General features: G+C 64.8%; 47 protein-coding genes and 5 pseudogenes (1 of these 52 running past the window's edge). 19 read left to right on the top strand and 33 right to left on the bottom strand.

The window, feature by feature from the left end:
- The 5 genes from A3A5_RS0121950 to A3A5_RS0121930 all read right to left on the bottom strand — a co-directional run.
- Positions 1–217, bottom strand: the 5' end (the start) of a protein-coding gene (locus tag A3A5_RS0121950; RefSeq protein WP_026201000.1) for a RidA family protein. It extends 338 nt beyond the left edge of the window; the window shows 217 of its 555 coding nt (coding positions 1–217); the start codon lies at positions 215–217; its stop codon lies off the left edge, out of view.
- A gap of 96 nt (positions 218–313) precedes the next feature.
- Positions 314–1,789 carry an amidohydrolase family protein gene (locus A3A5_RS0121945; RefSeq protein ID WP_026200999.1) on the bottom strand — a complete coding sequence of 492 codons (1,476 nt, stop codon included), beginning with the start codon at positions 1,787–1,789 and terminating at the stop codon, positions 314–316.
- Positions 1,790–1,913: 124 nt separating this feature from the next.
- A complete protein-coding gene (locus A3A5_RS0121940; RefSeq protein ID WP_018312668.1) occupies positions 1,914–3,164 on the bottom strand; it encodes an MFS transporter in 1,251 nt (416 codons plus the stop codon).
- A 41-nt stretch (positions 3,165–3,205) separates the two neighbouring features.
- Positions 3,206–4,105 (bottom strand): polysaccharide deacetylase family protein, encoded by a 900-nt coding sequence (locus A3A5_RS0121935; RefSeq protein WP_018312667.1) that lies wholly within the window; start codon positions 4,103–4,105, stop codon positions 3,206–3,208.
- A 24-nt stretch (positions 4,106–4,129) separates the two neighbouring features.
- Positions 4,130–4,816 (bottom strand): fumarylacetoacetate hydrolase family protein, encoded by a 687-nt coding sequence (locus A3A5_RS0121930; RefSeq protein ID WP_026200998.1) that lies wholly within the window; start codon positions 4,814–4,816, stop codon positions 4,130–4,132.
- A 153-nt stretch (positions 4,817–4,969) separates the two neighbouring features.
- On the opposite strand from A3A5_RS0121930, the gene A3A5_RS0121925 reads away from it, so the two are divergent.
- Entirely contained in the window at positions 4,970–5,950 is a 981-nt protein-coding gene (locus A3A5_RS0121925; protein ID WP_018312665.1) for an AraC family transcriptional regulator, read from the top strand.
- Between the two features lie 129 nt (positions 5,951–6,079).
- Here A3A5_RS0121925 and A3A5_RS0121920 read toward each other — a convergent pair whose 3' ends face one another.
- The 3 genes from A3A5_RS0121920 to A3A5_RS0121910 form a co-directional block, all read right to left on the bottom strand.
- A complete protein-coding gene (locus A3A5_RS0121920; RefSeq protein WP_232431431.1) occupies positions 6,080–6,712 on the bottom strand; it encodes a TVP38/TMEM64 family protein in 633 nt (210 codons plus the stop codon).
- A 258-nt stretch (positions 6,713–6,970) separates the two neighbouring features.
- Positions 6,971–8,773 (bottom strand): sulfatase-like hydrolase/transferase, encoded by a 1,803-nt coding sequence (locus A3A5_RS0121915; RefSeq protein WP_026200996.1) that lies wholly within the window; start codon positions 8,771–8,773, stop codon positions 6,971–6,973.
- Positions 8,774–9,129: 356 nt separating this feature from the next.
- Positions 9,130–10,524 (bottom strand): hypothetical protein, encoded by a 1,395-nt coding sequence (locus A3A5_RS0121910; RefSeq protein WP_018312662.1) that lies wholly within the window; start codon positions 10,522–10,524, stop codon positions 9,130–9,132.
- A 753-nt stretch (positions 10,525–11,277) separates the two neighbouring features.
- On the opposite strand from A3A5_RS0121910, the gene A3A5_RS0121905 reads away from it, so the two are divergent.
- The 4 genes from A3A5_RS0121905 (at position 11,278) to A3A5_RS0121890 (ending at position 15,411) form a co-directional block, all read left to right on the top strand.
- A complete protein-coding gene (locus tag A3A5_RS0121905) occupies positions 11,278–12,261 on the top strand; it encodes a 2-keto-3-deoxygluconate permease (RefSeq protein WP_018312661.1) in 984 nt (327 codons plus the stop codon).
- Positions 12,258–13,514, top strand: a complete 1,257-nt coding sequence (gene dtnK / locus A3A5_RS0121900; protein WP_018312660.1) for a D-threonate kinase — start codon at positions 12,258–12,260, stop codon at positions 13,512–13,514. Before A3A5_RS0121905 ends, dtnK begins: the two co-directional genes overlap by 4 nt.
- A gap of 36 nt (positions 13,515–13,550) precedes the next feature.
- Positions 13,551–14,552 carry a 4-hydroxythreonine-4-phosphate dehydrogenase PdxA gene (gene pdxA, locus A3A5_RS0121895; RefSeq protein ID WP_018312659.1) on the top strand — a complete coding sequence of 334 codons (1,002 nt, stop codon included), beginning with the start codon at positions 13,551–13,553 and terminating at the stop codon, positions 14,550–14,552.
- Between the two features lie 79 nt (positions 14,553–14,631).
- The gene (locus A3A5_RS0121890; RefSeq protein WP_018312658.1) at positions 14,632–15,411 is read left to right on the top strand and encodes a DeoR/GlpR family DNA-binding transcription regulator; all 780 of its coding nucleotides are present in this window, start codon (positions 14,632–14,634) and stop codon (positions 15,409–15,411) included.
- Between the two features lie 72 nt (positions 15,412–15,483).
- Here A3A5_RS0121890 and A3A5_RS0121885 read toward each other — a convergent pair whose 3' ends face one another.
- The 4 genes and pseudogenes from A3A5_RS0121885 to A3A5_RS0121870 all read right to left on the bottom strand — a co-directional run bounded on the left by A3A5_RS0121885 (position 15,484) and on the right by A3A5_RS0121870 (position 21,333).
- Positions 15,484–17,040, bottom strand: a complete 1,557-nt coding sequence (locus A3A5_RS0121885; RefSeq protein WP_018312657.1) for a UxaA family hydrolase — start codon at positions 17,038–17,040, stop codon at positions 15,484–15,486.
- Complete coding sequence (locus A3A5_RS0121880) at positions 17,037–18,641, bottom strand: aldehyde dehydrogenase (NADP(+)) (RefSeq protein WP_018312656.1); 1,605 nt, start codon at positions 18,639–18,641, stop codon at positions 17,037–17,039. Before A3A5_RS0121880 ends, A3A5_RS0121885 begins: the two co-directional genes overlap by 4 nt.
- Positions 18,642–18,676: 35 nt before the next feature.
- A pseudogene (locus tag A3A5_RS39120) lies at positions 18,677–20,001 on the bottom strand (MFS transporter).
- 132 nt (positions 20,002–20,133) lie between these two features.
- A complete protein-coding gene (locus A3A5_RS0121870; protein WP_018312655.1) occupies positions 20,134–21,333 on the bottom strand; it encodes a fumarylacetoacetate hydrolase family protein in 1,200 nt (399 codons plus the stop codon).
- Positions 21,334–21,483: 150 nt separating this feature from the next.
- On the opposite strand from A3A5_RS0121870, the gene A3A5_RS0121865 reads away from it, so the two are divergent.
- Complete coding sequence (locus A3A5_RS0121865; RefSeq protein WP_026200995.1) at positions 21,484–22,422, top strand: LysR substrate-binding domain-containing protein; 939 nt, start codon at positions 21,484–21,486, stop codon at positions 22,420–22,422.
- A 93-nt stretch (positions 22,423–22,515) separates the two neighbouring features.
- On the opposite strand, the pseudogene A3A5_RS0121860 reads toward A3A5_RS0121865, so the two are convergent.
- Both A3A5_RS0121860 and A3A5_RS0121855 read right to left on the bottom strand, forming a co-directional pair.
- A pseudogene (locus A3A5_RS0121860) lies at positions 22,516–23,031 on the bottom strand (cytochrome b/b6 domain-containing protein); the annotation flags it as partial.
- Positions 23,032–23,056: 25 nt separating this feature from the next.
- Positions 23,057–23,323: a PepSY domain-containing protein gene (locus tag A3A5_RS0121855; RefSeq protein WP_026200994.1), complete on the bottom strand. Its 267-nt coding sequence runs from the start codon at positions 23,321–23,323 to the stop codon at positions 23,057–23,059.
- A gap of 523 nt (positions 23,324–23,846) precedes the next feature.
- Here A3A5_RS0121855 and A3A5_RS0121850 point away from each other — a divergent pair.
- Positions 23,847–24,914 (top strand): CBASS cGAMP-activated phospholipase, encoded by a 1,068-nt coding sequence (locus A3A5_RS0121850; protein ID WP_018312651.1) that lies wholly within the window; start codon positions 23,847–23,849, stop codon positions 24,912–24,914.
- A 96-nt stretch (positions 24,915–25,010) separates the two neighbouring features.
- On the opposite strand, the gene A3A5_RS0121845 is transcribed toward A3A5_RS0121850, so the two are convergent.
- From A3A5_RS0121845 to A3A5_RS0121835, 3 genes are read right to left on the bottom strand one after another with little or no spacing between them, the layout of a single operon-like run.
- Positions 25,011–26,435 (bottom strand): DUF1254 domain-containing protein, encoded by a 1,425-nt coding sequence (locus A3A5_RS0121845; protein ID WP_018312650.1) that lies wholly within the window; start codon positions 26,433–26,435, stop codon positions 25,011–25,013.
- Positions 26,436–26,471: 36 nt separating this feature from the next.
- Complete coding sequence (locus A3A5_RS0121840; RefSeq protein ID WP_232431430.1) at positions 26,472–27,419, bottom strand: SDR family NAD(P)-dependent oxidoreductase; 948 nt, start codon at positions 27,417–27,419, stop codon at positions 26,472–26,474.
- 26 nt (positions 27,420–27,445) lie between these two features.
- A complete protein-coding gene (locus tag A3A5_RS0121835; protein ID WP_018312648.1) occupies positions 27,446–27,922 on the bottom strand; it encodes a 2,4'-dihydroxyacetophenone dioxygenase family protein in 477 nt (158 codons plus the stop codon).
- Positions 27,923–28,093: 171 nt separating this feature from the next.
- On the opposite strand from A3A5_RS0121835, the gene A3A5_RS0121830 reads away from it, so the two are divergent.
- Positions 28,094–29,182, top strand: coding sequence for an AraC family transcriptional regulator (locus A3A5_RS0121830; protein WP_035813313.1), 1,089 nt, complete (start codon positions 28,094–28,096; stop codon positions 29,180–29,182).
- Positions 29,183–29,222: 40 nt separating this feature from the next.
- On the opposite strand, the gene A3A5_RS43515 is transcribed toward A3A5_RS0121830, so the two are convergent.
- Positions 29,223–29,387: a hypothetical protein gene (locus A3A5_RS43515; protein ID WP_157637274.1), complete on the bottom strand. Its 165-nt coding sequence runs from the start codon at positions 29,385–29,387 to the stop codon at positions 29,223–29,225.
- Positions 29,388–29,556: 169 nt separating this feature from the next.
- On the opposite strand from A3A5_RS43515, the gene A3A5_RS0121820 reads away from it, so the two are divergent.
- Positions 29,557–30,207 (top strand): response regulator transcription factor, encoded by a 651-nt coding sequence (locus A3A5_RS0121820; protein ID WP_026200992.1) that lies wholly within the window; start codon positions 29,557–29,559, stop codon positions 30,205–30,207.
- Positions 30,207–33,185 (top strand): hybrid sensor histidine kinase/response regulator, encoded by a 2,979-nt coding sequence (locus tag A3A5_RS39115; RefSeq protein ID WP_051108558.1) that lies wholly within the window; start codon positions 30,207–30,209, stop codon positions 33,183–33,185. The genes A3A5_RS0121820 and A3A5_RS39115 overlap by 1 nt, the downstream gene beginning before the upstream one ends.
- Here the strand turns inward: A3A5_RS39115 and A3A5_RS42015 are convergent.
- Complete coding sequence (locus A3A5_RS42015) at positions 33,182–33,655, bottom strand: hypothetical protein (protein WP_081623965.1); 474 nt, start codon at positions 33,653–33,655, stop codon at positions 33,182–33,184. The two genes, A3A5_RS39115 and A3A5_RS42015, sit on opposite strands and share 4 nt — an antisense overlap.
- Before the next feature lie 269 nt (positions 33,656–33,924).
- Here A3A5_RS42015 and A3A5_RS0121810 point away from each other — a divergent pair, with 269 nt between their 5' ends.
- From A3A5_RS0121810 to A3A5_RS0121795, 4 genes are all read left to right on the top strand, one after another.
- Positions 33,925–34,356: a hypothetical protein gene (locus A3A5_RS0121810; protein ID WP_018312643.1), complete on the top strand. Its 432-nt coding sequence runs from the start codon at positions 33,925–33,927 to the stop codon at positions 34,354–34,356.
- A 114-nt stretch (positions 34,357–34,470) separates the two neighbouring features.
- Positions 34,471–34,881: a DUF3302 domain-containing protein gene (locus A3A5_RS0121805; protein ID WP_157637276.1), complete on the top strand. Its 411-nt coding sequence runs from the start codon at positions 34,471–34,473 to the stop codon at positions 34,879–34,881.
- The gene (locus tag A3A5_RS0121800; RefSeq protein ID WP_018312641.1) at positions 34,882–36,060 is read left to right on the top strand and encodes an HlyD family secretion protein; all 1,179 of its coding nucleotides are present in this window, start codon (positions 34,882–34,884) and stop codon (positions 36,058–36,060) included. It abuts the gene before it with no gap.
- Positions 36,061–36,070: 10 nt separating this feature from the next.
- Complete coding sequence (locus A3A5_RS0121795) at positions 36,071–37,468, top strand: efflux transporter outer membrane subunit (protein ID WP_018312640.1); 1,398 nt, start codon at positions 36,071–36,073, stop codon at positions 37,466–37,468.
- Between the two features lie 84 nt (positions 37,469–37,552).
- On the opposite strand, the gene phnE is transcribed toward A3A5_RS0121795, so the two are convergent.
- From phnE to senB, 6 genes are read right to left on the bottom strand one after another with little or no spacing between them, the layout of a single operon-like run.
- Complete coding sequence (phnE, locus tag A3A5_RS0121790) at positions 37,553–38,332, bottom strand: phosphonate ABC transporter, permease protein PhnE (protein ID WP_018312639.1); 780 nt, start codon at positions 38,330–38,332, stop codon at positions 37,553–37,555.
- Between the two features lie 3 nt (positions 38,333–38,335).
- On the bottom strand, positions 38,336–39,157 hold the full coding sequence (locus tag A3A5_RS0121785; protein ID WP_018312638.1) for an ABC transporter permease: 822 nt from the start codon (positions 39,155–39,157) through the stop codon (positions 38,336–38,338).
- Complete coding sequence (locus A3A5_RS0121780) at positions 39,154–39,996, bottom strand: phosphonate ABC transporter ATP-binding protein (RefSeq protein ID WP_018312637.1); 843 nt, start codon at positions 39,994–39,996, stop codon at positions 39,154–39,156. Before A3A5_RS0121780 ends, A3A5_RS0121785 begins: the two co-directional genes overlap by 4 nt.
- 10 nt (positions 39,997–40,006) lie before the next feature.
- On the bottom strand, positions 40,007–40,858 hold the full coding sequence (locus A3A5_RS0121775; protein ID WP_018312636.1) for a putative selenate ABC transporter substrate-binding protein: 852 nt from the start codon (positions 40,856–40,858) through the stop codon (positions 40,007–40,009).
- Positions 40,842–41,915, bottom strand: coding sequence for a selenide, water dikinase SelD (gene selD / locus A3A5_RS0121770; RefSeq protein WP_198293167.1), 1,074 nt, complete (start codon positions 41,913–41,915; stop codon positions 40,842–40,844). Before selD ends, A3A5_RS0121775 begins: the two co-directional genes overlap by 17 nt.
- Positions 41,912–42,907, bottom strand: a complete 996-nt coding sequence (gene senB, locus A3A5_RS0121765) for a selenoneine biosynthesis selenosugar synthase SenB (protein WP_018312634.1) — start codon at positions 42,905–42,907, stop codon at positions 41,912–41,914. The genes selD and senB overlap by 4 nt, the downstream gene beginning before the upstream one ends.
- Between senB and senA the strand changes: the two genes are divergently transcribed.
- The gene (senA, locus tag A3A5_RS0121760) at positions 42,906–44,108 is read left to right on the top strand and encodes a selenoneine synthase SenA (RefSeq protein WP_026200991.1); all 1,203 of its coding nucleotides are present in this window, start codon (positions 42,906–42,908) and stop codon (positions 44,106–44,108) included. The two genes, senB and senA, sit on opposite strands and share 2 nt — an antisense overlap.
- Positions 44,109–44,557: 449 nt before the next feature.
- On the opposite strand, the gene A3A5_RS0121755 is transcribed toward senA, so the two are convergent.
- Together A3A5_RS0121755 and A3A5_RS0121750 are read right to left on the bottom strand one after the other, a co-directional pair.
- On the bottom strand, positions 44,558–45,055 hold the full coding sequence (locus A3A5_RS0121755; RefSeq protein ID WP_018312632.1) for a hypothetical protein: 498 nt from the start codon (positions 45,053–45,055) through the stop codon (positions 44,558–44,560).
- Positions 45,056–45,123: 68 nt separating this feature from the next.
- Positions 45,124–45,492: pseudogene (locus tag A3A5_RS0121750) on the bottom strand (hypothetical protein); the annotation flags it as partial.
- Between the two features lie 90 nt (positions 45,493–45,582).
- On the opposite strand from A3A5_RS0121750, the pseudogene A3A5_RS42010 reads away from it, so the two are divergent.
- Positions 45,583–45,938: pseudogene (locus tag A3A5_RS42010) on the top strand (CoA transferase); the annotation flags it as partial.
- A 10-nt stretch (positions 45,939–45,948) separates the two neighbouring features.
- Here A3A5_RS42010 and A3A5_RS0121745 read toward each other — a convergent pair.
- From A3A5_RS0121745 to A3A5_RS0121725, 5 genes are all read right to left on the bottom strand, one after another.
- On the bottom strand, positions 45,949–47,268 hold the full coding sequence (locus tag A3A5_RS0121745) for a sensor histidine kinase (protein WP_018312630.1): 1,320 nt from the start codon (positions 47,266–47,268) through the stop codon (positions 45,949–45,951).
- Positions 47,269–47,276: 8 nt separating this feature from the next.
- Positions 47,277–48,569 carry an alpha-hydroxyketone-type quorum-sensing autoinducer synthase gene (cqsA, locus tag A3A5_RS0121740; RefSeq protein WP_018312629.1) on the bottom strand — a complete coding sequence of 431 codons (1,293 nt, stop codon included), beginning with the start codon at positions 48,567–48,569 and terminating at the stop codon, positions 47,277–47,279.
- Between the two features lie 852 nt (positions 48,570–49,421).
- Complete coding sequence (locus A3A5_RS0121735) at positions 49,422–50,600, bottom strand: acyl-CoA dehydrogenase family protein (protein ID WP_018312628.1); 1,179 nt, start codon at positions 50,598–50,600, stop codon at positions 49,422–49,424.
- A 41-nt stretch (positions 50,601–50,641) separates the two neighbouring features.
- Entirely contained in the window at positions 50,642–51,643 is a 1,002-nt protein-coding gene (locus tag A3A5_RS0121730) for a tripartite tricarboxylate transporter substrate binding protein (RefSeq protein ID WP_018312627.1), read from the bottom strand.
- Positions 51,644–51,766: 123 nt separating this feature from the next.
- Positions 51,767–52,612 carry an IclR family transcriptional regulator gene (locus tag A3A5_RS0121725; RefSeq protein ID WP_013952140.1) on the bottom strand — a complete coding sequence of 282 codons (846 nt, stop codon included), beginning with the start codon at positions 52,610–52,612 and terminating at the stop codon, positions 51,767–51,769.
- A 127-nt stretch (positions 52,613–52,739) separates the two neighbouring features.
- On the opposite strand from A3A5_RS0121725, the gene A3A5_RS0121720 reads away from it, so the two are divergent.
- Positions 52,740–53,975: a CaiB/BaiF CoA-transferase family protein gene (locus A3A5_RS0121720; RefSeq protein ID WP_018312625.1), complete on the top strand. Its 1,236-nt coding sequence runs from the start codon at positions 52,740–52,742 to the stop codon at positions 53,973–53,975.
- 18 nt (positions 53,976–53,993) lie between these two features.
- Here the strand turns inward: A3A5_RS0121720 and A3A5_RS0121715 are convergent, their stop codons facing one another.
- Complete coding sequence (locus A3A5_RS0121715) at positions 53,994–54,914, bottom strand: LysR family transcriptional regulator (RefSeq protein ID WP_018312624.1); 921 nt, start codon at positions 54,912–54,914, stop codon at positions 53,994–53,996.
- 190 nt (positions 54,915–55,104) lie between these two features.
- Here A3A5_RS0121715 and A3A5_RS0121710 point away from each other — a divergent pair, with 190 nt between their 5' ends.
- Complete coding sequence (locus A3A5_RS0121710; protein ID WP_018312623.1) at positions 55,105–56,448, top strand: DUF3100 domain-containing protein; 1,344 nt, start codon at positions 55,105–55,107, stop codon at positions 56,446–56,448.
- 23 nt (positions 56,449–56,471) lie between these two features.
- Positions 56,472–56,777 (top strand): annotated as a pseudogene (locus tag A3A5_RS39110) (amidohydrolase); the annotation flags it as partial.

Genomic DNA, 56,777 nt, shown 5'->3' with positions numbered 1-56,777 from the left:
CCGTGGGCCCCACGCCGCTGAGCACAAGCTGCTGCGCATTGGCGGGAATCTCGATCACCTCGGCGAACTCACGCGTCCACGGTTCGGTCATGTGTGCCGGGTTGCGATGCCTGACGATCTGCTCGGCGGCGTTAGCATTGGCAATGCAGAGCGCCGGCGCTGCGAGCGTGGCAAGGGTGGCGATGGAAATACAGGATAGCAAGCGTGCTGTGCGCATAGAGGGCCTGTGGAGGAAAGCAAGAATTGAGGGGCGGCGGTGTGCATGTCATCTCAACCAGAAGGCACCGCTCGGTACTCTCACGCTAAGGAACGCTCAAAATTTCAAAATCTCGTCAGCGGCATTGAGAATCCGGCTGGAGGACGCCTGAGCACCGCGAACAATGCTGTCCACGTTGTAGGCTAGCAAGCGTCCGCTTTTCTTTATTAATCGACCATCGACTAACACCGTGTCTACGTTGCTGGCGCTGCCGCTCTGCACAATCGCCGTTTCGATATTGCCTATTGGCCAGATGTTCAGATCCTTGGCCCGCACCAGGATGATGTCCGCGCGCTTACCTTCAGTGATTGATCCGGTGATGTCACCGATGCCCATGGCGATGGCCCCATTGATCGTGGCCATCTCAATCACCTCTTGCACGCTGACCGCCCGTGCCCGCTCGCTCGATGTGCCGACCCATGGCACCCCGAGGTTCCAGGTGAAACGCATCATTTCGAACATGTCCGGTGGGGCAATGGACGTCGCGTCGCTTGACAATGAGATGGTCAGCCCCGCGGCACGCATCGCGAACAGGGCGGCCCGGGCATCGCCCGTACTGCTGAGCCGGAGCTCGGAGTGCGTCGCAAATGAGAGCGGTGTCTTCGTGCGCGCCATCGCCGCCAGGTCCGCGGTTGTCGCCGGGACGTAGTGCGCGATCATGAAGTCCGGGCCGAGGTAGCCGCGCCTCTCGTAGTCGACTGCATCCACATTGTTGGGCGCCTCCTGCGGCGCATGGATGGCAACCGGAAGCCTGCTCTCCTTGACGAACTTCATTTCCTCATGAAAGACAGCATCAGTGCTTTGTTGTGGGCCGCGCAGATTCAGTCCCAGGTGAACCAGGCCATCGAACGGCGAGTTATCACCGAACCATTGGTGCCGGACGCGCGCAAGGTCGCTAAACTTGTTGACCTCGTCTACCGGCAGCTTGTCAATGTGACCGTACGAATAGCGGGCCCTGAGCAGCGAGTGCTGATGCGCGCGAAGTTCGGCATCCGCATGGGCGGCAGAGCGGGTGTTATGCGACCAGTTGTGCACGGTAGTAGTCCCGCCGTTCGCTAGTTCAGCGCACGCAAGGAGCACGCTGTTGTAGAAGTCCTCGGGCGTGTATAGGGCGGATGTGGCGCTCTTGGCCGGGTAGTAGGAGAAGCCGCCGTCTCGCGCAGTGAAGCTGCGTCCGATCGCGCTCCACATATGGTAATGAGAGTTGACGAAGCCGGGCATGACGATCATGTCCGTCGCATCGATCGTCTGCGCATCGCTCGCCCTCAAATCCCGACCGATCTTCTCGATTACGCCGTTTCGAATCAATATATCGGCGCCTGGCAAGACGCCATGTCTGCGGTCGACCGTGATGATCATGCCATTTTTGATCAGGTAGGTGCCTCGACGGCCTCCGCGCGCCGCAGATGGCTTGCCGTTCCGCGCCGATGCCGATGCAGAAGCGGAAGCCGAAGCGAAAAGCGTGGGTATCCCGGTTGCCGCGACCATCATTGCGCCGGCGACCTTGGTGAATTCTCTTCTGGTTGTTTTCATATTTCCTTCCGATGCGATTTGGATTGCAGGAAGACAGGTGCGGTCAACTCGTCTTGAGAAAGAATGCTGCGGTCATTGCCAGCCCTGTCAGGACGACCCCCGGGCAGCATCCGATCGACCGGCGTCATGGCTTACGCACAGGCAGAGACATGCGGTCGGTCCGCAGTAGCACGGTGAGTACTATGCCAATGACCGATAGCAACGTGATCTGCGCCAGGCCGGCGGCGCTCCAGCCCAGCCGCACCGCGATGCCACCGATGATGTAGCCAGCGAAAGCGCCGGCGCCGTAGAGCGTCGTGACAAAGACACCGGTCGCTCGGTTCGTGAGCGAAGCGCGCACGGACTTGATATGGTAGCCGGCCAGGTTCACGTACAGAACGCCGCTCACTACCAGCCCCCACACGAATGACAGCACCGACTGGACCAGTATGCCGGTCGGACCCGAGAACAGAAGGAAGCCGAGCAGCCCTGTCCCCGCAAAGCTCAGCGACAACACGAGCTTGGGGTGAAAACGGTCGCCGAGCCAGCCACCAAAGATGGAGGCGAACACGCCGCACCCGAAGATGCTCATGACGCGACCCGTATCCGACGGCGTGTAGTGCAGATGCTCTCGCAGGAACGTGGGGTACATGCCAAGGTAGCCATAGATGCACAACCCGCCAATGACGCTCATCACGGTCAAGAGGGCCGTGTTGCGGTTCCACATCGTGGTTGCACCGCGCGTGTCGACGTGCGTGGCCACGGTGCTGGCCTTCTCGGTCATGTGCTTGCTCACGGCAACCGCGATCAGCGCCATGGCGGCAAATCCAGCCAGGCCGAACACCACCAACGGCAATCGCCAGTTGCGCTCAATGCCGATCAGGTGCCCACCGAGCAGCGGCCCCACGATGGCGCCGATGCCAAAGGAGAAGTTGATGGCCCCAACAGCGGTCGCGCGGAAGCGCGCGAAATAGCTCGCCGCGATGGCGATTACCACAGTCAGCTGCATCGCTTCGCCGATGCCGGTGGCTGCGCGGTAGACGATCATGTCAGCGAAGCCAGCCGAATAGGCAGTCAACAGCGTGCCAAGCGAGAAGATCGCGATGCCGATCTGGAGCACTGTTTTGCGCGACCAGCGCGCCAGCAGATAGCCCGTCGGCACACCGGCTAGCGCCATGCCGAGCGTAAAGATGGTCGAAAGCAGGCCGGTGTCGGCGAGGCCGAACCCAAATTCCCTTCGCACATCTGCCGCGATCAGCGGGAAGATCTGCCGGTCCATCGCGTTGAGCGCATAGGAGGCGAGCAGCACAAGAAACATGCCGATCTCCAGTGCGGTGACGGGCGCTTCGCTGCGCGCGTCACCGGTCAGCGGGGCGGCCGATGTCGAGGAATTCACGTGTTGTCTCCTTCTCGTCGAGCGAGAAATTTGTTCGAGTTTCAGGCGATGCGCGGATCCGGATATGAGGCCGCGCGCGCTGCCTGATACCAATCGAGGATCTGCTCTCCCGTCATGAAGGCGACGTCGTCGTGTTCCCGGATGTGCGCCAATGCCTCCCGGAAGTAGCGCAGGCGGTGTGGTGCGCCCATGATGTATGGATGCACGACCAGCGCCATCACGCGGGCCGAGTCCTTGGCATCGGCATAGAGTTGGTCGAACTGGTCGATGGCGCGGTCGCGATATTCGCTGGCCTTGTGATGCTGGATCAGCATCATCGCTACATCGTTGCACTCCTGCGTGTAGGGCACGTTCACAATGCGGCCGCCATCTCGCGTCCTCAGCTCCACGGGCTGATCGTCGAGCACCCAGTCGCACACATACTCGTAGCCTTGCTCTGCGAGAATGTCAGGCGTGTTCCAGGTCTCGGTGAGCCCCGGACCGAGCCAGCCGCGCGGGCGCTTGCCCGTGCAGGCGCGAATGGCCTCGGTGGTCTTTGCGATGTCGACCGCTTCGTCGGGCACCTTCTGCATGTTGCGCTGCCCATAGCCATGGCCGATGAACTCCCAGTTACGCGCCATCGCCGCCTTGGCGATAGGCTCGTAGGCGTTGATGGCCGAGCCGTTGATGGCGAGAGTGGCACGGATGCCGAGCTCGTCGATGACGTTCAGCATGCGCCAAAAGCCGACGCGGTTGCCGTACTCGTGCCAGGCCCAGTTCGGGATGTCTGGCATCGGCGAACCGCCCGCCGGAGGCGTGAGAACCGTGCGCGGCATGGTCTCGTTGATATCCCATTCCTCAACATTGACGATGACCCAGACAGCCAGGCGCTTGCCGTCCGGCAGCGTCAGGGCGGGACGTTCGGAAATGGCCGAATATGCGATGCGTTCGAGTGGTTTCATGACGTGTTTCCTTTAACCCGGAGCTCAGACGATCTCGACCTGCAATGGCGCGAGTCCTTCAATACGGCCGGTCAGCCTGTCACCGCGCTGCACCGGACCAACGCCTTCTGGCGTGCCGGTAAAGATCAGATCGCCAGGAAGCAGGCGGTACTGCCTGGACAGCTCGCTGACGATTTCATGGACGTTCCAGATCATCTTCTCCAGGACCGAGCCCTGACGTACGTCGCCGTTTACCGCCAGGCTCAGTGTGCCCGAACGGAGATGGCCGACCGTCGCCACGGGATGGATAGGGCCGCATGGCGCCGAATGGTCGAATGACTTGCCCAGCTCCCACGGCAGGCCGCGCTTGTTGCACTCGCGTTGGCGGTCCCGCCGCGTCATGTCAAGCCCTGCGGCATAGCCGAAGACATGATCCAGTGCCGTGTCCGGCGGCACGTCCGCCGCTTCGCTGCCGATGGCAACGACGAGTTCAAACTCGAACTGGAAGTCGTCTGTAAACGTCGGGTAGGGTACGCGTCCATCGGTCACAATGGCATCCGATGGTTTCTGGAAGAAGAATGGCGGGTCGCGTTCGTCACCCTCCCCCATCTCCCGGATATGGGCAAGATAGTTGCGCCCCACGCAATAGACGCGACGCACCGGGAAGCGTTGATCACTGCCAATGACATCAATGAAGGCGGGGGTAACGCTCAGGACCTCGGTCGATTGCACGACGCTGTCCGCACTGACTCTAGGCATAAGGATTGTCTCTGTGTAAGATTATTGAACGGTGTGGCTAGAGTTTAGAGAGGAGGTCGTTCGGCCTCAACGCACAGGCTTGCGAAAAGATGCGCAATCCTTACGATCCTTTGCCCCGACGTTTCCATGTACCGAGCGAACTCGAACGACCCGCTGCTGTCCCTCCACCATGACGGCAAGAGGGGGGCTGCCATCCGGAACTACACCATGGCGGCCCGGGCGCAGAGCGCCTACTTTGGCATCCACGATCAGAGCAACTGCCTGCCGAATCCGGTGCCGCACCGTCACGAGTATTTCCAGATCTACGTCAACACGCTAGGCGAGACCACTCACTACATTGGGGGCCAGCAGCGGCCCATTCGCGCCGGCACCGTAAGCTTCGTCCTGCCGTTCCTGGTTCACTACATTCCGAATGTAGCGGACGGTAAATTCCACGTGATCAACATCAGCAAAGAGTATTTGCTGCCGTCGCTTAATCTCGATGTCTTCGAGTTGTCGGAAGTGCCGCTCGCGCGCGCCCCTGAACTTGCCCCTTTCCGCTTTCAGCATTGCCTGGATTTCCAGTTCGATGAACCGGACACGCACTACCTTCAGGAGCTTTGCGAGCGCATGGCGCAAGAACCCCGGCAATCGCCCAGTGACGATACGGCCAGCAACTTGCTGATCCGCAGCCACTTGCTAAATCTGATTGGCATGGTGTGGCGACGCCACGGTGACAAGATGCGTCTTTGCGAGGCCAAGGGGATGTTGCTGCAGTCGTACAAGCAGTCCGTGCTGCGCTGCATTCGCTATATCATCCAAAACCTTGCGCAGGAACTGACCTTGGGCGACGCTGCGCAGGCCAGCCATGTATCAGCAACACACCTGGCTCATCTTCTGAAGAGCGAAACCGGAAAGACCTTTCTGGAGATCGTGACTGAAAGGCGGATCGAGCGGGCAAAGACTTTGCTGCTTTTCACATCGGCCTCGGCCGCAGAGATTGGGCAAAGCACGGGATTCGGCGAACCGAATAACTTTGCCAGGCGTTTTCGGCAGATCGTAGGTTCGACCCCTTTGGCATATCGACGCCAATTCCAGGGTGTGGGCGCGCGAACCTGGGTTGAGTAAGCCCATCTGTCAAAAGATATCGCACGAGCTTTCGGCGGAGCGGCCATAAACTACCTGCAGGTCTTGCCTGGCCCGCTCACAGGCCTAAAGGTATGGCTCGCCGCTTCCTCAGCCTGATCCCCGTCCCGTTCAGCGCCGTTGCAGGCCGCCCGACTTGTGCTTCCTGACCGCACGCAGCACCAGGCCCGCCAGCACCGCGACGACCGCCAGGATGCCGACCGCGATGAAGAAGGGTAGGGGCCGGTCGATTGCCAGGCTCTCCCCGGCGACGACGATACCAAACGCATAGCCCGCTTCGGCGATGGCCATCGCGGCCAGGAATTTCCGGAAGGGGTAATGCATGGAGCCGAACAGATAACCGGGAATTTCCGACGGAACCGCGATACAGAACAGCAGCACCGCCCAGAACTTCATGCGCTGCGACACGTAGTCCTGGTACTTCGCCAGCTTGTCCGCGTAACCACTACGGGCGAGCAATGGATAGGCCAGGCGGCCGATGCCGAAGGCGGCAGCAGCGCCCAGCAGCCAGCCGCCCCAGAGCAGAACAACGGTGAGCGGCTTGCCCCAGACCTCGGTGGCCGGCGGCACCAGGACCACGCTCGAGGCGAAGGCGAGCATGGCAGACACGGCCGAGAACAGGAAGAAGACCAGTGCGCCTGCCCCGGGGTGCTGTTCCATCGTTGCCCGCGCCCAATCGATGGCCTGGTCGGCGAAGCCCTTGAACGGAGGCGACAGGACGACCAAGCCGATTAGTACTGCCACGGTGCCGACTGCAAGCCAGAACCAGATGGCGTGCCGATTGACAGACAATTTGTTCACCATACGAAATTAGAACCGCGGGCCGGGCCAAAGTTTCGAGGTGAATCTCCAAGGCCGGGGCCGCGACACACCCGAATGCGACGCGCCCGGCCCCGACCCCGCCTCAGACTCTCAGCTTCAGCCCGGTCTTCTTGACGAAGCTGTGCCAGCGCTCGTATTGCTCGCGCCCGTTGCGTGCCTTGTCGGACGGCGCCGGTGCGGTCAGGCGCCCGACATCGTTTCCGCAGTGACTTCCCATCCTGCGTCAATGCCACCGGGCAGCATTTGGCCACGGTCCTCGCCAACCTCGGCCTCAATCAGCTGATTCAGCTTTTCGTTCATGGCGACAAGTAGTTCCCGTTGCTTTTCGCCTGCCGCCAGGTTGTTCATCTCGAAGGGATCGGTCTGCAGATCGTACAGCTCAACGTCGTTGAACCGGTAGAGCTCCTCCAGGGTCTTCGGCTTGTTATGCTGCTTGGGAGAAAAGTACCGTGCAAAGCTGTAGCGTCCATCGTAGACCGAACGCACCGCGCCGCGCTTCATCAGGTCCGGACGGATACCGGCCTGCTTGAGCTGGTCGGGCTTGCCACCGGCCTGCATATGGGCAACAGCCTTGAAAAGATAATCGCCATCCAGGTAGGCCAGCATGTTGTAGCAGAACAGCGCACCATCGCGAATGGCATTCGCTTCGGCTGCGTCAGGCTTGGCCAGCAAGCGGGAAAAATCCTTTCCCGGCAATCCCTTGACGATGGCTGCGCGCTTTTCAATCGAGACACCAGTCAATGCAACCAGGGTGGGCGCGATGTCCAGATGTGAGGTGACGGCGCGACACTGCTTTCCACCGTGATAGGCGGGATGGGCAATGACCAACGGCACGTTGTTCTGCTCCCGATAGGAGACGGCGCCTTTTGCATGGAGCTGGTGGGCACCGTCCATGTCACCGTGATCCGATGTCAGGACGACGATGGTCTTGTCGGAAAGCCCTGCAGCATCAAGCGCGGCCAATACGGCAGCGATATTCCGGTCGACATCCCGCATGCAGTTCAGGTAATAGTTGTGCCGCCGGTGCCAGCGCGCGTCTTCATTTGGAATGGCTCCGACCATGGCGTCATGCGAGCGCAGGAAATCGCGGTGTGCCGCAGGGCGCCCCGGCGCGTCAAGCGCCTGTTTCCGGCTTGCCGGCAACATGAATTGCCACTGCTTGCCGTATAGCGGGTCGGCCGGGTCGCGCGCGACATGTGCGAGGCCGCGCGTTGCCTGAACCTCCGTGCCGGGCGCGTCGGTGTCGTAGAACATCACGTCGTGCGGGTTGACGAGGTTGACGGCCAGGAACCATGGCTTTCCCTGTGCCGCCAGCTCACTCCCTTTTCCGCGCAGCCAGCTCACACCCATTGCAGCAATCACCCCGTCGTGCAGGTACCCACCGCTGGTGTGGGCAATAATGTCGCCGATTCCGATGTAGTCGGAAAAGCCATAGGCTTCCATTTCCTGAGTGAAGATCCTGGTTGGCGAGCCAAGCTTGTTGACGGTCTCGAATTCCTTGGTGAGATGCCACTTGCCTTTGTACGCGGTGTAATAGCCGGCGTCACGAAGCATGTCACCGAGCGTCCGTATTTCTGTTGACATGCTGCCAATCCACGGGAAGTTCGTGTTGTCGAACATCCGGGTGTGCTGGATGTGCTGGCCCGTGTATAGAACTGAGCGGGACGGGGTGCAAACACACGAATTTATGCGGTGATTGACAAATGTCGTACCGCGCTTCATCAAGCGTTCATGTGCAGGTAGGCCGTAACCCCTGGGCAACTCGCCAGGTTGGAAGTAGCGTTCCTGGTCAACCAGGATAAACAGGATGTTGTACGGTCCCGATGCCAGGCTCCCAGCGGCTTGGGCCGCGTCGCTTGCCCCGGTTGGCGCATCCCTGGCATCCGCGCCATCGCCAAGACCCAATGCCATGGCCCCAACCCCGGTAGCCAGGAGGAAATCGCGCCGTGTCAATGTGCTGCCAGGCTTGTTGTCGTTGCTCATTGGCTTCTCCCTGCCAGTTTGCGCGGCCCATGGCGGATGGACGCTGTGCTGCTGCAGGCCCGCCCAAGCATGCGTAAGACAGTCTAGCAAGCACATTTTCTGCCGCCAAGGAAGGGCGCGGAGCCGGCAGGAGGCGATGGTTGGCAACCACACACATTCGTGGTTTCGCGCACAAGGTCCTTGCTGACCGCGTCGTTATTCACCAGGAATTCTGTTGGGCGCAGTTGCCATGCAGCGCCCACGGGGCGGTTCAGGATAGCGTCCGCTAGGGACCCTTCTCAGGCAGTCGAACTACGTTTAGCAGATGACCGGAGTGCGGACAAAATTCCCGACACCCTGGGACCGGGTTTGGTGGTTCACGAAATATCCTCGATGGGATCTTGTTGCGAGCGAATCTCCTCGGGACTAAGGACGATATAGCCCAGAGACTTCAGCAACTGCACCGCCTCCAGCTCTGCGTCCAGGTACACCGGCCGTTCCGGGCGGCGCGGGCGTGGCGCGGGCGGCAGCCATGCGGTGCTGGCTTGCGCGGCGGGCGCTGCCTGGCCGTCAGGCCATCGCGCGGTCAGGATGCGGCAATGCTCCAGGTTGGGCTTCCAGGCGACGTCCACGGCGGCATTGAATCTTGCGGTGCAAAGCCGCAAGCGCTTCAGTGCCTTCAGCCAGTTGACGAAAGCATCGCGCTCCAGTGGCTGGTAACCCTGCAGCAAGGTAGCCAGGCTGTCCTGCGCAGTGGCGCCGTCGGCTGCCTGGTCGTCTTCGAGCAGGGCAAGCTCAAGCGCCACGTGCTGGCGGCCGTCCTGGTCATAGATCGCGCAGTCGGCGTCCAGCACGCCTTCGCGCAGCAGCTCGCACAGCAATACCCAGGCCCTTGGATTCTTGTCGAGCCGGCCTTCGAGGGTCGGGTCGATCTGGCCAAGAATGTCCGGGATGGGGCGCGCCTCGCCTGACTGGATGGCCAGGGCGAATGCCATCGCGTTGTCGGACGGCCTGGCACCGCTTGCCCGCATCTGCAATGACGTTTCCCAGAGTTCGCGGATTTCTGCCGCAGTATCCACGGCGTGCATCCATGCATAGTCCTCCAGGCCCGCGCACAGCCTGCGCGCGGGCCTGGCCAGCTGGCCGGCCAGCGTCTTGATAACACCCGTGCAATGCGCGCAGCGGCATTCCAGGCGGCCCGCATGCAGGAAACCGGCGTACAGCCGTTCCTGGTGTCCGCAGTGTGCGCATTCGAGTGAAAAGCCGCCTTGCCGTGCCGGCCGCTGCGAGGCGAGCAGCCCGTCGACCTGATAGTGCGCCAGTCCGTCGCAGCACGGGCAGATCCATTGCAGCTTGTGCGCGCCGTCCCGAGGCCGCGCTTTCCGGTCGAACTGGCGCTCGAGGGCGCTGCGCGGAATGCCCTGCGCGCGCCCGACCACATCTGCGCAGTAGCGCCAATAGCAGTACGAGTGGGCGGCAGCGGCGATCTCCGGCGTGAGGCGCTGCAAGTCCGGCAGCAGGCGGGGGCTGCGCCGGATCTCGTCGGCCATCGCATCGATCAGCGCTGGCCCGCCCGGCATCACTGCCTCAAGTGCCGCGCGGCTCTGTTCCAGGAAATCGGGCACGTAGACCCGGCGGATGTAGTCCTCGTTCTCGAGCCAGAGCAAGTGGCCGGGGAGGGCTTCCAGTACGTCAACCCCTTCCCTGACTTCCGACATGCCGGCGCAGGCGAGAAACGTGAACGGCTTACTGAACAGGAAGGCGTCTGTCATGTTGTCGTCAACGGAGTGTCCCGCCCACGAGCTGGCAACATGCCTCGTGTGCGAAGGTCCCACCCCGTGATTCGGCCAAGGCAAACGCACGGAAGGCGCAGTCCTGATGGCGCTATCCGTGCTGGGGGTCTTGCCCCTTCTTGTTTTCAGATCCGCCTGGGATCCGTGCGGATTTTGCATCTGCCGCATTGGACAGCATAGGCGAACCTGGCGCCTCGTTACAGAGGAATTCCTTTTCTTGACGCAGGCACTCACGCATGCACGAGATCGTGCGGGACAGTAGTTCGCCCACGGTAGTGGACGTTTTCATCGAGCAGGGGCCGGACGCTGCATGGCGCTTTCCGTCCCCCTGCTGCCGGTCAAACCGCCGGAGAAGGGATCATTGTTGGAGCGTGTCCTCCGGGGCGTCCGTCCTCCCAGCCCCCGGCTTTGCCGAGAGTCGACCCGCGGGTATCCACTGCGCGCCGCCCAGTCAGCCCGCGGGCGTCGTGCCCATGCAGCGAGGTGTCCACCCCGCATGTTGCAGGACAGGGGAGTGACCTGTGGTGCCTTTCTGAGTCCGCTACCCATGGTCGGATGCTCCAAGTTGACTGAACGCCAGTATTCGGCCGCGTATTTGATCTTTTCGATCACATAAATGATTGAACTAGTCAAATTCAATCCGCTGCACTACACTTCGATGGCATTTGATCGATTCGATCAAATGTTTGCTCGAAACATACAAGGCCGCATCCTCAGCGGCAGGAGACAACCATGCAGATTTCTATCAAACGCGCCATCGAGCGCGTGCCCGGCGGCATGATGATCGTGCCACTGCTGATCGGTTCGCTCGTTGCCACGTTCGCGCCGGATGGGCCGAAGTTCTTTGGATCGTTTACCGGCGCGCTCTTTACGGGTGCCCTGCCCATCCTCGCGGTGTTCTATGTCTGCATGGGCGCAAGCATCAACATCAAGGCCACGCCTTACATTCTCAAGAAGGGCGGCGTGTTGTTCGGCACCAAGGTAGGCACGGCCATGGTGTTGGGCGTGATCATGGGGCACTTCCTGGGCGAGGCGCCGATCAGTGCCGGAATGTTTGCCGGCCTGTCGACGCTCGCCGTGGTGGCCGCGATGAACGACACCAACGGCGGCCTGTACATGGCGCTGATGGGCCAGTACGGCAAGCCTGAAGACGTGGGCGCCTACAGCATCATGTCGCTCGAGTCCGGCCCGTTCCTGACGATGGTGACGCTGGGCGTGGCGGGTTTGTCCGCGTTCCCATGGCCGACGATGGTCGGCAGCATCCTTCCGCTCATGCTCGGCATGTTGCTGGGCAACCTGGATCGGGAGATGCGTGACTTCCTGGGTAAGGCCGTGCCGGTCATGATCCCCTTTTTCGCGCTGGCGCTGGGCGCTGGCCTGGACCTGCACAAGGTCTGGCAGGCGGGCATGCTGGGCCTCGGCCTTGGTGTTGCCGTGGTGGCCGTCACCGGCTGCGCGCTGTACTTCGCTGACCGCCTCACCGGCGGCACCGGTGTGGCAGGTGTCGCGGCCGCCAGCACCGCCGGCAATGCCGCCGCCGTGCCGACGCTGGTAGCGGCGGCTAATCCGGTCTACGCGGAATCGGCCAAGGGCGCCACGATCCTGGTGGCCGCCTGCGTGGTGGTCACCGCCGTACTGACGCCGTTGGTGACCGCCTGGGTCGCCCGCCGCGTGGCGGGCAAGGAAGCCGAGGCGTTGGTGAGGACCGCCGCATGAGCTGGCTTATCATCGCCGACGACCTGTCCGGCGCTGCCGACTGTGCGATCGGCTTCGCCATGTCTGGCGCCCGGACCGTCGTTACGCTGGAGGCGGCGTGCGCGGGCGCGGACCCGTCGCAGGCCGACGTGGTGGCTTGCGACGTCGACAGCCGCCGCATGGTGCCCCAGATGGCGGCGGCGCACAATCTCGAAGCCTGGCATCGCGGCCAGGGCGCCAGCCGGCGGCTGTACAAGAAGATCGATTCCACGTTGCGGGGCAACTGGGCTGCCGAAACCGCGGCGCTGGCGCCGCTGGCCGGCCTTGCCATTGTCGCGCCGGCCTTCCCGGCCACGCGTCGCACCACGGTTGACGGTTGCATGATGGTGAACGGCCAGCCGCTTGAAGACTCCGACATCTGGCGCCTGGAAGGGCTTGCCGGACGCGCCGACATTGTTGCGCTGCTGGCGGAGCAGGGGTTGCAGGCGACGCTGTTGCCCCTGGCCGCGGTGCGCGCGGGTGGCGCGGCTCTGCGGCTGACCATCACCGGACTGGCGCATGAAGGTGTGCAGGCCGTCGTCTGCGATGCGCAGACGGAGCAAGACCTGGCTGCGCTGGCCGCGGCCACGGTGCAAGGCGATGTCCCTGCGTTCTGGGTTGGCTCGGGCGGCCTGGCTCGTGCGCTGGCTGCGCAGTGCCCGTTTAACGGCGATGCGCTGCGGCCACTACCAGCCAATGAGGCCCCTGAGGCGGGCCCGGTCCTGACGCTGGTTGGCAGCCTCTCGGGCATCTCAGGGCGACAGGCCGCTTGCCTGCGCGAACGCACCGGGATGCGGTCGCTGGTGGTTCCGCCGCGGATCTTGCGTGAAGGCGCGGGCCACGCTGACTGGGACGCCGCGCAGCAATCGATCACCGGATGCCTGCGGGCTGGCCGCGACCTGCTGGTCAGCATCGGGCGCGACGACGCGTTTGACGCGGGCGAAGGGCCGCGCCTGAGCGCCGCGCTGGCGCAATTGTCCTTGCCCGGCTTCCAGCATACGCGCGGCCTGATCGCCAGTGGCGGCGAGACGGCCCGGGCAATGCTCACGGCGGCCGGCATCGGCGCCCTGATGCTGCGGCGCGAAGTCGAGCCCGGTGTGCCATTGTCCGATACGCCCGCGCTGCCCGGTGTGCCCGCACGCCGCGTGGCTACCAAGGCTGGCGCGTTCGGCACTGACGCCGCCCTCTGGCTAGCGTGGCAGGCCATGACTGAATCCCGCGCGCCGTCAGCCTGACCGCGCGCCACCCCACACCCGACAAGAGACAGACAAATGAGCGACTACCTTCCCGTCATCGGCATTACCATGGGTGATGCAACGGGCATCGGCCCCGAAGTCATCGTCAAGAGCCTCGCGCATGACAGCGTGTTTGCGCAGTGCCGCCCGCTCGTCATCGGCGACGCGCGCCGGCTGGAACTGGCCGGCCGGCTTGTCGGCTCGCCGCTCAAGGTGCGCGCGATCCAGGCCCCGCAGGAAGCGCGCTTCCAGCCCGGCACCATCGACTGCATCGATCTGGGCCTGATCCCGGATGGCCTGCCCTTCGGCAAGCTGTCTGCCGTCGCCGGCGATGCGGCCTTCCGCTACATCGAGCACGCAGTGGCGCTGACCCGCGAGGAGAAGATCGATGCGATCTGCACTGCGCCGCTGAACAAGGAAGCCCTGCATGCGGGCGGCCACAAGTTCCCCGGCCACACCGAGATGCTGGCGCACCTGACCGGCACCCCGGAGGTGTCGATGATGCTTGTGGCGCCAAAGCTGCGCGTGATCCACGTCACCACGCATATCGGCCTGCTCGACGCCATCCGCAAGATCGAGCCGGGCCTGGTCAAGCGCACCATTGAGCGCGGCTACGTGACGCTGCAGCGCGCCGGTATTGCGTCGCCGCGTATCGGTGTTTGCGGCATCAACCCGCATGCCGGCGAGAACGGCCTGTTCGGCCACGGCGAGGAGGAAGAAAAGATCATCCCGGCGGTCGAGGCCTTGCGCGCGCGCGGGTGGGACGTGGAGGGCCCGCTGCCCGCCGATACGCTGTTCTATCGCGCCGGCCGCGGTGATTTCGATCTGGTGGTGGCGATGTACCACGACCAGGGCCACGGGCCGGTCAAGGTGCTCGGCCTGGAGGCCGGCGTCAACATCACGGTGGGCCTGCCGGTCATCCGCACGTCGGTTGATCACGGCACCGCCTTCGACATCGCCGGCAAGGGGATCGCCGACGAACGCAGCCTGCTGGAGGCGCTGCGCCAGGGCGCTGAGCTGGCCACGCGCCGCGCCTGAGCCATCGGCGCACGCCGGGGCTGCCGGCTCCTGTAAGATCGGGGACCGTTGAGGATCCCCCATTTTCATTTCGCCTGCCATGAAAGCCGCCGACCGCCGCCGCGCCATTCTCGAACTCGTGCTCTCGGGCGAGGTCGCCAATGTCGAACAGTTGACCGGCAGCCTCGGGGTTTCCGTGGCCACGGTGCGCCGCGATCTGACAGCGCTGGCGCGCGAGGGCCGCATTGTGCGGACCTACGGCGGCGCCGCCGCGCTGATGCAGGTGGGTGGCCACGAGCCCGAGGCTTCGCTTGAGGAGCGCAAGTCGCTGCAGCGTGAGCAGAAGGAATCCATTGCCCGCCTGGCGGCGAGCTTCGTGCAGGACGGCGACGCCGTGCTGCTCGACAGCGGCACCACGGCCGCTGCGCTGGCCCGGCAGCTGGGCGCGCGCGAGGACCTCCATGTCTACACTACCAACCTGTTGGCCGTCGCCGCGCTCACCGGCCTGCCCGGCATCCGCGTGACGCTGATCGGCGGCGACGTGCGTCCCTCCAGCATGGGCACCTTCGGTCCGCTGGCCCAGGTAACGCTGTCGCGCATCAGCGTTGACAAGGCGTTCCTTGGCGCGGACGGCGTGGTCGCAGGCGTGGGGCTGTGCGAAGCCAGCGCCGAGCAGGCCTACCTGAAGGAGTGCATCATCCGCCAGGCGGCCGATATCTTTGTGCTGGCCGACGCTACCAAGCTGGGCCGGGCACAGCAGCAGCACTGGACGCCGCTCGACCGCGCATGGACGTTGATTACCAATGCGGCGGCCACGGCCGAGCAGCTGGAACCGTTCCAGGCATTGAAGCAGGTACGTGTGGCGGTCGCCACTGACTGATTCCCTGCGCGCACGGCATTGGGCCGGATGCGAAGGCCAGTGGCGAATGACGGCTGCTGCGCCGATGCTCCGTCAGGTGATCGCGCCAAGCTGCCAGGGAACGAACTCGTTCTGGCCATAGCCGTGCAGTTCGCTCTTTGAGCGCTGTCCCGAAGCCGTCGCCAGCATGAGGCGGAAAATCTCTTTCCCAAGCTCTTCGATCGTCTGCGAGCCATCGATCACGGTGCCGCAGTTGATGTCGATATCCTCCTGCTGGCGCTGCCACAAGGCAGTATTGGTGCCGAGCTTCAGGGACGGGGACGGTGCACAGCCATAGGCGGAGCCGCGCCCGGTGGTAAAGCAGATCAGGTTGGCGCCGCCGGCCACCTGTCCGGTCGCCGAGACCGGATCGTAGCCAGGGGTGTCCATGAAGACCAGGCCAGCCGCCTCCACCGGCTCTGCGTAGCGGTATACGTCGACCAGGTTGGTGGTGCCGCCCTTTGCCACGGCACCGAGCGATTTCTCCAGGATGGTGGTGAGCCCGCCTGCCTTGTTGCCGGCGGACGGGTTGTTGTCCAGGCTGGCGTTCATGCGCGTGCAGTAGGCTTCCCACCAGCGGATCCGCTCGAGCAGCTTGTGCCCGACTTCCGGCGATACCGCACGGCGCGTCAGCAAATGCTCGGCGCCATAGATCTCCGGCGTCTCGGACAGAATGGCGGTACCCCCGTGCGCCACCAGCCGGTCGACGGCTGCGCCAAGCGCGGGATTGGCGCTGATGCCGGAATAGCCGTCGGAGCCGCCGCATTGCAGTCCGACCACCAGGTGGCTGGCATCGACGGGCTCGCGTCGCACCCCGTTGGCGGCGGGCAGCATCGCCCTGATCTGCTCGATGCCTGCCGCCACCGTACGGGCCGTGCCGCCGGTGGCCTGGATGGTCATGGTTTTCAGCGCGGCGCCGCGCGCCAGTCCCTCGCTGTCGAGCAGGCCGTCGATCTGGTTGGTTTCGCAGCCCAGCCCGACGATCAGCACGGCTGCAAAGTTTGGGTGGCGCGCATAGCCCGCCAACGTGCGTCGCAGCAGCGCCAGGCCTTCGCCTTCGCCATCCACCGCGCAGCCTTGCCCGTGCGTCAGGGCCACCACGCCATCCACATTGGGGTAGTCTGCCAGCGCCTGCTGATTGATGTCGCGCCGGAAATGCTCGGCGATGGCGCGTGCCGCGGTGGCTGAGCAATTGACGGACGTAAGGATGCCGATGTAGTTGCGCGTGCCGACCCGCCCATCGGCGCGAACGATGCCCATGAATTGCGCGCGCTGCGCCGCGACCGGGGCAGCGCGCTGACCGGTGCCAAAGGCGTAGTCGCGCTCGAACTCGCCGATGGCCAGGTTGTGGGTGTGGACGTGCTCGCCTGGCGCGACCGGGCGTGTGGCGAAGCCGATGACCTGTCCGTAGCGACGCACCGGCGCGCCGGCCTCGAGTGCGCGCACTGCCAGCTTGTGCCCTGCGGGCACCAGGCCGCGTACCACCAGGCCTGCGCCGAGGCGCGCGCCTGCCACCAGTTGCGCACGCGAGATGACGACATCGTCATCCGGATGCAGCCTTATGACGGGGTCGGCGGCGGTTGCTGCTTCTTGTTCCAGGACGACGCTCATGCTGCGGCCTCCAGATCGTGCGCGCCTTGCAGCGCGGCACGTGTCGGCACGCCGTCGACCAGGCGCGGCAGCTGCCACGGGTTACGGTCGCGCAAGGCCGGCGGGAGCAGGGTATCAGGATAGTTCTGGTAGCACACCGGGCGCAGGAAGCGCTCGATGGCAGCGCTGCCGACGGAGGTGCCGCGCGCATCGGTAGTAGCCGGGTAGGGGCCGCCGTGGACGATGGCGTCGCTGACTTCCACGCCGGTCGGGTAACCGTTGAAGAGCAAACGGCCGACCTTGCTTTCCAATAGCCCGATAAGCGCGGCGTGGTGATGGAGGTCACCGTCATCGGCCATCAGCGTGGCCGTAAGCTGGCCGCGCATCCGTTCGGCAAAGGCCAGGAAGTCGTCTTCGGAATCCAGCGCGACGATCACCGTCGACGGGCCGAATACCTCCTCCTCCAGCGCACGATTTTCCGCAAACAGCACGCTGCGATCGGCCTTCAGCAGATGTCCGCCGATGCAGCCGTCCGCTTGCTTTGACACCAGGGCTTCCACGCCGGGGACTTCGCGCAAGCCGGCGAGCCCGCGCTGGAAATTGTCCCGGATGGCGGCGTTCAGCATCGGCTGCGGCTCGGCCAGCGCCAGTGCCGTGCCGAGTTCGGCGACGAACGCATTGAACGCCGGTGAGCGGATGCCAAGCACCAACCCCGGGCTGGTGCAAAGCTGGCCGCAGCCGAAAGTCACCGAGGCTGCCAGTTCGCGGGCAATCTGCGCGCCGCGAGCGGACAGTGCCGAGGGCATCAGGAACACCGGGTTCACGCTGGACATCTCCGCAAACACGGGAATCGGATCCGGCCGCGCCTGTGCCATATCGAACAACGCCCGGCCCGCAGCCAGTGACCCGGTAAAGCCTGCGGCCTTGATGTGCGGCGCCCGTACCAGTGCCGCGCCGGCGGCTGAAGTGCCGAACACCATGTTGAATACGCCCGCCGGAGCACCGCTGCGCGCGATCGCGCGTTCGATCGCATTGGCCACGTATTCAGACGTGACCATGTGGCCCGGATGTGCCTTCACCACCACCGGGCAGCCGGCTGCCAGCGCCGCAGCCGTGTCGCCGCCGGCCACCGAGAATGCGAGCGGGAAATTGCCGGCGCCGAAGACCGCCACCGGACCCACGCCGACGCGGTACTGCCGCAGGTCGGGCCGCGGCAGCGGCTGGCGCGCAGGCTGCGCGCGGTCGATGCGGACATCGAGGCAGTCGCCGCGCCGTACCGTGGCCGCGAACATGCGCAGCTGATTGCTGGTGCGCTTGCGCTCGCCTTCCAGCCGCGCCGGCGGCAGGGCGGTCTCGCGGCTGGCCGCCGCGATGAACGCCTGGTCCAGCGCGTCGATTTCATCGGCGATGGTTTCCAGCAGCGCGGCGCGTTCGGCCGGGCTGTTGGCGTGCAATGCCGGGAAGGCCTGGTGCGCGGCCAGCGCGGCTGCCGCAACTTCGGCTTCGGTGGCTTCGTGGAAGCTGACCGGGTGCCGCTCGCCGGTCACGGCGTCGCTGCTGTACAGCAAGGTGCCAGCAGCACGGCGTTCGCCGCCGATGTAGTGAAGTCCGAGGATGGTCATGTCAGGTGTCTGGATGCAGGGAATACGGGACTCAGTCAGGCAGCTTCGGAGGCGCCAAGCCGCAACGTCGCAGCGCGGCGGGCCCGTGCGCCAACGCTCATCAGCAGCAGCACGCCGGCTAGGCCTGCGATTGCCAGGGCCAGCATGCCCGCTTGCTGGCTATGGAATGCGGATTCGACCGCGGTCTTCAGCGTCGGCGCGATAAAGCCACCGAGATTGCCCAGCGCACCGATCAGGGCGATGCCGCTGGCCGCGGCGGTGCCACTGAGGTACGCGGTGGGCAGCGTCCAGAACAGCGGCTGGACCACGACAAAGCCGACGGTAGCCAGGCAGAAAGCCATCAACACGGGCACCAGTTCGTGCCCCAGCGTCGACAGTGCGATGCCGGTGGCCGCCATGGCGAGCATGGCCATGGCGAATTCCCGTTGCTTGCCCTTGGCATCGGCGATGCCGGTGATCAGGCGCAGGGCAATCAGCGCGCACAGCCACGGAATCGCGGTGAGCAGGCCGACCTTGGCGCCAATCGCCGTGCCGGTCAGCTCGGAAATACGCGTCGGCAGGTAGAAGATGACGCCGTAGACGCTGACCTGGATGGCGAAGTAGATGGCGACGAAACGCAGCACTTGCCAGTTGCCCAGCGCGCTCAGTGCGGTTGCCGGGCCATGCGCGGTCTTCTGGTTGTCTTCCGCGGCGATAGCGGCTTCGAGCGCAGTCTTCTCGTCGGCGTTCAGCCACTTGGCATCGCGCGGCTTGCTGACCAGGTAGAAGAAGGCGATCACGCCCACCACCGACGCCGCCAGGCCTTCGATGATGAACATCCATTGCCAGTTGCGCAGGCCCCAATGGCCACCCATCACATCGAGCAGCAGCCCCGAGACCGGCCCGCCCAGCACCAGTGCCACCGGCAAGCCGAAGTAGTAGACGCCGAGCGCCTTGCCGCGCTGGCTGGCGGGGAACCAGTAGGTCGAGTACAGGATCACGCCCGGCGAGAAGCCCGCTTCGGCGACGCCAAGGATAAAGCGCAGCACGTAGAACGAGGTCTCGCGAACATCATGGCCGCCGACGCCAACCCCCAGGTGACCATGATGCGGCTGAGCCAGACCCTGGCGCCGACCCGGTGCAGGATCAGGTTGCTGGGGATTTCGAAGAGGGCGTAGCCGATGAAGAAGATGCCGGCGCCAAGCGCATAGGCCGCGTTGCCGATATTGGAATCGACCATCAGGGCTTGCTTGACGAAGCCGACATTGGAGCGGTCGAGCATCGACAGCGCGAACATCAGTGCAAGGAAAGGCGCGAGGCGCTGGCGGGCCTTGCTTACCGCGCTTGCGAGCGGATCGCGGTTGGCAGCTTGAGTCTGCATGGGTTGTCTCCGGTACGAAGCCGCGCGTCGCGGCCTCATGTCATGGATTACAGCATCCCCGTCTTTTGCTTGCGCGAGGGTAGCTGCAGTGTTCAGGGAGGGGCGCCGTGGCGCCCGTTCAGAAATCGCCGTTCAGAAAGTGGTATGGCCACGTGCGGCCAGGTTGGCCATCAGGGCGCGTACGCCGAACGTCCACGGAGCGATACGGTCGCTGCGGCCCACGCGGTTGACCAGGCTGCCAAGCTGGCGGCTCGAGATGGTGACGAGGTCGCCATCCTTGTGCGTGAAACCGCCGCCCACGGTGTCGCGGTCTTCCACCGGCGCGAACAGCGTGCCAAGGAACAGCATGGCGCCGTCGGGATACTGGTGGGTCGCGCCCATTGCCTGCTCGGCCAGCTCCAGCGGGTCGCGCGTGATCTCGTTCATCGAGCTGGCGCCGGACAACACGAAGCCATCCAGGCCATCGACACGCAGATCCACCGTCGCCCGCCGCACGTCGTCGAGCGAGAAGCTCTGGTCGAACAGGCGCAGGAACGGACCGATCGCGCAGGAGCCGTTATTGTCCTTGGCCTTGCCCAGCAGCAGCGCACTGCGGCCCTCGAAGTCGCGCAGGTTGACGTCATTGCCCAGCGTGGCGCCGAGCACATCGCCGCGGCTGTTGATGGCCAGCACGATCTCGGGTTCCGGATTGTTCCATGCCGAGCCCGGATGCAGGCCGATTTCCGTACCGGTGCCAAGCGCCGAAAGCAGCGGTGCCTTGGTGAAGATCTCGGCGTCCGGGCCGATGCCCACTTCGAGGTATTGCGACCACATGCCATGCTCGATCAGCAAGGCCTTGAGTTCGCCCGCCTCGCGGGAACCCGGCCGGATCCGGGACAGGCGCTCGCCCACCAGCGCCTGGATCCGATTGCGGACCTCGACGGCGCCTTGCGGGTCGCCCTTGGTCTGCTCCTCGATGACACGTTCGACCAGGCTGCCGGCAAAGGTCACGCCTGCCGCCTTGATCACCTGCAGGTCGCATGGCGCCAGCAGGCGGGCCACGCCGTCGCTGCCGCGCGGATCGGCCGTGTTGGCCAGCAGGTCGTCGAGCTTGCCGATCCAGCGGCCGGGCGTATTGTGCACGACCGTCACCGGATCGCCCTGTTCGAGCAGGGTGCTCATGGTCGGAGCGACATCCGATATGTCGAATACCCCATCTGGCCGCAGGACCACGACAGCCGGGCCGGCCGGAACGCCGCCACCGGCCGGGACCCATGCGCGGCCGACCAGCGTCCCCGCCAGTCCGTCGGCAGGCAGCGTCTGCATAGCGCTGAGCATGAGCGGCAATGCCATCGATTGTCTCCACCTGATGTTGTTGTCATGAGCGCCGCGACCACCGCAGCGTTGGGTGGAACTCTACGTGGCAGTCCGATAAACATCCAATCGATTATTGGGTAGAATCAATTCCGTTTAGTTATTGGTTCAGCCGGGTTTACCCCGTTCATGGTCAGACAAACTGCCTCCGCCCCTTCCGCCGTGCTCGCCAAGCTGCGCTTCCGGCACCTGCAGCTGTTGGATGTGCTGGGACGCAGCCGTAACCTGCGCATCGCGGCCGAGCAACTGCATATCACCCAGCCGGCTGCCACGAAGATATTGAGCGACATTGAAGACACCCTGCAGGCCAGGCTGTTCGATCGCTTGCCAAGGGATATGCGTCCGACCGAACTGGGCGAGTTCGCGCTGCGCTACGCGTCCACGGCGCTGGCCGAGCTCGGCAAGTTTGTGAGCGAACTGGAAGCGCTGCGGGCCGGCGGGCACGGCCACCTCACCGTTGGCGCGATTTCGGCGTCGGCCGCACAGGTGGTGACCACGGCGATCCGCGAGATCCTGCAGCAGCGCCCGCGGCTGGTCGTCAAGCTGATCGAGCAGAGCAGTGACCAGCTCGCCCTCTGGCTGGAAGACCGGAAGCTGGACATCATGGTCGGGCGCCTGACCGAGCCACGGCACCAGGCGATCTTCGATTTCGAGGCACTGTCACCAGAGCCGGTATGGGTCGTCTGCCGGCCGGGACATCCCCTGCTGGACAGGCCCAGGCTGGAAATTGCCGACATCGGCGCATGGCCGTGGATCCTTTACCCGCAACTCACCGCCATCCGGCAACTGTTCGATGAAACCATTGCGGCGGCAGGCATCCAGGGCCTGGTCGGCATGGTGGAAACACCGTCAATCTTTTCCACGCTGGAATTGCTTCAGGCGACGGATATGCTTTCGCTGCAGCCGCGCGCCGTGGTCGAGCGCTTCGTCGCGCAAGGCATGCTGGCGCACGTGCCGGTGCCGATCCGGCGCGCCATGTCGAGCTACGGCATTGTCACCCGCAAGAAGGAGCTGCCGTCGGAGGCCATGCTGCAGTTCATGGCGGCGCTACGGGCGGCGGCCCGGTGAGACGGCACGGGAGTCGGCGACAACGGGCGGGCCCGATGGGCTGGTGGATTCGCCGTCCCCGGCAGATAGCTTGCGTTGATCCGGCGCCGCCGGCTTCCTTCCGGTCACCATGGACAGGATCAGGTTCTCCTTGTGCAACCGGCTCATCAGGATCGCGGTGACAACATGCACGCTCACCAGCGCCAACAGCACGTCGGCGAGGACGCCATGGATGTCCTTGGGCCAGTCCTCGCCCCAGAACATATCCAGTCTCGACATCCAGCCGGTGGCGGCAAGTGAAAGGATGAGGATCCACAGCACGAGCATCATCAGCGCGCCAAGTGGATTGTGGCCAAGGTGGCGGGGCGGATGCCCGGAAACGGCGGCCTTGACATAGGCAACCACGCCGCTGCGGTCGGGGACCCATTCGCGGATATTCCCGGCGCCGCTGCCCACCATGCCCCACGCCACGCGGACAAGCACCAGGCACGCGGCCGCGTAGCCAAGGTTGCGGTGCAGCGGCCCGCCGGAATCCTCGTACAGGTCCCAGAGCACCAGTGCCGCCACGCTCCAGTGCGTGATACGGACGATGGGATCCCAGACCTGGACAGACTGGCGCGAAGGCTTCATGGCGCGGCGGCGGGGAGGTGCAGCGTTACTTCTCGATTTCCGCCTTGACTATGTCCAGCGTCTTGGTATCGAAGTAGATTTCCGCCTTCTTTCCTTCCTTGGTCGTGCCGTAGATCTCGTAGCAATTCCCGTCGATCTTGAACTTCTTGATGTTGTAGCCTTGCCCTTCAATCTTGGCGCGGGCATCGCTCTCCTTCATCCATTCGCTCTTGGGGTGCGCGGGACATTTCGCGCTGGCCAGCGCGGAACCGGACACCAGGATCATTGCCATCAGCGCGCAAATTCTAAGCATGAGCGTCTCCGTATCGTGGGAGCAATCAGCATAATGCACCCAATAGTGATTCGCAATCAGCGGCAGCACTACTTGGCAGGCCCTGAGGTTTTGCTGGCAATCGCCTGTGGCGCCTGGCTGATCACCCGGGAGCGGAATCGGGCTGCCCCGATTCTTCGTCGGCAGTTGGAGTCGAGGATTTCAGAATAAATCGTTCAACGTTTGCTGCGAATCTCGTTTGCACCATCCCCTTGGACATCCTGGCGCGCGTCAGCACTGTAGTGAAAGTCAGATTTAAATTCCGTCTAATTGCCTGTATCGATGGCGGGTCGATGGCTTGCGTCGGTCCGGGGCAGGACGGGTGCTGTAAAAAAATTCTGGCGTCGTCTAGTATGGATGCGCATGGCATCGTCGGCGCTCTTCGTTTTCCACCGGAACTCGCAATTGGTTTTCGGCCGCGAGACGGTCACCGGACAGTTTCCTGAGAGCCCCGCATTCTCACCCGTGGAGAAACGGTAGATTCATACTGCTGCAGGGGGAATTCTTGGACGACACGTCTCCAACCAGGTTTCAGATCCTTGCGCTCTCGGGCGGCGGCTTCCGTGGGCTGTACACGGCCAAGCTGCTTGCCGATTTCGAGGATGAAATTGGTGCACCGATCGCGACCCGATTTGACCTGATTGCCGGGACCTCGATTGGCGGGGTCATTGCCCTGGCATTGGCGCTCGAAGTGCCGGCGAGCCGCATTGTCGCCCTGCTGACGGAATATGGGGAGAAGATCTTCAAGCGGCGCTGGTCGCTGGCTGGCATCTGGCGGGCCCCGTTCTCCTCGCGTCGGCTTGTGGAGCTGCTGTCTGACAGCCATATGTTCGGCGAACGCCTGTTGGGCGCCTGCACGCACCGGGTAGTCATTCCGGCAATCAATTACTCCACGGGCCGGCCTCAGATATTCAAGACACCGCACCACGTCAATTTCAAGCGGGATCATATGTTCCGGATTGTGGATATCGCCATGGCCACCAGTGCCGCGCCGGCCTACTTTGCACGCTACACGTTCAACAATAATCAGTTTGTCGATGGCGGCCTTTACGCCAATGCCCCGGGCTTGCTGGCCGTGCACGAAGCGCAGTATTCCCTGCTTCGGCCACCGTCTGATATCCACGTCATGGCGATTGGCACGATGTCGTCCAAGTTCACCGTGAACCCGCGCCGCAATCGCGAGGGCGGCACTTACGATTGGGGCGGCATCAATCCCTCCAACATGCCCAAGCGATTGTTCGGCCTATCAATATCGGTGCAGGAAGCGCTGAGTGATTTCATGCTTTCCCACCTGCTGCCGGGGCGATACGTGCTGGTTGACGATGATCTCACCGACCAGCGGGCCCGTGCCGTGGGGCTGGACAGGGCGGACCAGGCGGCAAGAGAAGTCCTGCTGGGCGCGGCCTCTGAGCGATCGAAGATATGCATCGGAAGCCGGGATTTCCAGCCGTTCCTGAGGCATCTCGCCCCATGCCCAACGTTCTTTTATGGGGATAACGAGAATGCAGGCTCGCGCTCGCGTCGGGTCGCCAGCTTCCCCGCGCGGGTTCATGTGGTCTCGCCAACGCGATAGTTGGCCACTGTAGCGGTCGGGCCATCCTCTGGCCCATCAGCGGGCGGCGCTTGGCACGCCCGCCACCGCAAGAGCCGGCATGCGGGCATTCGGATATCAGCCTGCGACGCGCCTGACCACCGGCGGCTTCCAGGTGCCGTCCAGCGCCTCGGGCCTGGGCAGGTACAGGCGTAGATTCATCGAGAAGTTGCCTGCCGGCGGCGCGGGCAACCAGTTGGACTCGGCGCTCTTGGGCGGGTCGCGCTGGATCACCAGGTCCAGCGAGCCATCGGCGTTGTACTTGAGCGGGTCGCGGTCACCGATGGCGAAGCGGTTGATCGGATTGGCGGCAAAGAACTGGCGATCGTCATACATCGTGAGGGACCAGAAGGCACGGGCCGGTGGCAGCCGCTCCTTGTCGAAGTGGATCACGTACGTTGCCGCGCTGTCAAAGGGCTTGCCGTCAGCATCGGTCATCGCGAGCGGATAAACCGCGTCCTCGACGGTATTGGCCCCGAGTCCGGCAAAAGCGATCATCGCGCGCTGGAGGTAGTCGGTACCGTACGTGCCGATTGGATTGCCGATCGTTCTCCAGCCATTGCTCACGGCGCCGGCACGGGGCAGTGCCTGGGCAATCTGCTTGCGCGCGGCCGCCGGAGCGTCCCGCAGCGCGGCCTGCAGCTCCGGCGCCAGGCGGTTCAGGTCGAAGGCCTGCCCAGGCACCAGTCCGATGCGCGCGATGCGGTCAAGCATCGGATAGTCGTTCGCGTGCGGCGGGTTGTCCTTCAACAGTTCGGCGAACATCGCGAAGTAGCTCGCGGCGTCCATTCTTGCCACCTGTTCGACCGGCGCGCGCATGTCCTGATGCGGGTTCACCTTGCCTCTGGGGGGCACGTATCCGGGCTTGCCCCAGGCGCTGAGCGGCGTGGCCTTCAGGCCGGCCTGGAACTTGTGCACGGAGGCATAGTCGGAAACGCCGTTGGTCTGGGTCCGGCCGACCATCCAGCCCACGGATGTCGGCGAGACATAGGCGGGCACGCCAGCCGGAAGCTGGCCATGCCAGCGCGGGCCGACAATGGCGAACTGCTGCGGACCGTTACCGGTCGTGCGCGTACCGGGAGAGGTAAAGACGTCGGTCCACATGTCGAGGGCAGGCAGCAAATAGTAGCGGCCACCGGAATCCGGCACGGTGATGATCAAAGGCTCACGCGCGACGTTGAACCAGAGTATTGAGTACAGCGTGTCGGCGTTCGGGCGAACCACCATGTCGAACTTGTCGTCCGGGAAGCCTGCCAGGTGCGCGAACTGGTTCATCGGTGCGCGGATTCCGCCCTTGGGATCCGGGGCGTCGATGTTGGTTGAAACGCGGCGCGTGATTTCCATCAACACCATTGGATAGGCATAGATATAGGCCTCCGTGGCGATCTTCTGTGCGTCGGCGACGTTTGGCGGGGCCGCTCCTGCGCTTGCCTGAAGTGCGATTGTGCCAAGCAGCGCGGCCAGAAAGCGCCGAAGCCCTTGCGGGCGAGTCCATGCCGTCATGTCTCCTCCTGTCTTTTTTTCTGCTGCGTTACGATTTCATTTTGCGGCTTCGAGATAGCCATTCTTCCTGGCGTCGCTGATCGTCATCGACCTGACCAGCCTGCGCGAGATGCGCTTGAGGTGGTACAGCGGCCTCGCGTACGGGCCGACCAGTACCAGTGGGCGCCCGGTGCGTGCCGCGTCGACGATGGCTTCGGCAACCACGTCCGGCGAAACGCCGTTGGCGTCGTAGTATGAGCGCAGCCTGCCGATCTGTTCGTCCGTGATGGCTTCCGACACGCTGTCCTGCGCATTCGTGATCGGCGTGTTGATGATGCCCGGACAGATAGCGGTCACGCCGACCTCCGTATCGGTCAGCTCCATCGCCAGCACATCACACAAGCCCATCACCGCATGCTTGGATGCCGCGTAGGCGCTCATGTTCGGTGCCGGCGCAATGCCGGCGAGCGATGCGACGTTGATGATCTGGCGCGCGCCACCTGCCTCGACCATCCGTTGGCCGAAGTAGTGACAGCCATGCACGACACCCATCACGTTGACATCGAGGACGCGCCGCCAGGATTCCAGCGGGCTGCGCAAGAATGGGCCGAGGTATCCAATGCCGGCATTGTTGACCAGTACGTCCACGCCGCCGATAGCCGCGTGTACCGCATCAGCAAAATTGCGCATCGCTGCGCCGTCGGCTACGTCGACCTGGTATGAGCGGCATGGCACGCCGAGCGCACGTACCGCTTTCGCGGTGCCATCCAGTTGCGCGGAACTGATATCGGAAACGATCAGGCTGGCGCCTTGGCGCGCAAACGCCAGCGCGGTCGAACGGCCAATGCCGGAAGCGGCGCCGGTCACGAGCACCTGCTTGCCTTTCAGATCGGGAACTGCCACGGATGTCTCCCACATATCGCAGCGCATCGCGCAAGGCGCCATCACAGGGCCCTGCGTACGTGCTGTCTCATTTCCTTGGCAACGCGCAATGACACGGCGCAAGCCGGAAGTGCGCGCAAATGGAAAGCTCAGCCCTCGAACGTAGACAAATCCTTGGGCTTGATGCCGTTGGCCCTGCAGTAGCTGAGGTAGCGATCCATCGAGGTCTTCCAGTTCTCGACCGCGATGACGTTGTCCTGGTCGTCAAGGTACAGCAGTTCGCCAGCGACGATATTGAACGTAATAATGTCGGGGCCATCGGCACTCGCTGCCTGGGGCGTGTGCCGCGTGGATGCGGTCTCATAGACGACGCTGCCAGCGTGGGCGACCCAATCGTGCTCCTTGTAGCGCCAGCTCCCCTGGACGGTGTAGACAATGACCGTGCCGGTGTGATGATGCCTTGGCATTTCCATGCCCGCGGGCGCCTTCAGCAGCGTAATGGTTTCCCCCCGTACCGGATCGATCTTGAAGTACTTGATCATCACCTCGTTGCTGTACGGTGCGAACGGCATCCACGGCGTATCGTTGCCATCCAGGCAACCGGTGTTGATGGATTCGAACAACATGGACTGTCTCCTGTAGTGTTGCCTGCCCTGGTAGTTGGCTTTGGCAGGTACCCATTCTGGGAAATAAGTCCACCCCTCGACTTGTCATTTTCAGACAGCCGTCTATCATTTTCAGACAACGATGCTTTGAGCCGCGCGCTTCGCGCTCTGTTCCTGTCAACACCTTCGAAGATGAAAGCCGCCATCCGCCCATTGCTACCGGCCCGCTATTTCCTGCTGATGGGCGATTATTTCAAGTCTGCCGGCACTTCGCTGGGCGAAGTGGCGCGTGCCGCGGGCATCGAGCTTGAGCGGTTCAGGGAAACGGATTTCGGCCTCACCACACAGCAGTTCGATCGGTTGCTTGCAGAAAGCCGGCGCTTGACCGGCCGCAGCGACATTGGCTTCGAGTGGGGTTGCCGCATCAAGCTGAATTCGCACGATATCCTGGGCTATGCGATGCTCTCATGCCCCACCCTGGACCACCTGCTGCGCCTGTGTTCCCGCTATTACAGGCTTGTGACGCCGGTATTCAGGATGAGTTATCAGCGTACCGGTCATCACGCGGAAATCATCTACCGGCCAGCGCTGCCAGTGGCCAGCGAAACGCTGAACCTGATTCAGGAGGCGATAGTCGTTTCGACCCATCTGCAATGCAAGTCCCTATTGCAGAACCCCGCGTCGGTCTACGACATCTACATGTCGATGGAGCCGCCACCGCATGCGGCGCGCTATCGCGAACTGGCGCCCGCGCGCGTGCATTTCGGTGCTTCGCCGCTTCCGGAGATCCGCATGGCGGCCGACACGTGGAGCCTGGACGCGGCGCTGCCGATGGCCGACGCCCATGCGGTACGCATGGCCGAGCAGCGATGCCGCGCACTGCTGCAGCGCTACAGTGAACAGGGATACTGGACCGAATGGGTTGTCATGATGTTGAACGAAGCCGAGGATAGCCAGCCTACGCTTGAGGAACTTGCCAGCCTGCTCGGCATTTCGGCGCGCACCCTGGATCGGTACCTGGGAAAGGAAGAAAGCAGCTTCCGCGACCTCGCCGTTCAAGTGCGTAGCGACCGCGCGCGGAAGCTTCTGCTGGAGGGCACGCTCCCGATTTCCCAGATCGCCTATCGCCTCGGATTCACCGATGTCGCCAATTTCAGCCGGGCCTTTCGTCGGGCCAACGGCGTCAGTCCGTCTGATTTTCGTGGCGGCAGCGGGGCAGGTTCCGTTCAGCCAACCAGTGCAGGGACCCGAGCTACTGATGAATCGGCGGGCCAGGGGTGAAAACGCAAGCAGGCAGGCCTGGCGGCAACCTTGCGCGCGATCAGCAATCCGGCGCGGTGCCTGGCAGCGCCAGCACGCCGCCACGGCGCGTGCGTTCGCTGGTCAGGGCCTCGTGCAGTCCCGCCACCCGGCCGCAGCGAATGCCGCAGGCGGTCATGGCACGCCGCACCGCGCCGATTGGCAGGCGCCAACCCTCCTGATTCACTGACCGCGGCGCCCCAGCCCTGTGTGAGACGATTAGCCAAATTTATGTCTCGCTTTGTCAAATGAAGGCGAGAACCGTTTGGTAAAATCCAGCGCCCTGCAGCCAGTTCCGCCGGCTGGTCACGCCGCCCCGATCCATATCAGCGTGATGCCGGCCAGAGTTAATGCGCATGCCGCCACCTCTCATCTCTGTCGTGATCGCAGACGATCACCCGGTAATTCAGCTCGCAGTCAAGGCCACCTTGAGCGAGATCCCGAATGTCCGGATTTCCGCAACGTGCTCGTCAGGAAAAGAACTCTTTGCGGCGCTACAAACGCAACAACCTGACCTTATCGTCACGGATTTCACGATGGAGCGTTCCCAGGGCAATGAAGACGGCCTTCGGCTGATCCACCGGCTCAGGCAATCCTGCCCGAATACACCGATCGTGGTTTTCACGATGTTGACCAATGGCGGACTGCTCACGCGCATCAAGGAGACGGGCGTTGAGGCCATCGTCGGGAAGAACGAGGCGCCGGGCATCCTTAGGCAAATCTGTGTCGACGTAATAACAGGGACTTGCCAGCGCCTGTCACCGGGCATAACGGCCAGGATGTCAATCGCGGGTGCATTGGCCGACGGCACGACAAGCCCGCTGTCCCCGCGGGAGATCGAAGTCGTGCGGATGTTCGCGACTGGCAGCACTCTCACGGACATCGCGGGATATCTCCATCGATCGCTCGCTACCATTGCGACGCAGAAGCGCTCGGCAATGCGCAAGCTGAATATCACCAGTAATGCGGACCTTGTCACGTACGCGCGCGACAACGGTCTTACCTGATGCAGGACGAACGCGAGCGCTCGCAGCAATCGCCACTACACCCTGACCACTCGGTTGAGCGGAATCTGCAACGTGAGCGCCGTGTTTTCTCGATGGTGGTCCTGCTGCTGGGGCTGGTCGCCATCGCGACCGCTTCGGCAGCCATGCTTGCCCGCCTGAACGGATCCCTGCGTGCCCAGGAACAGGTCGCGCGCCTGTATGAGCAAGGCGTAGTCGATGCAGTGCTCGAACGCCGCAGCGTCCTGACGGCGACGAACCTGATCCTTGAGTTGCGCAGCAATGGCAAAGTCCCCCGCGGGCATGCCGGCAATCTATGCACGCAGGTGTCTCCGTCCGCGCCTCCCGACCCCGTGTTGGCGCAGAGTTGCGACCAGGCTGTCCGGACGCTGACTGCCGCAAGCCAGAAGCCTTCGATCGAGATGATCTCGATTGCGAACGGGGCGACGTATCGGTATGAAGCGCCTGACGCATCGGGATCCGGTGTGGGGGCGCCCCTTCCGCCGCTGTCGTCGTCAAGCATCACCACGATGGTTCTTGAACGGTTCCAGAGCCGCGACATGGATCTCTTGCAGGCAGCGCGGGAGAAGCGCGTCGTATGGCTGGGCATCCCGGCGAATGCGGCAGGACAGGGTCCGGAGATGGTTGGCGCATCGCTGGTCGCGAAAGGCGACACACTCTACGCCATCGTGTTGACGCGGATCCCGCTGCAAGACTTGCTTCGGCCAGCCTGGCCGAACTTGTCGATCCCGGAGCCAATTGTCGTCGATCGTCTAGGCACGCCACTGGTTGCTTCCGGTGCAGGGGCCAACGCACGGCGGCTGGACGCCAGGCTGGAGGGACTTGCGGAGGGGCTGTTTCACTGGGTCCAGGATTATGGGTGGGCCCTGCGGCGCCCGCCGCTCGTTGCGGATTTCGGCCACCTGGTCTTCGCACTGCCGCTAGGGCAGCAGTTCCGGGAAATGCGGGAGGAACTGCTTGTTACCGGTCTGATTACCGCTGCGCTTCTCGCCTTGCTGTTTGCGATGTATCGCTACTGGAATTATCGCTTCCTGACCGGCGCATATGCCGAGGCGGCACGCGCACAGCAGCTATTGCACGAAGCGAGACTCGCCAGCGAGGCTGCGGCCAAGGCCAAGGTGGCGTTCTTTGCGTCGATGAGCCACGAGATACGGACGCCGCTTTCCTCGCTGCTGGGAAACATGGAACTCGTGGCCCTCGGTACGCTGGAGCCGGAGCAGCGGGCGCGGGTAAGCGCCATGCAGGTGTCGGCCGAGGGCTTGCTGCAGATCGTCAATGATGTGCTCGATTTTTCGAAGCTCGACGTGGGAGCGATGCGCCTGGCGGAGGAGCCCGTCGTCGTCACGGAACTCCTCGGCCGCATTGCAATCTCGCATGCGCCGCTTGCGGCGCGGCGTGGGCTGAGCTTCTTCGCGGTATATGGCAAGGAGATTCCGGCGCGGCTCAACCTTGACCCGGTGCGCCTGACCCAGATCATTAACAACCTGCTTGGCAACGCGTTCAAGTTCACCGAGGCGGGGAAGATTGTCCTGCGCGCGCAATGGGTCGATGCAAATCTTGAGATCGTCATTACCGATACCGGCGTTGGCATACCGGAGACGTACAAGGAACGGCTCTTCCAGCCATTCTCCCAGGTCGGCAACAATCGTCTCGCGCAGGCCGGCGGGACCGGGCTTGGACTGTCAATCTGCATGCGGCTGGTGGAGCGGATGAACGGACGTATCACGCTGGACAGCGTACTGGGCGTTGGCACGCGCGTCACGGTTCGCCTGCCGCTCAGCATGCCGGGTGGGCATCAGGCTTCGGCGCAATGGCGCCTGGCGCCGCACCGCGCGCTGGTCCTGTCCCGTGAGCCAGAGTGCCTCGAAGGAATGCTGAACCATTTCGACTGGGGATCATGCCAGCCATCTTTCCGGTCCGGCATCGACGAGCCTGTTGACGGAGACAGATTCGACTGCCTGCTCGTGACCGAGTCCCTGGATCCGGCCCAGGTCATTGCGTGGTGGCGGAAGCCGGCCTCTATCATATGGCTCAAGCAACTGGGCCCGCTCGTCCCGGCCATACGGCCGGATGGCAGCCGCGAGGTGTCTGCCTACAGCCTGGCCGGTATCTATGCCGCCGCACAGGCGGTCCTCAAAATAGCTCCGGAGACTGATCATGTCGACGAGGACTGCGTCGGGGATGCCATACACGATCAGTCTTCAGCCCCTTTCGCAGGCCTTTCCGTGTTGGTCGCAGAAGACAATCTGCTGAACAGGAAACTGCTGCGCGACCAGCTTCAGTTGCTAGGTACGAGCGTTATCGAAGCCGGCAACGGCAACGAGGCCTTGGCCGTGTTGTCGGAGGAGAGCGTGCATGCGGTGCTGACGGACGTGGACATGCCCGTCATGAATGGATTCGACCTGCTTCGTGAAATCAGGCGGCGCGCGCCGGAGATCCCCGTCTATGCCGTCAGCGCAAGCGCGAGACCAGAGGATGTGGCCGAGGGGCTGGCAAGCGGGTTTACCGGCTATCTCACGAAACCGGTGTCGCTGGCGACGCTGGCTTCGATGCTCGATGCTGTTGCCGCCCCGGCCGACCTGCAGCGTACGGATGATGGCGCGGCCGCAGTGCAGCTATCCGATGACGATTTCCCTGAACTGCCGTCGGTCGCCGAAGAATACGCCGAAGCGTTCGTGGCGCAGACCATGGTTGACCGGGACGAATTCGAGGCGGTCCGGGCAGCGCGAGACATCCGCCACCTGGAACGGCTGCTGCATCGTATCGCGGGGACTCTCGGGGTCGTCGGGCGCTCGGGACTGTCCGAACTCTGCGCTGACCTGCACGACCACGTGGCTGAAGCCAGACGCTGGGACAATGAGATCGAGCTGCAGTCGGCCTTCATCGTGCAAGCCCTGATGAGCGCATGCGAGCGCGGGCGTGGCTCCACCCCGAAAAGCAACAAGTCAGAGGCGCTCTAGAGAACGGCGCAGGCTTCTGCAGTGGCGGTAACGGCAAGATCTACTCGCGCATCATTGCGCAAGACCACGCAGAGAAAATTGCCGATGGGATTGCCCGCGTGAGGATCTTCCCGCCACAGGTGTGGCAGGGGCGCCGTCGAGGCATGCAGCGCGCCCCGTTCGGCGGCGTGGGATTCCGTGCCGGCTATGGCATCGCTCCAGGTTATCGCGATGGGCCCCTGCGGCTCGGTGCCAAGGAAGCATAAAGAAGGCGCCGACAGCGAGCGCCGCGACGCGGGTCCGGTCTCGCAAGGGCCGGCGTGTAATGCCAGCACGTCATGATCGGTCTGATTGACAGTGACGACCTTGGTCCACGGCCAGGGCTCCTGGAACGGACTCCACGTCTCAGAGGTAGGGATTGCGCATCCGGAGATGGCGCTTGCTGTGGCAATGGCAATGCCACATGCAGCAATCGAGGAAACAGCATTCATTGGATAGTCAATTCAGGTGAACCTGCTATTCACCTGGGAAGGCATACGACGGCGGACAGGGTAAGCCGGCCTCGCCGCGGCGGCCATCAAAGGAATTCGAAATACCGGGCGACGCTTGGAGCGCATCCATTCGAGGCGCCCTCACTTTCTAATTTCTTTGATAGCCCTGCCTGCGCCGCCCGCATAAGGTGTGCACATTCACGGAGACGTGACTGGCCGCGCCGGTTTGCGTCGACGTATCTGATCCACTTCGAAGGAAAACTACAGGAATGATCAAGCACTGCCTTTCGGCTGTCTCGATAGAGGGCGCGCGCGGTCGTGGGGTGCCCAACCTTGTCATGGCCCTGCTGATTGCCGGCGCCGCGCAATCGTACGCGCAGATCCTGCCCGCTCACGGGCAGCGGGACACCGCCGCGCAGCCGCAAGCCTGCTCAGCTACCGGCGCCGGCCTGCAATCCGCGGCCTGCCGTGCTGCCAGCAATCCAGGCCAGAGCAAGTACAACCTCCTGTACGCGGACGATGTCGCGGACGATGTGCCAGCCGGCGAAAGCGAACGGACATCCGGGCCGGTTTCAGCCAGCCCGTGCCGGAGCTGCCCGACGGAAGCACAATCGGGCCGGCAAGCCGGTCGCATGCCGGACAGCGCCGCCAGGAACAGCCGCAGCGAATCAGCGGGTACTACGCCGACCAGCACACTGTAGTGCTCTACGCAACCGGGTACCTCGCAAGTCAAACACCGGGCGCTGCTGCCCGACCTCTCTATTTCCCCGATGAAACTGCGTCAATATCTGCTGGCGGGCCTTGGCCTGCTGGCAATGCATGAACCGGCGTTCGCCTCCTTGCTCAGCGGAAAGGCGCTGGAGAGCGCCGCCAATGCCATCTCCTGGGTGGTGATGGTATTCGTGCCGCTGGCAGCCATCTACCTGTTCTGGATGCTGCATATCTGGCCGGATAAGGTTGCCCACCGGAAGCAGCATCCGCAAAGGGAAGCCATCCATGCGCTATGCCTGCTTTCGCTCTTCTTCGGCGGACTGCTGTGGCCGATGGCCTGGCTCTGGGCACACACCAAGCCGGTGTTCTACCGGGCGGCCTATGGCACCGACAAACTGCCGGAAGACGAAGCGGCGCGGGGCGCGGGACATGCCCCCATCGGCCGGCCCGGGAACGTCGCGTCCCTGCGGGCGCCGGCACGCGGCGCCACGTCCGGCGCAGGGGAGCAGAGCTGAATGGATGCGCTGCTGCTTGCTATCTACGCGCTGGCCGTCTGGCTGATCTTCTTCAAGTTCAAATGGCTGCCGTGGAACACGACGTCCATGGTCATCGTGGTCACGATTCCGGTGGTTGCCCTGACGCTGCTGGTCCTGACGCTGAACGTGGTGGCACCTTCGTCCCATGATGTCAGGGTGGTCGGCAAGGTGCTCCAGGTGGTGCCGCAGGTGAGGGGGCGCATTGTGGAGCTTCCGGCCGAGGGCAACCGGCGCTACAAGAAGGGCGATGTCCTGCTGCGTATCGACCCGACGCCCTATCAGGCCTCGGTCAGGCAACTTGAGGGCAGGTTGATGGCGGACGACGCCGCGCTTGCCGAAGCGCAGGCCGCCGCTCGCCAGCTCAGCGAGTCCGTGCGCGGGGCGGCCGGCAAGGTTGCCACGGTACAAGCCAAGCTGTCGCTCGCCCGACAGCGGCTCAGGGAACACGAGGCACTGCTTGCGGCAGGGGCCGGATCGAAGTTCGACCGGGAAGATGCCCTGGCGAGGCGGCACGAACTGGAAGGCGAACTGGTCAGCGCTCAAGCCGTCGAGGACGAGGCCAGGCAGAGGCTTTCGGCCAGGAGCCAGGGGGAATTCGCCGCCATCGCCACGGCGCGGGCCAAGCGTGCGGAAACCGAAGTCATGCTCGAGAACGCCCGATGGGAACTTGGCCAAACCGAGTACCGGGCGCCCGCCGACGGCAAGGTCGTGAACCTGCAGGTGCGCGTGGGCACGATGCTGGTCCCGTTTCCATTCTCGCCGGCATTCAGCTTCGTTGAGGACGAGCAGGAGGTGGTCGCCTTCTACAAGCAGAACGAGCTTTACAACGTCAAGCCGGGTGACGTCGCCGAGATCTACCTGCCGACGCATCCGGGTGAAATCATCAAGGCAAAGGTGGATTCGATCGTCTGGGCGCAATCACAAGGCCAGTTCGCGCAGGGTGGAATGATCCCGAACACCGGTGCCACGGAAGCCGTGCCGAACCGGTTCGCGGTCAAGCTGGACCTGCGCGACGAATCGAAGGGCCAGATGCTTCCGGTCGGCGCTGTCGGTGCGGGTGCCATCTATACCACACACATGAAGATGTTCCATATCGTTCGGATGGTCTTCCTGCGCGTCAGTTCCAAGCTGAACTATCTGGTATTCAAGCTCCATTAAAGGCAAGCCTGTGTCGTCATATCTCAACAAGACCATCCCGGTACTGCTGGCGCTGCCGCTCGCCATGCTCTTCGGCTGTGCCTTGCAGGCGCCGCCGGATAGCGCCAGCCTTCGGGACCAGGCCGTCCCGGCGCTTGAAAGGCAGCGCACCTGGGCAAACACGGCCGAAGCAGGCGCGCCCGCGGACGACTGGCTTGCAAGCTTCGACGATGCCGAGCTGCGTCGGCTGGTCCGGGAAGCGATCGCGCACAACGGCGATCTCAGGCTGGCAGCGGTGCGCGTCGAGCAGGCGCAGGCACTCGTTGCCATCCAAAGCAGCGGCCTGTTACCAAGCGCGGGCGTGAAGGCCCGGGCCGGGCATTCGGAAACCCAGTTCCTCTCGATTGGTGCGAGCTGGGAGATCGATCTTTGGGGCCGCATCCGCGCACAATCTCGTGCCGCAAAATCCCAGTACGCCGCTACCGTGGACGAATACCTCTGGGCGCAGCGTGTCGTCGCGGCAACCACTGCCAGAGCATGGTTCAAACTGATCCAGTCCGCAAAGCTGGAGGACCGCCAGCGACAGGCCGCGGCCGTCCAGGAGCAGCTAGTGCAGATCGCCGAGCGGCGGGTTGCCATCGGTGTGGCACCGGATACTGAACCGGTGGAAGCGAAGAATGCGCTGCGCACGCAGGTGGATGCGCTCCGAAAGGCTGAACTGACCAGCAGCCAGGCCGCGCAAGCCCTGGAGTTGCTGCTGGGCCGCTACCCTGCCGGGGAAATCAGTGACGGTGTGGCGAAGCTGGAGCTGCCGGCCATGCCCGCCGCCCCGCAGGCTGGCCTGCCCGCAAGCCTGGTCGATCGCCGCCCGGACCTGACGGCCGCGGCATACCGCGTCGCCGCGGCCTTCGACCTTAAGCAGTCCGCCGAGGCAGCACGGCTGCCAAGCATTTCAATCAGCGCGGCCATTACCGGCATCCGTAGCGACGTGCTGCTGCTCAACCAGGCCGGCACGCCGATCAAGGGACTGCATGGCGCGATCTTCGCGCCACTGTTCACGGGCGGAGAGCTCAAGGCCAGGGCGGACTACTACAGTGCCGAGCAGAAGGCCGCCATGATCGCCTATGGCAACAGTGCCCTGCAGGCACTGGGCGAGGTCGAAGCGGGGTTGCGTGCTGAATCGAGCCTTGCGGATCGCACCAGGCAACTGCAGGATCGGGTGGACGAGAGCCAGGTATTGGTACAGCGCGAGGAGGCACGCGTGAGCATTGGTGCTTCCGACCCGCGCGGCGTCCTGAAGGCCCGGCAGACACTGCTGGCTGCCGAGATGGATCTGATCAACGTGCGGGGCGATCATCTCAACCAGCGTATTGCGCTGTTGTTGGCGCTAGGGGGAGACTGGAACAGGAAGGCCAGGGAAAGTGCTTGAATGACCTTGCCTTTTTTTATGCAGTGGAATCGCACAGGGGTTTGTGCAAGCGCTTTAGTGCGGGCAGTAGCGCGGTTGTGGCGTTCATCTAGCCCTCATGATCGCGCTGGCTGTGTCGACCATGGCCGCCAGGGCAAGCATGGCGATGATCACCGTGCAAGCCTGGGGCAGATGGAACAGGGACAGCTCGAAATACAGCATCTGCCCAAGCCCGCCGGCGCCGACAAAGCCAAGGATCGCCGCCATGCGGATATTCGTTTCCCAGCGGTACAGGATGTAGGCCAGGAACTGGGGCCATACGCAGGGCAGCGTCCCATACACGAAGACCAGCGCGGCAGGGGTGCCCTTTTCCATCAGCGCGCGGGCGGGTGCGCGCGGCGCATTCTCCAGCGCCTCGGCGAACAGGCGACCGAGCACGCCAGCGGTATGCAGTGCCAGGGCGAGGGTGCCGGCAAACGGTCCAAGGCCGACTGCGAGCACGGTCAGGGCAGCCCATACCAGCTCGGGAATCGAGCGCAACAGGTTCAGCAGCAAGCGCGACAACGCGCGCAGCGCATCACCGTAGAGCCCGGAAGCCGGAAGTGCCAGGCCAAATCCCAGCACTGCCGCACACAGCGTGCCCACGGCGGAGACCGCAAGCGTTTCAAGCATGCTGCCCGCGGTTCTGGCCAGAAAAGCCGGCGACAGCTCAGGCGGAAAGAACGTCAGCAGGAAGCGCGCCATCTCCGCCGCGGCGTCCGCGGAAAAGAGCTGGCTCAGATCGAGCGACAGATACGCGAAGCTGCCCGAAACCGCGGCGGCCAGCGCGATCAGGGTGAGCAGGCAGCGCATGCAGAATTGGGCGGCCCTGGCCTTGTGCGCCATGATTTAATCGATCAGCTTGCGCAGCCGCGCGCTGAGCGCGTCCGCCAGCAGAACCAGCAGCAGGAACACGAGCAGGATGGTCGCGGCTTCCCCGCCATTGAGCAGTTTCATGGCCTGGTCCATCAATTGCCCAAGCCCGCCGGCGCCAACGAAACCCATGACCACGGAAGCCCGGATGGCACATTCCCAGCGGTAGACGGTGTACGAGACCAGTTCCTGCGCGGCATGGGGAAGCAGCCCATAGAACAGTGCCGCCAGGCGCCCGCTTCCGCTGCCAAACAGGGCATCCACGGCGCGTTTATCGCTGGATTCGAGGATTTCCGCGTAGACCTTTGCCAGCATGCCGCCATAGGTGATGGCCAGAGCAAGCACGCCCGCCGCCGCCCCCAGACCCAGGGCACGCACGAAGACCAGCGCCCACACCAGCTCCGGCACCCCGCGCAGCAGCAGCACCAGGGCGCGCACGCCCGCGCGCACGGCCATGCGCGACTTGCGTCCCTGGCCGGGGCCGATGCGCGACACCGACAGGCTGCTAGTCATGGCCACGGCCAAAGGCGCTGCGACCAAAAAGGCGAGCGCAATGCCCGCGGTGGCGATCGCCAGCGTCTCCAGCGTGGCCTTGACCACCAGCCCGAGGAAACCGGCCGAAACGTCGGGAGGCAGGAAGTTGCGCACGAAGGCGCCCACCACCTTGAGGTTTCCGGTGTCGAACAAGGCTGACGGGCTGAATCGGGACAGCCGCAGCAATGGCCACAGCAGAAGCAGCGCGAGCACCAGGCCTCCCGCGCGCCGCAGCGCCTGGGGATCGCGGGGGTGGGCGGTCATCGGCACACTGGCCTGGGCGGGGTATCGCCAGCGATGGCGGCGCTCGCGCCTGCCGCGATGCTGATCAGGGGTTGGGCGCCTTGCACCGGTGGCGTGGTGCTTTCCGAGGCATAGAGTTCGCGCAGCAGCGCTTCGGTCACGCGCTCGGCCGGCAGGTCGAAGGCGATCTCGCCCGCCTTCAGGCCGACGATGCGGGGAAACCAGCGCAGCGCCAGATCCACGGCATGCAGGCTGGCAACCAGCGGCACCGCGCGCGTATCCGCTTCCTTGCGCAGCTCGCCCAGGGTGAGGTTGGCGAGCACCGGGTCCATCGCCGAGACCGGTTCGTCCGCCAGGATCAGTTCCGGGCGCTGGTAAAGCACGCGGGCCACGCCCACGCGCTGCAGCTGGCCGCCCGAGAGCTGGTCGCACCGGTCGAACAGGCGGTCGGCCAGCTCAAGGCGGGCGAGCTGTTCGCCGGCACCATCGATGTCGGCCGGATAGACCAGCGACAGCAAGGATTTCCAGCCGGGCCAGATGCCCAGGCGGCCGGCAAGGATGGCGGTGATCACGCGCTGGCGCGGCGGCATCGGCGGCGCCTGGTGCACCATGCCGATGCGGCAGCGCAATTGCCGCAGGCGTGCGGCGGACAGCGCCCAGGGGCTTTGCTCCAGCACCTCCACACGGCCCTCGCTTGGCCGCAGCGACGTTGCCAGCAAGCGCAGCAACGAGGTCTTGCCGGCTCCTGACGGACCGATGACGGCGATGGGCTCGCCGCGGCTTGCCGCCAGTGTGATCTGGCTGAGCGCACGCTGTCCGTTGGCGTAACGGATGCTGGCGGCGTCCAGGCGGAAGCTCATCAGACCCGCATCATGGGATGAGGCGCGCGGCGCGGGCTGCGGCCTCAATGCCGGCGTAGTTTTCCGGCCGGGTGGGAATGTACTTGGCCGTCCGCTGCAATGCCATGATCTCCCGCTGCTCGGGGTTGGCCGGGTCAAGCCGCAGGAATGCTTCGGTCAGCTTCTTGCGCAAGGCCGGATCGAGCCCGCCGCGCACGGTCCAGTTGTAGTCGTAGTAGGGCGGTGTGACGGCGAATACCCTGACCTTGCCGGGGTCCACCTTGTGCTGTTCCACCAGCTTGTCCCACACCGAGGCATTGAGCACGCCGGCGTCGGCCTTGCCGGCCTGCACGAACGCCACCGTCGCATCGTGGGCGCCCGAATAGGCGACTGTCTTGAAGTCCTTGTCCGGGTCGATGCCGGCCTGCAGCAGGAAGTGCCGCGGCATCAGGTGGCCGGAAGTCGACGACGGCGCGCCGAAGGCGAAGGTGTGGCCCTTGAGGTCGGCCAGCGACTTGATCGCGCTGTTGGCGGTGATGAACTTGCTGGTGAACGCGGCATCTTCCTGGCGCTGGACGATGGGGATGGTGGCCCCCTTCGTCCGGATCTTGCTCTGCACATAGGTAAAGCCGCCCAGCCATGCCATGTCGATCTTGCCGGTGGCCAGCGCTTCGACCACCGCGGCGTAGTCCGTGACGGGCACGAACTTCACCTTCATGCCGGTTTCCTTCTCCAGGTAGCTGCCGAGCGGCGCGAACTTGCGCTGCAGCTCGGTGGGGGCTTCGTCGGGAATGGCCGAGACCTTCAGGACGGCCTGGGCACTGGCGAGGCCGGCAAAGCCCAGCAGGGTCAGCGCGGCAAGGCGCTTAAGCAACGGCAACATGGGCGGCTCCTGTCGTCATTTCTCCGATCACTGCAGCGTCCGCGAAGCCTTCCCGGCGAAAGATTTCCAGGATCTCGTCCACGGCTTCCGGTGCGCACGACACCAGCAAGCCGCCGCTGGTCTGGGGATCGGTCAGCAGTGCCTGCTGGCTTGGCGTGACCGACGTGGACAGGTCCACCTCGGCGCCGTAGCTGGCCCAGTTGCGCCCCGATGCGCCGGTCACCAGCCCTTCGGCGGCCATGCGCTCGACACGCGGCAGCAGCGGAATCCGCCCCATGTCCAGCCGGGCGCCGACGCCCGCGCCGCGGCACAGCTCCAGCAGGTGGCCGAGCAGGCCGAAGCCTGTCACGTCGGTCAGCGCGTGCACACCCGGCACTTCGGCCAGCAGTCGGCCGGGCGTGTTGAGCTTGGTGGTGCAGGCAATCAGCTCCTGATAGCCGGCCGCGTCGAGCTTGTCCTTCTTCACCGCGGCGGACAACACGCCCACGCCCAACGGCTTGCCGAGGATCAGCTTGTCGCCCGCCTGCGCGCCGCTGTTCTTCTTGACCCGATCCGGATGCACCAGACCCAGCACCACCAGCCCGTAGATCGGTTCAAGGGAGTCGATGGTATGGCCGCCCGCGACCGGGATGCCCGCCTGGGCGCAGACCGATTCGCCGCCTTCGAGGATCTTGCCGATGACCTCCGGCGGCAGCTTCTCGATGGGCATGCCGACCAGCGCCAGCGCCATGATCGGGGTTCCGCCCATGGCATAGACGTCGGAGATGGCGTTGGTGGCGGCGATACGCCCGAAATCATACGGGTCGTCCACCACCGGCATGAAGAAGTCCGTGGTGGCGATCAGGGCCTGGCTGTCATTGAGCTTGTAGACCGCCGCGTCGTCGCTGGTTTCCTTGCCGACCAGCAGTGCTGCCGGAGCAGGGAAGCCGACTGAATTCCTGAGGATTTCAGAAAGCACACCGGGGGCGATCTTGCACCCGCACCCGCCGCCGTGAGAGAAGGCGGTGAGCTTGATCTTTGCGTTGTCTGGCTGGTCCACTGTGGGGCTCCGGGTCATTCTGGTTTCAAGGCGTCGGCGACAAGTTTACCCACTTCCGCCCGTTCCCGCGCCGGCGCAAACAGCGGTGCCCGAAGTGCGCATTGCTGCCGCAGGCGGTTCAGGAGCCCGGCATCCCGGCTGGTGCGTTCCAGCACCAGCGCCAGTTGCGCGGCGTCACCCAACGAAAAATAGCCTTCGTAGTCACGGCCCAGCATGCCGATGTTGCCCGGGATGCGGCTGGCCAGCACCGGCACGCCGCTGACAACGGCCTCGATGATCACGTTGGCGCCGCCTTCCATGGCGCTGGAGTTCACCATGGCCTGGGCTTGCCGGATGTGCTGCCGGGTTTCGTCATGGGGCAGGTTTCTGAGCCAGACATAGCGCCGCACGCCGGGCCAGGGTTGTGCTTCCAGCGCCAGGGCCGCCCGCTGATAGGCGTCATCGAGCGCGCCACCGATGTGGATCAGGCGCACGCGCGAGTCGTCGGGAAGCAGCGAGAGGGCGCGCATGGGCGTCAGCGGGTCCTTTTCCGCACGCATGTGGCCGACCAGCACGACGTCGAAGTGATCCGGGTCAGGCGTCGCGGGTGCGCATGCCGGGGCGGACTGGTAGATCACCCGGCACTTGGCGCGATGCACGGGCGCCAGTGCGGCGGGCCCTTCGTCCTGCAGCACCACCAGGTGGGTGGCGAGTTCGAGCGAGCGCTGGGCTGATGCATCAGTGCGGATGTCGCGGTACAGATCGGTGCCGGTCAGCACGACAATCCGCGGACGATCCGGACAAGCCTCGGCGAACCTGGCGATGGACTCGGCCGACCGTCGGGCGTGCAGGGCGATCAGGCAGTCCGGCAGGGCGCCGCCCTGGCTGGCCGTCGACCATTCAGCGGCCAGTGTGACATCGTAGTCTCCCTGCAGGAGCCGGGACCAGCGATTGGCGGTTTGCCAGTTGCCATTGTTGGCTTTGCGCAGCGCCGGACTGATAATCGCGACGGTAGCCTTGGGAGGACGCATGACGACAGGTTCTGAGGGGGCAGCAGCAAGAAGGATAGACAAGTTCGGTCTGGATGCGGCGTTTGCCGATGCGCACCGGCGCACCTGGGCCGTGCTTCAGGAGCTGTCGCCGTCCCAATGGCGGGTTCCTTATGATGCGGGAATCAATCCGCCCTTGTGGGAGTATGCCCATATTGCGTGGTTCACGGAGCAATGGGTGCTGCGGAAGCCGCGCGCCGGTCAGGACGGCCGCTGGGTGGCCAGCCTCCCATCCATGCTGCCGGACGCCGACCGCCTCTTTGACTCCATGCGCATCGCCCACCGGGATCGATGGCAGCTTGCGCTGCCCCGGCTCCCCGAGATTCGCGGCTACGCAGCCGCCGTGCTGGAGCACGTTCGCGCCAGGCTCGCCGTATCGGACGATACCGACGCAGCGCTCTATTTTTTCCGGCTCGCCTTATTCCACGAAGACATGCACGCGGAGGCGCTGACCTATATGCGCCAGACGCTCGATTATCCGCTGCATGCCCCGCTCGGCATGCCTTCCATTGCGCCAGGCGCAGGGTCGGCAGCCGCTGGCGGCGACACGTTCATGGTGGGGTCGCCCGCCGGGGGCGACGGGTTCGTCTTCGACAACGAGAAGTGGGCCCACCCGGTCCACATCGCCCCTTTCCACATCGATCGCACCTGCGTCAGCAATGCCGCATTTGCGGAATTCGTGGCCGCCGGCGGCTACCGCGACCGTCAATGGTGGTCCGACGACGGGCGCGCATGGCTGCAACAGAGCAGTCTCGCGCATCCGGTGCGCTGGCGCCGGACAGCCGGCGGCACCCCGGGGCAATGGGCGTTGCGCTGGTTCGGGCAGTGGGTGCCGCTGCCGCCCGAACAGCCGGTGTGTCATATCAATGCCTACGAGGCGGAAGCCTATTGCCGCTGGGCCGGCAGGCGCTTGCCCACGGAAGCCGAATGGGAGTATGCGGCAACGCATGACCTGATCCGCTGGGGCAGCGCGGTGTGGGAATGGACCGCTGATCCTTTCGTGCCCTATGCAGGGTTCTCGCCCGACCCCTACCAGGAATATTCCGCTCCCTGGTTTCACACGCATCGCTCGGTTCGCGGCGGATCGTTCGCCACCCATGCCCGCATGCAGCATCCTCGCTACCGGAACTTCTACCTGCCGCACCGCAATGACCTCTTCGTCGGATTCCGCTGCTGCGGCTGAGGGGGAGGCAGTCTCCACGGTGATATCAATGCTCGCGGTAGCTGAGTGTCGTGCCTGGTCGCGTAGATCGGACATCGGCGACTTCCGCGCCGGAAGCTTGGCCAGGACCATCCGAAGACGTCCCCACTGGCTTGCGAGCTCCTGTCAAAGTTGGAAGACCCGCCTGGTACCTGCATTAGAAGGGGGGCGGGCCTGACAGCGGGGGTAGCAATGCCGGCACACCAACGTAAGACCGACCAGCCTCGCGGCTGCCCCGCTCGGCCCGCCATTGAATGACGACGTGCACGTGCGTGAGAGTATGGGCGCGTAGGCGACCATTGGTTGGTGTGGGACAGGTTGCTACACCCGATCACCGTTGTCTCGGTGATGGCTCTAAGTGTTCCCATCTCTGTCGCCTGTGGCGATCAGACGATTCGCAATCTTCCGGCGCTTCGCTGTCAGGCAGTTGCCTAGCGAATCTTGTCGAACCCACCAGCGGCCCAGCGCTCTGCACTGTCGCGCGTCAGTCGAAAGTCAGGCCGCACCTTGACGGTCGCCAGCACATCGCCGAACGGATTCTCGGCAGTCAGCGTGCCAAAGGGCTCGAATTCATCCGGCGTAATGACGAGCTTCACAATCACAGTGCCGGATTCAGACTCGATACTGACCTGCTTGTTGAGCTGCGCGTGCAGTTGCTGCTCATGGCGCCGAATGACTTCCGAAGCCGTCTTGACCAGCGTCTGGTGCGCGGTGGCATCCAGCGGCTTGGGATCGACCTTGTTCCGCCCCATGGTCCAGGGCCCGACCAGCGCGGGCTCGGCGCTGCCGTCGCGGATCATCTCCACCGCCCAGCCGTCGCCATCCTCGTTCTTGATGACCCGGGCGGTCCAGCCCTTGTCGCGCCAGAGGCGGGGCTCGTGGATGGCGGTGGATTCGTGCCCGGGGAGCGCGTCGTCGGTGTGGTGCATCAATCTCGTGGTACGGGTCGGGGAACCCGCCAGCATACTATAGCGCTGCCAGGCAGCGGTCCGCGCGCTCACGGACGGGTGAACAACGACTTCCTGATGATGGCATGGACGCCCCAGTTGCCATTGACCACCTGCGTGATGCCGAAATCCACCGCAACGGAGATGAGCGCGACCGCCTCGTCTTCACTCAGCCCCTTGACCGACATGAGGAAACGGCGGGTCTTGCGGAAGGCGTCGCGCATGGCGTCGTCGAGGGTGGACTTCAGGTAGATGTGGCTCTGCGCCATCTGGCCCAGTTCAGCCAGGTGGTTCGGCGAGCTGAAGCCATGCAGGATCCATTCGTCGGCGGTTTCCACCAGCGGGTAGCTCAGGTCGGCGAAGGTGAGCGAGCATTCGATAGCCGTGCCGCACAGCTCGGAGTCTCCCTGGGAGGCGTGCAGATATGCACGCCGAAGCCTTCGCCGGCGCGCGGCCATAGACCGAGGCGTCGATGGGGCCCGCACCGCGCCGGTTGACGTTCTTTTGCTCTGCGGTCCAGTGAAAGACGCTTTCGGCGCCGGCGCCGCCGTCGATCATGCGTTCGCGGTCGGCCGATGTGCACGCAGGCGCTCGGCGACCTGGGCGCAGAGGTGATCAAGGTCGAACACCCCGGCCGCGCGACGATACGCGCGACTGGGGGCTGCCAGTCGGCACGCGCAACACGGCCTATTTCAACAGCGCCAACCGCAACAAGCAGTCGATCGGCATCGATCTGCAGAAGCCTGACGGCCAGCGCATCGTGCGCGAACTGGCCGCGAAATGCGACGTGCTGGTCCAGAACTTCAAGTTTGGCGGCATCGACAAGATGGGCCCTGGCTATGAAACGCTGAAGGCGATCAATCCGTGTCAGGTCGCTACGCCTCGGGCCATTTCCCCTTGCGGGGAAAGCGCATATCGAACTCGGTGAACACGTGCTCCTCGGAGCGGCAGCTGATGCTTGCCCCCCAGCTGTTCAGCACCTTCCGGCAAAACGCCAGTCCGATGCCCGTGCCGCGATGCGCCGGATAAGAGAAGAAGGGCTGGAACATCCGGGCCAGCACTTGCGGCGGCACGCCCGTGGCGGTGTCGCGGAACACCACATGGACCGAGTCGGGCCGGACCTCGCAGCGGATATGGATGGTGCCCTTGCCGGCCCGCTTGACTGCTTCCAGCGCGTTCTTCAGCAGGTTGGTCGTGACCAGCCCGAATAGCTGGGCGTTGCCCATGATGTAGGCGGGGCCAGGCAAATCGACCGTGACCCGTTCCAGGTCGCTCTGCTCGAACGGAAACCGGCCGACGGCGTCGCGGATCACGTCGCCCGCTTCGAACAGCTCCTGCGTGGCATTGTCCGGGTTCTTGGAGTTGGCGACCAGCAGTTCAATACTGTTGCTGATATGAGCCAGGTCCGACTCCATCCGGACCACGGCCTGGATCAGTCCGTCGCGCTGCGGCGTCTCCTGGTCCAGCGCCGCAGGCAGCCGGGCCTTGAGGGCCCTGGCTGTCATGGCCAGGCTGGTCAGCGGTGTGCGCAGTTCGTGCGCGACGGTTGCCAGCGCGGCGGCCATGCCGCGCCGCTTCTGTTCGGCCAGCAGCTGGCGGTCCATCTTGATGACAACCAGCACCGCGATGACAAAGCCGATCACCGGTAACTGCAGCAGCACCGGCTCCCACGGGATTCCGCCCAAGGAGTTGCCGACCAGCACGAACAGCGCAATCGCTGCCGCGGCCCCTGAGAACAAGGCAATGGTCGCGAATGCGGTGTTGAAGTGATACAGGATCACTACCGCGATGATGACCGATTCCGCCCAGACCATGGAGCCGCCATTCTCCAGATAGAAGAAGATAAAGGCGAACGGCAGGCCGACGGTAATGGCAAAGAGCGCGTAAGGCGGCAGCCAGCGCCGGTCCGAGAAAGCGGAGGCGAACAGCAGCGGCACGAACAGCGCGGTGCAGACCAGGCGCAGCCAGAGATTCTCATAGGGCTGCGGGAAAATATAGGACCAGATCACGTAATACAGCGGGTGTCCGACCACGCCCAGCGCGCCCACCATCTGGATCCGGCGCAGGCGGATGACGCTTTCCTCGTCCAGCAGCGTGGCCCGCGCGGCGGTCTCGAACACGGTCTGCCACGCATGGCGGGCGAGGCCGGCAACGGTGGTGCGGCCGTCATCCGCTGGCGCTACCTTTGCATCCATCTCCAGGACTACTCCTCGCGGGAGCCTGCCAACGGCCCGCTTGTGGGATTTTGGGACTTGCGCCGGGCCCGGCGCGTCGAGGACCACTCATCCAGCCGGACTTCGTCGCGGATGCTGGCGAGCACGCCGACCAGGCGGTCGATTTCGCTGGCGCCAAGTTTCGCATGCAGCGTAAGTCGCATCAATGCCCGATTCTTCGGCGTTGCCGGCGCACAGAATACCGCGCCGAAGATCCCGCGGCTCTGCAGCGCATCGCGCAGCACCTTCACTTGCGGCTCGGTTCCCGCCTCCAGCCCGATGATCTGCTCGGAGCCTTCGCTGATGTTGTAGCCCAATTCGGCAATTGCGGACCGGGTGTCGCGGGTGATGGCGTGCAGGCGCGCACGGCGCTCATCCGCCGCGGCGACGAAATCCGTGACGGCATTGAACCACGCAAGCTCATGGCGCAGCAGCCCGGAACTGAAAATGGCCGGCCGGGACTCAACCGCGAAGAAGTCCTTGAAACCGGTCGAACAGGCAACATAGCCGGCGCGGCCGGCGAACGCCTTGGCGAGCGACGCCGTGCGGAAGTGGACGCGCTCAGACAGCCCGAGCGCGGGCACCAGGCCGCCGCCGGACGGCCCATGGGTGCCCAGCGAGTGCGACTCATCCACCACCAGCACGCAGCCCGACGCCTCCGCCAGCGCGACATAGTCCGCCAGCGGTGCCACGCTGCCTGTGGTGCTGTAGACCGAGTCCACCATGATCACGCCCGGGCCGAAGCGCTCAAGCTGGCGGCGCACGTGCTCGCAATCGTTGTGGCGCACCGGCACGGCCTGCGCGCCCGCGGCGATGATGCCCTCCCACAGGGAGGCATGCCCGTTCATGTCGATATAGACCGGAATCCCGGGCCCCGCAATGCACTGCACCAGGCCGACGTTGGCGGCCCAGCCGGACTGGGCGATCAGCCCGTCCTCGGCCTGCATCAGGTCCGCGATCTTGCGCTCGACCCGCCGCTGCGGAGTGTCGCCGTGCTGGAACACGGAAGACATCAGCAGCTCCGGCTCCTCATTGAGGAAGGCCCGCGCCTGCGCCTGCACCAGCGAGTCTTCCCCGAGCAGGCAAAGGTAATCGTTACTGCTCAGGTGCAGCGCATCGGGCCCGGGCGTGCGCCCATGAAGCAGGTGATCGCCGCCCCACAGCTTGCCCATCCGCTCATCGAAATGTTGTGCCATCCGCGCCGTGATCCATGGCGGCAGAGTGGGGGCTTTGGCGCGACTGGCGCGGTGCATCGATTGCGCAGGCTCGGCTTCGGAGATCATGGGACTTCCTTCAACAGGTCGGATCAGAATGGGGAATCGGTGGCAAGGCTCTGCAAGGCGTTTCGGCAATGGAAGCGTCTATGCGTGACGCGGCCGCATCCAGTCCTTCCAGTACATGCATGGGCTGACAACCCAGGGGTCTACCCAGCGAACACTGTGCCACCCTTAATCTAGGATTGTGACGGGACTTCCACCAATCCAACGTCTGTTTGGAGATGGGGCAGGGATTTCAGAAGCGTGGGCCCGCAAACGCTCGGCCGGTAGCGGTGCAGGGCCGGTTGCGCATGGGAATGGTACGGGGAGAGCGGGCGGATATGTGATGCATGCTGCGCATATTGGACAATCCCGAGCGCATCGGCCACGGCTGTCGAAGATTTCCTGGGGAGGAAATGCGGCCAGCGGCGATCGCGGCAAGCAGCGTGGCTCGTCGTGCGATCGCGATGGCAAAGTCTGGCAGCACCGCGGCGGGGCCTCGTCTTGGCGCGGCAGGGGGAAAAATGCTGTCGGCACCGGCCCGGAAAGGACTACCCCCGGGCAGACTCGTGGATGGAGACGTGCCCGGCGTGATATGCCTGGGAGTCAGCGCAGCGCTGTTTCGAGCAAGGCATCGATCCGCCTGAACAATGCGCTGTCCGGTTCCGTGAACGGCTGCCACACTCCGCACCATCAGCGATCGCGGAGGAATTCGAGGCGCTGCTGGCGGCGCATTTTCGCGTGCGCTCGCCGCTGGCGGAGAAGACGGGGCGGGTGCGGGGCGGCTGAGGGCAAGCGTGTGCCCCCGTGCGGCGCGTCGGCTTCTGGCCGGCGTTGCCGCCGACCGGCACGGGCCATGTCATTCGATTTTGCATTCCATCAGCCGGCGCCGCCGCCCTCCAGCGCCGCCCCCCGCGCCTCCATCGTCCTGCGCGCAATATTGAGCTGGTGGATCTGCGTCGTGCCCTCATACAGCCGGAACAGCCGCACATCGCGATAGAAGCGCTCGGCCACGGTGCGCGCCATATACCCGCTGCCGCCAAATACCTGCACCGCGCGGTCGGCCACGCGGCCGGCCATCTCCGAGGCGAACAGCTTGCACATCGACGCCTCCATGGTCACGTCTTCGCCAGCGTCGCGCTTGCGCGCGGTGTCGAGCACCAGTGCGCGGGCGGCGTGCAGTTCCGTATTGCTGTCGGCAATCATTTGCTGCACCAGCTGGTAGTCCGCGATCGGCTTGCCGAACTGGCGCCGCAGCGCCGCGTAGCGGACCATCTCGTCGACCAGCCGGATGGCGGGCCCCACGCACAGGCCGGCCAGGTTGATGCGCTGCTTGTTCAATGCCTTCATCGCCGTCTTGAAGCCGACATTGGGTTTGCCGCCGCCGATGGCGCTGGCCGGCACGCGGCAGTTCTTCAGGTAGACATCGCCCACCGGTGAGCCGTGCTGTCCCATCTTGCGTTCCGGTTCGCTGGTGCCGAGGCCCGCGGTGCCGCGCTCGATCAGGAAGGCGCTGATGCCATGGGCGCCCGGCGTATCCGGATCGGTGCGGGCGAACACGGTGAACAGGTCGGCGATCGGCGCATTGGTGATGAAGCACTTGGTGCCGTTCAGCACGTAGTGATCGCCGTCCTGGCGTGCGGTGGTTTGCAGCGAGGTCGCATCGGAGCCGGCTTCGGGCTCGGTCAGCGCAAAGCAGCCGGTCACTTCACCGGAGGCCAACCGTGGCAGGTAGCGCTGCCGCTGTGCTTCGGTGCCGTCGGCCACCAGCGATTCGGAGGCGATGCCGGTGTTGCCGCCGAAGCGGGCACGGAACACGGTGGCGGCCTGCGAGACTTCGATGTTCACCTGCGCCAGTTCCTCGGTGGTCAGGCCCGCGCCGCCGTACGCTTCGGGGATGCTGTGGCCGAACAGGCCGAGACGGCGCATCTGCCCGACCACGGGCTCGGGGATGACATCGGTACGGTCGATCTCCGCCTCGAGCGGGATGCAGGTGTCCAGCACGAAGCGGCGGATATCGGCAAGCAGCGCTTGCTGGCGGGCGGGGTCGCGGATCATGGAAGGTTTCCGGTTGGTTGGATGAGCGGGAGCGTGCGCGGCTACTGTGCCGTGATGCCGGCTGTCTTCAGCACGCCGGTCCATTTCCTGGTTTCCGTGTCCAGGAAGCGGTCGAATGCGGCGGTGGATTGCAGTGCGAGGTCCATGCCCAGCTCGGCCAGGCGGCGTGCCGTGGCGGGGTCCGATGTGGCCTGCGCGGCGGCCTCGGCCAGCTTGCGCACCACCGCGTCCGGCGTGCCCTGCGGCGCGACCAGGCCGAGCCACGCCCCCACCTCATAGCCGGGCAGGCGCGCGGCCTCGGCCACAGTGGGCACGTCGGGCAGCGCCTGCGAGCGTTTTGCCGAGGTCACCGCCAGCGCCCGCAGCTTGCCGCTTTGCACCTGCTGGCGGGCAATGGCCGAGGTCAGCGCCATCATCGAGACGCGCGCGCCCAGCAGGTCGCTCATGGCCTCGGGCTGGCCCTTGTAGGGCACATGGGTAAGCTTCACGTGCGTCATCTGCGCCAGCAGTTCCGCCGAGAGATGGTTCGAGGTGCCGACGCCCGCGCTGGCGTAGGTCAGCGTGCCGGGCTGGTTGCGCGCGGCGTCGAGCAATTCAGGCAGCGTGCGCAGCGGCGACGCGGCCGGCACCACGATCACGTTGGGTACGGCACCAATGCCCGCCACCGCGCGGAAGTCCTTGCCGCTCTTGCCCTGATGGACCGACGGGTTGAGCAGCGGCCCGACCACATAGCTGGGGCTGACCGCCAGCAGCGTATAGCCGTCGGCGGCCGACCGGGCGACGAAGTCCGCGCCGATGGCGCCGCCGGCGCCGGTCTTGTTCTCGACGATGACGGGCTGCTTCAGCACCCGCGCCATGTTCTCCGCGGTGATGCGGGTGACGGAGTCGACCACGCCGCCCGCCGAGAACGGCACGATGATCCGTATCGGGCGGTCCGGGAAGCGCGCCGCATGGTCGGGGGCGGCCAGCACTGGCAGCGGCATCAGCGCGGCGCAGGCCAGCATGCCGGCAGCGAGCCGGCGCAACGGTTGGATGGCATCCATCTTGTCTCCTTGGGTTGCCTGCGCCAGGGGATTTCCCGGGGCGCGGTTTCATGCGGGCCTCTGGCGGGCCGCTTGTCATTGCCGGCGACATCACCGGCGGACGGCATTGCTGCGTCCTGTCGGCTAGCGCGCGCAGCTCAGTTCGATCTGCCGCACCGCCTCGCGCAGCCTTGGCGCCACCTCGCGCTCCAGCATGTTGTCGCGGTTGCGCGATGCGGCGATGGTGCAGTTCAGCGCAAACGGGTCTTCGTGCAGCGACTGGCGCACGGGTGCCGCGATCGCGTGGATCTCTGGCCGCCACTCGCCGCGGCTCAGGCAGTAGCCGTGCGCGCGGAAGTGCTTCTGGTCGTCCGCCCACATCTGGCGCTCAACATTGAAGCGCTCCGGATCGTCCACGCGCAGCCGGTTCAGCAGTGCCGTGCGCTCGTCGGCGCTGCAGGCCAGCAAGACCGCGCGGCCGATCGCACTGGCCAGCAGCGGCCGGGTGCTGCCGATGTCTGGCTGGTAGAGGTTGCCGGGATCCAGCCGGCAACTGTCCACGTACACCACCGACAGCCGCTCGCGCATGCCCAGGTTCACCGTGCAGCCGGTTTCCCGCGCAATGGCCTCCATGTAAGGCCGCGCCACCTGGCGGATCGCCAGCCCGGCCAGCATCGGGTAGGCCAGCGCCAGCACGCCGGCGCCCAGCCGGTACTTCTGGTTGCCGGGCACGCGGCTCAGGAAGCCGAGCAGCCCCAGCGTGTAGGTCAGCCGCGACACCGTCGCCTTGGGCAGCCCCGTGCGCGCCACAATGTCCTGGTTGCCCAGCACCGGGCTGGACGGCGTGAAGGCGCGCAGCACCTCCAGGCCGCGCGCCAGATTGGTGGCGAACTGGCGGTCGGTGGCCAGTGCATCCTCGCTGGCCAGGCCTGGCAGGGGCAGGTGTTCCGGGTTGCGGTCCATGCTGTGCGGTGGTTGCTTGGGTTCCATGCTGGGATCCGGGGAAGGGGGGCGTCAATGTTGTAGCACGACCGTTCCGCACAGCGAAACCGTACTTGCATCCGGGCCCGCCGCCTGCCACCTTGCAGCAGACGCCAATGCCGCCGGGAGGGCCGCCATGCAAGACCAGGACTCACACGTTGTATCGCCAGACGCACACTGCACGGGCCCGCTGGGCGGATTGCGCATCCTCGACATGGCCACCGTGGTGGCCGGCCCGTTTTCCGCCACGCTGTGTGCCGACATGGGCGCCGATGTGGTCAAGCTGGAACTGCCCGACGGCAGCGATCCGCTGCGCGGGCTGGAGCCGGTGACCGAGGACCACGCCCTGTACTGGAAGGTGACCAACCGCGGCAAGCGCGGCATCTCGCTCGATGTGCGCACGCCGCGCGGCCGCGAGATCTTCCTGCGGTTGCTGCCTCAGTTCGATGTGCTGGTCGAGAACTTCCGTACCGGCACGCTGGCGCGCTGGGGGCTGGATCTCGACACCCTGCACGCGGTCAACCCGAAGCTGATCGTGCTGCGGCTGACCGGCTTCGGCCAGACCGGGCCCGATGCGGCGCGGCCGGGCTTTGCCCGCATCTTTGAAGCCAGGAGCGGCTTCACCAACCTGGCGGGCACCGCGCAGAGCGGGCCGATGCATATGAACTACCCGTTGGGGGACGTGATCGCCGGGCTGTTCGGCGCCTTTGCGATTGCCACTGCGGTGGCAGAGCAGCGCTCCAGGCCCGGCCAGCGGGGCCGCGAGATCGACCTGGCCGCCACCGAGGCGCTGTTCCGCCTGCTGGACCCGCTGGCCATTGAGTATGAACAACTGGGCCATGTGCGCCAGCGCGCCGGCAACCGCACCACCTACGCGGCGCCGTCCAACATGTACCGCACCGCGGACGAGACCTGGGTCACGGTAGTGGCCTCCTCCGATGCCACCTTCCGCCGGCTGGCGCAGGCCATGGGCGCGCCGCAACTGGCGCAGGCGCCGGAATACGCCACCAACGCCGGGCGCGTGCGCAATATCGAGGCGCTGGATGGCAGCATTGCGGAGTGGTTTGCGGCGCAGCCCTATGCCGCCGTGGCCGCCCGGCTGGAGCAGTGCCAGGTGCCGTTCAGCAAGGTATTCAGCATCGCCGATATCGTCGACGACCCGCAGATGGCGGCGCGCCAGGCCATCGTGCGGCTGCCCGATCCGGACCTGGGTTCGGTGCCGGCGCCATGCGTGGTGCCGCGCTTCTCCGGCTATGCGCCGCCGTCACCGCGTACCGGGCCGGATGTGGGCGAACACAATGCCGAGGTCTATGGGCGGCTTGGTATCGGGGATGAAGAGCTGGCCCGGCTGCGGGCAGAGGGCGTGGTCTGACACACCGGGCGCGAATGCTCACTCCCCAGTCATCAGCGTCGAAAAATCCCCCACGACCTGCCGCAACAGCCGTGCCGCCGGCGGCGACAGCACCCGGCCCTGGCGCGACACGGTCTGGATTTCGCCCTGGTAAAGCAGGGGGTTCTTCATTGGCAGCGACACCACGCGCGCCTCTTGCAGCTGGTTCCACAAGGCCAGGCGCGTACACAGGACATAGCCAAGCCCCGCCGCCGCGAAATGCCCCAGCGCATTGAATGACGACGTGGTCAGCAGCGACTGCAGGCGCACGCCCTCGCTGATCTCGGCGGCCTCGATGTGCTGGCGCACGCCGAAGGTCCGGTGCAAGGTGGCGCCGGGGTAGGGCAGCAGGTCTTGCAGCGCCAGTGGCCGGCCCAGCTGCGCCAGCGGGTGCGAGGCCAGCACCTGGGTCTGGATCGGCATCGGATGGGCGTGGTGGCAGCGCAGCCGCGCGTCCTTGGGCGGCTGGAACACCAGCCCGATATGGGCGCTGCCATCGACAATGCGCTGCACGATCTCGTCGGTGCTGCCCACCGACAGGTCCACCGTGATGCCCGGGTGGGCCAGCATGAAGGTGCGCAGGCTATGGCGCATCAGCCATTCCACGAAACCTTCGCCCGCCACGATGTCGATATGTCCGCGCGCCACTTTCTGGATGCTGTCGAGTTCGGCCAGCAACTGCTGCTTCTGGTTGTTCTGGTTGCGCACGTAGGCGGCCAGCAAATCGCCCGCCTCGGTGGCAACCACGCCGCGGCCATGCCGCTCCAGCAGCCGCGTGCCACAGTCTTTCTCCAGCACCGCGATGGCCCGGCTGACGGCTGAAGGGTCCATGTCGAGGACCTCGGCGGCGCCGCGGACCGAGCCGCTGTCGAGCACCTGCATGAAGTAGCGCACGCGCCGCGTGTCCAGTTTGTCGTCCATTGAAAGCACGTGCCACTCCGTTTGAGCGTTGCATTGAATGCAACGAGTTTCCCATACCACGATCATTGATGAAACGCTCAGGCGCCGGAATACTAGACCGATCCTTCTCGGTAAGCGGTCAACGTCGAACCGAAATGCCGATAAAAGCACTTTTGTGCGACATAAGCAGCCGTCCCCGCGGAGACACCTGATGACCAACCCCATTGCCCAGCCAGCGCTTGCGCCCGCTTCCCCGATTGCCGCCGTCACTGGCAGTGGCAAGGTACGACTGGCCGTTGTCACGCTGGTCGTGGTGGCGATTGCCGAAACCATTGGCGCAGTGCAGTTCAGGCTGGGGCCGGGCAAGGTCGTGCTGATGCCGATGCTGTGGGCGCTGCTGATGGCCGCGGCGTGGGGCATCGCGGCCCGGAACGTGCCGCGCGCGGTGCGCATCGACGCGCCGCTGCAATCGCTGGCCACGGGGCTGCTTAATGCCGGGCTGTTGCTGTTCGTGGTGAAGCTCGGCCTGACCGTGGGCGGCGCGCTGCCGCAGCTCAAGGGCGCGGGCTGGGCGCTGCTGTTCCAGGAGTTCGGGCACGCGCTCGGGACGCTGGCGCTGGGCCTGCCGCTGGCCTTGCTGCTGGGCATCAAGCGCGAGGCCGTCGGCGCGACCTTCTCGGTGGGGCGCGAGGGCAATATCGTCATCATCGGCGAGAAATACGGCATGGCCTCGCCGGAAGGCCGCGGCGTGCTGGCCGAGTACATCACGGGCACCGTGCTGGGCGCGCTCTTCATCGCGGTGCTGTCGGGGTTTGTCAGCAGCCTGGGCATCTTCGATCCGCGCTCGCTGGCCATGGGTGCCGGCGTGGGGTCGGGCAGCCTGATGGCGGCGGCGGTCGGCGCCATCGTCGCGCAGCATCCGGGGCAGGCTGCCGAGATCATGGCGATTGCCGCGGCGTCGAACCTGCTGACCTCGGTGGCGGGCTTCTACTTCACGCTGTTCCTGTCGCTGCCGCTGTGTTCGTGGCTGTACGGCAAGCTGGAGCCGGTGCTGGGCCGCTTCTCGCGCCGTGACGCCATGCGCGAGGTGCAGGACGTCAGGCTCGATGGCGCGCTGGCGCACGTCACCTCGGCGCGGGATGCCGCGCTGGGCTGGTTCGTGGTCGGCGCCGGCGTGCTGATCGGCAACAAGCTGTCATACAACGTGCCGCTGTCGGTATCGCTCAAGGGCATCCTGGTGGCCATTGCCATCGTGGCGGCCTGCGACCTGCTCAAGCGCGTGTTCCCGCGCGTGCCGCTGCTGCTGACGATGTCGGTGGTGGTCACGCTGATCGGCGTGCCGGGGATGCTGCCGTTCTCCGATGCCGTCATCGCCATGACGGAAAAACTCAACTTCATGACCTTCACCACGCCGGTGCTGGCGCTGGCGGGCTTTTCGGTGGCCAAGGACCTGCCGGTGTTCCGGCTGCTTGGCTGGCGCATCGTGGTGGTGTCGCTGACGGCCACGGCCGGCACTTTCCTCGGTGCCACGCTGATCGCCGAGTTCTTCCACTGATCCCGCCCGAGCAGAGATTCCACATGTACCGCGACCCCGACATTGCCGATGATATCCGCCAGAACATGCAGGCCTGGCGCCGCGACATCCACGCCGTTCCGGAAACCGCATTCGAGGAACACCGCACCGCTGGCATCGTCGCCCAGGCGCTGGGTTTGATGGACATCGAGGTGCAGCGCGGGCTGGCGACGACGGGCGTGGTCGGCACGCTGCGCAACGGCGACGGCCCCGGCATCGCACTGCGCGCGGATCTGGATGCGCTGAACATGCAGGAGCTGGGCAAGGCCGCCCATGCTTCCACTTGCGCGGGCAAGATGCACGCCTGTGGC

This window comes from Cupriavidus sp. UYPR2.512 (genome assembly GCF_000379565.1).
Classification (GTDB): domain Bacteria; phylum Pseudomonadota; class Gammaproteobacteria; order Burkholderiales; family Burkholderiaceae; genus Cupriavidus.
The sequence above is the reverse complement of the archived record's forward strand: the minus strand, read 5'-3'. Positions and strand labels throughout refer to the sequence as shown.

Bases quoted from the DNA above. Each gene is read 5' to 3' on its own strand.
- A3A5_RS0121945 (WP_026200999.1), bottom strand. From the start codon at position 1,789: ATGAAAACAACCAGAAGAGAATTCACCAAGGTCGCCGGCGCAATGATG.
- A3A5_RS0121935 (WP_018312667.1), bottom strand. From the start codon at position 4,105: ATGAAACCACTCGAACGCATCGCATATTCGGCCATTTCCGAACGTCCC.
- A3A5_RS0121925 (WP_018312665.1), top strand. From the start codon at position 4,970: ATGTACCGAGCGAACTCGAACGACCCGCTGCTGTCCCTCCACCATGAC.
- A3A5_RS0121915 (WP_026200996.1), bottom strand. From the start codon at position 8,773: ATGAGCAACGACAACAAGCCTGGCAGCACATTGACACGGCGCGATTTC.
- A3A5_RS0121910 (WP_018312662.1), bottom strand. From the start codon at position 10,524: ATGACAGACGCCTTCCTGTTCAGTAAGCCGTTCACGTTTCTCGCCTGC.
- A3A5_RS0121905 (WP_018312661.1), top strand. From the start codon at position 11,278: ATGCAGATTTCTATCAAACGCGCCATCGAGCGCGTGCCCGGCGGCATG.
- dtnK (WP_018312660.1), top strand. From the start codon at position 12,258: ATGAGCTGGCTTATCATCGCCGACGACCTGTCCGGCGCTGCCGACTGT.
- pdxA (WP_018312659.1), top strand. From the start codon at position 13,551: ATGAGCGACTACCTTCCCGTCATCGGCATTACCATGGGTGATGCAACG.
- A3A5_RS0121890 (WP_018312658.1), top strand. From the start codon at position 14,632: ATGAAAGCCGCCGACCGCCGCCGCGCCATTCTCGAACTCGTGCTCTCG.
- A3A5_RS0121885 (WP_018312657.1), bottom strand. From the start codon at position 17,040: ATGAGCGTCGTCCTGGAACAAGAAGCAGCAACCGCCGCCGACCCCGTC.
- A3A5_RS0121880 (WP_018312656.1), bottom strand. From the start codon at position 18,641: ATGACCATCCTCGGACTTCACTACATCGGCGGCGAACGCCGTGCTGCT.
- A3A5_RS0121870 (WP_018312655.1), bottom strand. From the start codon at position 21,333: ATGGCATTGCCGCTCATGCTCAGCGCTATGCAGACGCTGCCTGCCGAC.
- A3A5_RS0121865 (WP_026200995.1), top strand. From the start codon at position 21,484: ATGGTCAGACAAACTGCCTCCGCCCCTTCCGCCGTGCTCGCCAAGCTG.
- A3A5_RS0121855 (WP_026200994.1), bottom strand. From the start codon at position 23,323: ATGCTTAGAATTTGCGCGCTGATGGCAATGATCCTGGTGTCCGGTTCC.
- A3A5_RS0121845 (WP_018312650.1), bottom strand. From the start codon at position 26,435: ATGACGGCATGGACTCGCCCGCAAGGGCTTCGGCGCTTTCTGGCCGCG.
- A3A5_RS0121835 (WP_018312648.1), bottom strand. From the start codon at position 27,922: ATGTTGTTCGAATCCATCAACACCGGTTGCCTGGATGGCAACGATACG.
- A3A5_RS0121830 (WP_035813313.1), top strand. From the start codon at position 28,094: ATGAAAGCCGCCATCCGCCCATTGCTACCGGCCCGCTATTTCCTGCTG.
- A3A5_RS0121820 (WP_026200992.1), top strand. From the start codon at position 29,557: ATGCCGCCACCTCTCATCTCTGTCGTGATCGCAGACGATCACCCGGTA.
- A3A5_RS39115 (WP_051108558.1), top strand. From the start codon at position 30,207: ATGCAGGACGAACGCGAGCGCTCGCAGCAATCGCCACTACACCCTGAC.
- A3A5_RS42015 (WP_081623965.1), bottom strand. From the start codon at position 33,655: ATGAATGCTGTTTCCTCGATTGCTGCATGTGGCATTGCCATTGCCACA.
- A3A5_RS0121810 (WP_018312643.1), top strand. From the start codon at position 33,925: ATGATCAAGCACTGCCTTTCGGCTGTCTCGATAGAGGGCGCGCGCGGT.
- A3A5_RS0121805 (WP_157637276.1), top strand. From the start codon at position 34,471: ATGCATGAACCGGCGTTCGCCTCCTTGCTCAGCGGAAAGGCGCTGGAG.
- A3A5_RS0121800 (WP_018312641.1), top strand. From the start codon at position 34,882: ATGGATGCGCTGCTGCTTGCTATCTACGCGCTGGCCGTCTGGCTGATC.
- phnE (WP_018312639.1), bottom strand. From the start codon at position 38,332: ATGGCGCACAAGGCCAGGGCCGCCCAATTCTGCATGCGCTGCCTGCTC.
- A3A5_RS0121785 (WP_018312638.1), bottom strand. From the start codon at position 39,157: ATGACCGCCCACCCCCGCGATCCCCAGGCGCTGCGGCGCGCGGGAGGC.
- A3A5_RS0121780 (WP_018312637.1), bottom strand. From the start codon at position 39,996: ATGAGCTTCCGCCTGGACGCCGCCAGCATCCGTTACGCCAACGGACAG.
- A3A5_RS0121775 (WP_018312636.1), bottom strand. From the start codon at position 40,858: ATGTTGCCGTTGCTTAAGCGCCTTGCCGCGCTGACCCTGCTGGGCTTT.
- selD (WP_198293167.1), bottom strand. From the start codon at position 41,915: ATGACCCGGAGCCCCACAGTGGACCAGCCAGACAACGCAAAGATCAAG.
- senA (WP_026200991.1), top strand. From the start codon at position 42,906: ATGACGACAGGTTCTGAGGGGGCAGCAGCAAGAAGGATAGACAAGTTC.
- senB (WP_018312634.1), bottom strand. From the start codon at position 42,907: ATGCGTCCTCCCAAGGCTACCGTCGCGATTATCAGTCCGGCGCTGCGC.
- A3A5_RS0121755 (WP_018312632.1), bottom strand. From the start codon at position 45,055: ATGCACCACACCGACGACGCGCTCCCCGGGCACGAATCCACCGCCATC.
- A3A5_RS0121745 (WP_018312630.1), bottom strand. From the start codon at position 47,268: ATGGATGCAAAGGTAGCGCCAGCGGATGACGGCCGCACCACCGTTGCC.
- cqsA (WP_018312629.1), bottom strand. From the start codon at position 48,569: ATGATCTCCGAAGCCGAGCCTGCGCAATCGATGCACCGCGCCAGTCGC.
- A3A5_RS0121735 (WP_018312628.1), bottom strand. From the start codon at position 50,600: ATGATCCGCGACCCCGCCCGCCAGCAAGCGCTGCTTGCCGATATCCGC.
- A3A5_RS0121730 (WP_018312627.1), bottom strand. From the start codon at position 51,643: ATGGATGCCATCCAACCGTTGCGCCGGCTCGCTGCCGGCATGCTGGCC.
- A3A5_RS0121725 (WP_013952140.1), bottom strand. From the start codon at position 52,612: ATGGAACCCAAGCAACCACCGCACAGCATGGACCGCAACCCGGAACAC.
- A3A5_RS0121720 (WP_018312625.1), top strand. From the start codon at position 52,740: ATGCAAGACCAGGACTCACACGTTGTATCGCCAGACGCACACTGCACG.
- A3A5_RS0121715 (WP_018312624.1), bottom strand. From the start codon at position 54,914: ATGGACGACAAACTGGACACGCGGCGCGTGCGCTACTTCATGCAGGTG.
- A3A5_RS0121710 (WP_018312623.1), top strand. From the start codon at position 55,105: ATGACCAACCCCATTGCCCAGCCAGCGCTTGCGCCCGCTTCCCCGATT.